This is a genomic window from Aequitasia blattaphilus, from assembly GCF_024721305.1.
In the GTDB taxonomy this organism is placed as follows: Bacteria; Bacillota; Clostridia; order Lachnospirales; family Lachnospiraceae; genus Aequitasia; species Aequitasia blattaphila.
Window position 1 is genome coordinate 115,344 of record NZ_JAMXOD010000001.1, and the last position, 57,468, is coordinate 172,811.

At 39.1% G+C, this 57,468-nt stretch carries 61 protein-coding genes, 1 other RNA gene and 2 pseudogenes (1 of these 64 cut by a window edge); 49 read left to right on the forward strand and 15 right to left on the reverse strand.

Annotated elements, in window-relative coordinates; genetic code table 11:
- The first annotated feature begins 40 nt into the window (after positions 1–40).
- From NHH15_RS00540 to NHH15_RS00610, 17 genes and pseudogenes are all read left to right on the forward strand, one after another.
- On the forward strand, positions 41–274 hold the full coding sequence (locus NHH15_RS00540) for an SHOCT domain-containing protein (RefSeq protein WP_262064853.1): 234 nt from the start codon (positions 41–43) through the stop codon (positions 272–274).
- Between the two features lie 60 nt (positions 275–334).
- The gene (locus NHH15_RS15925) at positions 335–559 is read left to right on the forward strand and encodes a recombinase family protein (RefSeq protein ID WP_330639087.1); all 225 of its coding nucleotides are present in this window, start codon (positions 335–337) and stop codon (positions 557–559) included.
- On the forward strand, positions 522–785 hold the full coding sequence (locus NHH15_RS15930; RefSeq protein WP_330639088.1) for a recombinase family protein: 264 nt from the start codon (positions 522–524) through the stop codon (positions 783–785). The genes NHH15_RS15925 and NHH15_RS15930 overlap by 38 nt, the downstream gene beginning before the upstream one ends.
- Positions 786–795: 10 nt before the next feature.
- Positions 796–1,065, forward strand: a pseudogene (locus tag NHH15_RS00550) (recombinase family protein); the annotation flags it as partial.
- 112 nt (positions 1,066–1,177) lie between these two features.
- Positions 1,178–1,405 (forward strand): helix-turn-helix domain-containing protein, encoded by a 228-nt coding sequence (locus tag NHH15_RS00555; protein ID WP_262064688.1) that lies wholly within the window; start codon positions 1,178–1,180, stop codon positions 1,403–1,405.
- A gap of 15 nt (positions 1,406–1,420) precedes the next feature.
- Complete coding sequence (locus tag NHH15_RS00560) at positions 1,421–3,379, forward strand: KAP family NTPase (RefSeq protein ID WP_262064689.1); 1,959 nt, start codon at positions 1,421–1,423, stop codon at positions 3,377–3,379.
- A gap of 169 nt (positions 3,380–3,548) precedes the next feature.
- The gene (locus NHH15_RS15565; protein WP_316044061.1) at positions 3,549–3,869 is read left to right on the forward strand and encodes a hypothetical protein; all 321 of its coding nucleotides are present in this window, start codon (positions 3,549–3,551) and stop codon (positions 3,867–3,869) included.
- Complete coding sequence (locus NHH15_RS00565) at positions 3,802–4,710, forward strand: PDDEXK nuclease domain-containing protein (protein WP_316044062.1); 909 nt, start codon at positions 3,802–3,804, stop codon at positions 4,708–4,710. Before NHH15_RS15565 ends, NHH15_RS00565 begins: the two co-directional genes overlap by 68 nt.
- Positions 4,711–5,006: 296 nt before the next feature.
- Positions 5,007–5,219 (forward strand): helix-turn-helix domain-containing protein, encoded by a 213-nt coding sequence (locus NHH15_RS00570; protein ID WP_262064690.1) that lies wholly within the window; start codon positions 5,007–5,009, stop codon positions 5,217–5,219.
- Positions 5,220–5,231: 12 nt separating this feature from the next.
- A complete protein-coding gene (locus NHH15_RS00575) occupies positions 5,232–5,825 on the forward strand; it encodes a plasmid pRiA4b ORF-3 family protein (protein ID WP_262064691.1) in 594 nt (197 codons plus the stop codon).
- 53 nt (positions 5,826–5,878) lie between these two features.
- Entirely contained in the window at positions 5,879–6,865 is a 987-nt protein-coding gene (locus NHH15_RS00580) for a virulence RhuM family protein (protein WP_262064848.1), read from the forward strand.
- A 351-nt stretch (positions 6,866–7,216) separates the two neighbouring features.
- Entirely contained in the window at positions 7,217–7,483 is a 267-nt protein-coding gene (locus NHH15_RS00585) for a type II toxin-antitoxin system Phd/YefM family antitoxin (protein WP_262064692.1), read from the forward strand.
- 3 nt (positions 7,484–7,486) lie between these two features.
- On the forward strand, positions 7,487–7,804 hold the full coding sequence (locus NHH15_RS00590; RefSeq protein ID WP_262064693.1) for a type II toxin-antitoxin system RelE/ParE family toxin: 318 nt from the start codon (positions 7,487–7,489) through the stop codon (positions 7,802–7,804).
- Between the two features lie 401 nt (positions 7,805–8,205).
- Positions 8,206–8,601, forward strand: a pseudogene (gene rhuM, locus NHH15_RS00595) (RhuM family protein); the annotation flags it as partial.
- 1 nt (position 8,602) lies between these two features.
- Positions 8,603–9,454 carry an arginase family protein gene (locus NHH15_RS00600; protein ID WP_262064694.1) on the forward strand — a complete coding sequence of 284 codons (852 nt, stop codon included), beginning with the start codon at positions 8,603–8,605 and terminating at the stop codon, positions 9,452–9,454.
- 103 nt (positions 9,455–9,557) lie between these two features.
- On the forward strand, positions 9,558–10,373 hold the full coding sequence (locus tag NHH15_RS00605; RefSeq protein ID WP_262064695.1) for an MBL fold metallo-hydrolase: 816 nt from the start codon (positions 9,558–9,560) through the stop codon (positions 10,371–10,373).
- 18 nt (positions 10,374–10,391) lie between these two features.
- Positions 10,392–11,042 carry a trimeric intracellular cation channel family protein gene (locus NHH15_RS00610; protein WP_262064696.1) on the forward strand — a complete coding sequence of 217 codons (651 nt, stop codon included), beginning with the start codon at positions 10,392–10,394 and terminating at the stop codon, positions 11,040–11,042.
- 69 nt (positions 11,043–11,111) lie between these two features.
- Here NHH15_RS00610 and NHH15_RS00615 read toward each other — a convergent pair whose 3' ends face one another.
- Entirely contained in the window at positions 11,112–12,698 is a 1,587-nt protein-coding gene (locus NHH15_RS00615) for a hypothetical protein (RefSeq protein ID WP_262064697.1), read from the reverse strand.
- A gap of 307 nt (positions 12,699–13,005) precedes the next feature.
- Here NHH15_RS00615 and NHH15_RS00620 point away from each other — a divergent pair, with 307 nt between their 5' ends.
- From NHH15_RS00620 to NHH15_RS00650, 7 genes are all read left to right on the forward strand, one after another.
- Positions 13,006–15,207 (forward strand): glycosyltransferase family 2 protein, encoded by a 2,202-nt coding sequence (locus NHH15_RS00620; protein WP_262064698.1) that lies wholly within the window; start codon positions 13,006–13,008, stop codon positions 15,205–15,207.
- A gap of 17 nt (positions 15,208–15,224) precedes the next feature.
- A complete protein-coding gene (locus NHH15_RS00625) occupies positions 15,225–16,880 on the forward strand; it encodes a chitinase (RefSeq protein WP_262064699.1) in 1,656 nt (551 codons plus the stop codon).
- A 171-nt stretch (positions 16,881–17,051) separates the two neighbouring features.
- Positions 17,052–17,675 (forward strand): signal peptidase I, encoded by a 624-nt coding sequence (locus NHH15_RS00630; protein WP_262064700.1) that lies wholly within the window; start codon positions 17,052–17,054, stop codon positions 17,673–17,675.
- A 32-nt stretch (positions 17,676–17,707) separates the two neighbouring features.
- A complete protein-coding gene (locus NHH15_RS00635) occupies positions 17,708–18,697 on the forward strand; it encodes a hypothetical protein (protein ID WP_262064701.1) in 990 nt (329 codons plus the stop codon).
- Positions 18,698–18,776: 79 nt separating this feature from the next.
- A complete protein-coding gene (locus tag NHH15_RS00640; protein WP_262064702.1) occupies positions 18,777–19,529 on the forward strand; it encodes an LPXTG cell wall anchor domain-containing protein in 753 nt (250 codons plus the stop codon).
- Between the two features lie 4 nt (positions 19,530–19,533).
- Positions 19,534–20,088, forward strand: coding sequence for a signal peptidase I (locus NHH15_RS00645; RefSeq protein WP_262064703.1), 555 nt, complete (start codon positions 19,534–19,536; stop codon positions 20,086–20,088).
- A complete protein-coding gene (locus tag NHH15_RS00650; protein WP_262064704.1) occupies positions 20,085–20,996 on the forward strand; it encodes a hypothetical protein in 912 nt (303 codons plus the stop codon). The genes NHH15_RS00645 and NHH15_RS00650 overlap by 4 nt, the downstream gene beginning before the upstream one ends.
- A gap of 40 nt (positions 20,997–21,036) precedes the next feature.
- On the opposite strand, the gene NHH15_RS00655 is transcribed toward NHH15_RS00650, so the two are convergent.
- Genes NHH15_RS00655 through nadA form a run of 4 tightly spaced genes read right to left on the reverse strand, consistent with a single transcriptional unit; the run spans position 21,037 to position 24,626 of the window.
- Complete coding sequence (locus NHH15_RS00655) at positions 21,037–21,552, reverse strand: transcription repressor NadR (protein WP_262064705.1); 516 nt, start codon at positions 21,550–21,552, stop codon at positions 21,037–21,039.
- Positions 21,553–21,568: 16 nt separating this feature from the next.
- Positions 21,569–22,423: a carboxylating nicotinate-nucleotide diphosphorylase gene (nadC, locus tag NHH15_RS00660; RefSeq protein ID WP_262064706.1), complete on the reverse strand. Its 855-nt coding sequence runs from the start codon at positions 22,421–22,423 to the stop codon at positions 21,569–21,571.
- Complete coding sequence (locus NHH15_RS00665) at positions 22,386–23,708, reverse strand: L-aspartate oxidase (RefSeq protein ID WP_262064707.1); 1,323 nt, start codon at positions 23,706–23,708, stop codon at positions 22,386–22,388. Before NHH15_RS00665 ends, nadC begins: the two co-directional genes overlap by 38 nt.
- A 9-nt stretch (positions 23,709–23,717) precedes the next feature.
- A complete protein-coding gene (gene nadA / locus NHH15_RS00670) occupies positions 23,718–24,626 on the reverse strand; it encodes a quinolinate synthase NadA (RefSeq protein WP_262064708.1) in 909 nt (302 codons plus the stop codon).
- 168 nt (positions 24,627–24,794) lie between these two features.
- Between nadA and NHH15_RS00675 the strand changes: the two genes are divergently transcribed.
- Positions 24,795–25,862, forward strand: a complete 1,068-nt coding sequence (locus NHH15_RS00675) for a D-alanine--D-alanine ligase family protein (RefSeq protein ID WP_262064709.1) — start codon at positions 24,795–24,797, stop codon at positions 25,860–25,862.
- Positions 25,863–25,865: 3 nt separating this feature from the next.
- Entirely contained in the window at positions 25,866–26,651 is a 786-nt protein-coding gene (locus NHH15_RS00680; protein ID WP_262064710.1) for a ZIP family metal transporter, read from the forward strand.
- 32 nt (positions 26,652–26,683) lie between these two features.
- Here NHH15_RS00680 and NHH15_RS00685 read toward each other — a convergent pair whose 3' ends face one another.
- The 3 genes from NHH15_RS00685 to NHH15_RS00695 all read right to left on the reverse strand — a co-directional run bounded on the left by NHH15_RS00685 (position 26,684) and on the right by NHH15_RS00695 (position 29,796).
- Positions 26,684–27,706 carry a sugar kinase gene (locus tag NHH15_RS00685; RefSeq protein WP_262064711.1) on the reverse strand — a complete coding sequence of 341 codons (1,023 nt, stop codon included), beginning with the start codon at positions 27,704–27,706 and terminating at the stop codon, positions 26,684–26,686.
- A gap of 87 nt (positions 27,707–27,793) precedes the next feature.
- Entirely contained in the window at positions 27,794–28,819 is a 1,026-nt protein-coding gene (locus NHH15_RS00690; protein WP_262064712.1) for a sugar kinase, read from the reverse strand.
- A gap of 17 nt (positions 28,820–28,836) precedes the next feature.
- A complete protein-coding gene (locus tag NHH15_RS00695; RefSeq protein ID WP_262064713.1) occupies positions 28,837–29,796 on the reverse strand; it encodes a bifunctional 4-hydroxy-2-oxoglutarate aldolase/2-dehydro-3-deoxy-phosphogluconate aldolase in 960 nt (319 codons plus the stop codon).
- A gap of 128 nt (positions 29,797–29,924) precedes the next feature.
- Here NHH15_RS00695 and NHH15_RS00700 point away from each other — a divergent pair, with 128 nt between their 5' ends.
- The gene (locus NHH15_RS00700; protein ID WP_262064714.1) at positions 29,925–30,686 is read left to right on the forward strand and encodes an IclR family transcriptional regulator; all 762 of its coding nucleotides are present in this window, start codon (positions 29,925–29,927) and stop codon (positions 30,684–30,686) included.
- Here the strand turns inward: NHH15_RS00700 and NHH15_RS00705 are convergent, their stop codons facing one another.
- A complete protein-coding gene (locus NHH15_RS00705) occupies positions 30,687–31,316 on the reverse strand; it encodes an HAD family hydrolase (RefSeq protein WP_262064715.1) in 630 nt (209 codons plus the stop codon).
- A gap of 179 nt (positions 31,317–31,495) precedes the next feature.
- Between NHH15_RS00705 and NHH15_RS00710 the strand changes: the two genes are divergently transcribed.
- The 8 genes from NHH15_RS00710 to tadA all read left to right on the forward strand — a co-directional run bounded on the left by NHH15_RS00710 (position 31,496) and on the right by tadA (position 40,837).
- Positions 31,496–32,257, forward strand: coding sequence for an SDR family oxidoreductase (locus NHH15_RS00710; protein ID WP_262064716.1), 762 nt, complete (start codon positions 31,496–31,498; stop codon positions 32,255–32,257).
- Positions 32,258–32,277: 20 nt separating this feature from the next.
- Positions 32,278–33,663 (forward strand): GntP family permease, encoded by a 1,386-nt coding sequence (locus NHH15_RS00715; protein WP_262064717.1) that lies wholly within the window; start codon positions 32,278–32,280, stop codon positions 33,661–33,663.
- 72 nt (positions 33,664–33,735) lie between these two features.
- The gene (locus NHH15_RS00720) at positions 33,736–34,479 is read left to right on the forward strand and encodes a FadR/GntR family transcriptional regulator (protein WP_262064718.1); all 744 of its coding nucleotides are present in this window, start codon (positions 33,736–33,738) and stop codon (positions 34,477–34,479) included.
- Positions 34,457–36,175 carry a dihydroxy-acid dehydratase gene (gene ilvD / locus NHH15_RS00725; protein WP_262064719.1) on the forward strand — a complete coding sequence of 573 codons (1,719 nt, stop codon included), beginning with the start codon at positions 34,457–34,459 and terminating at the stop codon, positions 36,173–36,175. The genes NHH15_RS00720 and ilvD overlap by 23 nt, the downstream gene beginning before the upstream one ends.
- Before the next feature lie 91 nt (positions 36,176–36,266).
- Entirely contained in the window at positions 36,267–37,949 is a 1,683-nt protein-coding gene (locus NHH15_RS00730) for a glycoside hydrolase family 2 protein (protein WP_262064720.1), read from the forward strand.
- Positions 37,950–38,057: 108 nt separating this feature from the next.
- Complete coding sequence (locus NHH15_RS00735) at positions 38,058–38,924, forward strand: hypothetical protein (protein ID WP_262064721.1); 867 nt, start codon at positions 38,058–38,060, stop codon at positions 38,922–38,924.
- Positions 38,925–38,939: 15 nt separating this feature from the next.
- The gene (locus NHH15_RS00740) at positions 38,940–40,355 is read left to right on the forward strand and encodes a deoxyguanosinetriphosphate triphosphohydrolase (RefSeq protein WP_262064722.1); all 1,416 of its coding nucleotides are present in this window, start codon (positions 38,940–38,942) and stop codon (positions 40,353–40,355) included.
- Between the two features lie 8 nt (positions 40,356–40,363).
- On the forward strand, positions 40,364–40,837 hold the full coding sequence (tadA, locus tag NHH15_RS00745) for a tRNA adenosine(34) deaminase TadA (RefSeq protein ID WP_262064723.1): 474 nt from the start codon (positions 40,364–40,366) through the stop codon (positions 40,835–40,837).
- Between the two features lie 15 nt (positions 40,838–40,852).
- Here the strand turns inward: tadA and ffs are convergent.
- An RNA gene (gene ffs / locus NHH15_RS00750) (signal recognition particle sRNA large type) lies at positions 40,853–41,116 on the reverse strand.
- Between the two features lie 57 nt (positions 41,117–41,173).
- On the opposite strand from ffs, the gene NHH15_RS00755 reads away from it, so the two are divergent.
- From NHH15_RS00755 to trmL, 7 genes are all read left to right on the forward strand, one after another.
- Positions 41,174–42,865, forward strand: coding sequence for a B12-binding domain-containing radical SAM protein (locus tag NHH15_RS00755; RefSeq protein ID WP_262064724.1), 1,692 nt, complete (start codon positions 41,174–41,176; stop codon positions 42,863–42,865).
- A complete protein-coding gene (gene nth, locus NHH15_RS00760) occupies positions 42,865–43,509 on the forward strand; it encodes an endonuclease III (RefSeq protein ID WP_262064849.1) in 645 nt (214 codons plus the stop codon). Before NHH15_RS00755 ends, nth begins: the two co-directional genes overlap by 1 nt.
- A gap of 218 nt (positions 43,510–43,727) precedes the next feature.
- Positions 43,728–45,206 (forward strand): VanW family protein, encoded by a 1,479-nt coding sequence (locus NHH15_RS00765; protein ID WP_262064725.1) that lies wholly within the window; start codon positions 43,728–43,730, stop codon positions 45,204–45,206.
- Between the two features lie 5 nt (positions 45,207–45,211).
- Entirely contained in the window at positions 45,212–45,727 is a 516-nt protein-coding gene (locus NHH15_RS00770; protein WP_262064726.1) for an AIR synthase-related protein, read from the forward strand.
- Between the two features lie 12 nt (positions 45,728–45,739).
- The gene (locus tag NHH15_RS00775) at positions 45,740–46,231 is read left to right on the forward strand and encodes an Lrp/AsnC family transcriptional regulator (RefSeq protein WP_262064727.1); all 492 of its coding nucleotides are present in this window, start codon (positions 45,740–45,742) and stop codon (positions 46,229–46,231) included.
- A complete protein-coding gene (locus tag NHH15_RS00780; protein WP_262064728.1) occupies positions 46,231–47,403 on the forward strand; it encodes a pyridoxal phosphate-dependent aminotransferase in 1,173 nt (390 codons plus the stop codon). The genes NHH15_RS00775 and NHH15_RS00780 overlap by 1 nt, the downstream gene beginning before the upstream one ends.
- Positions 47,400–47,891 (forward strand): tRNA (uridine(34)/cytosine(34)/5-carboxymethylaminomethyluridine(34)-2'-O)-methyltransferase TrmL, encoded by a 492-nt coding sequence (trmL, locus tag NHH15_RS00785; protein WP_262064729.1) that lies wholly within the window; start codon positions 47,400–47,402, stop codon positions 47,889–47,891. Before NHH15_RS00780 ends, trmL begins: the two co-directional genes overlap by 4 nt.
- Positions 47,892–47,900: 9 nt before the next feature.
- Here trmL and NHH15_RS00790 read toward each other — a convergent pair whose 3' ends face one another.
- From NHH15_RS00790 to NHH15_RS00805, 4 genes are all read right to left on the reverse strand, one after another.
- A complete protein-coding gene (locus NHH15_RS00790) occupies positions 47,901–48,848 on the reverse strand; it encodes a DMT family transporter (RefSeq protein WP_262064730.1) in 948 nt (315 codons plus the stop codon).
- The gene (gene hypD / locus NHH15_RS00795) at positions 48,811–51,186 is read right to left on the reverse strand and encodes a trans-4-hydroxy-L-proline dehydratase (protein ID WP_262064731.1); all 2,376 of its coding nucleotides are present in this window, start codon (positions 51,184–51,186) and stop codon (positions 48,811–48,813) included. Before hypD ends, NHH15_RS00790 begins: the two co-directional genes overlap by 38 nt.
- Before the next feature lie 4 nt (positions 51,187–51,190).
- Positions 51,191–52,057: a glycyl-radical enzyme activating protein gene (locus NHH15_RS00800; protein ID WP_262064732.1), complete on the reverse strand. Its 867-nt coding sequence runs from the start codon at positions 52,055–52,057 to the stop codon at positions 51,191–51,193.
- Positions 52,058–52,143: 86 nt separating this feature from the next.
- Positions 52,144–52,773 carry a GntR family transcriptional regulator gene (locus tag NHH15_RS00805; RefSeq protein WP_262064733.1) on the reverse strand — a complete coding sequence of 210 codons (630 nt, stop codon included), beginning with the start codon at positions 52,771–52,773 and terminating at the stop codon, positions 52,144–52,146.
- Between the two features lie 161 nt (positions 52,774–52,934).
- Between NHH15_RS00805 and proC the strand changes: the two genes are divergently transcribed.
- From proC to NHH15_RS00840, 7 genes are read left to right on the forward strand one after another with little or no spacing between them, the layout of a single operon-like run.
- A complete protein-coding gene (proC, locus tag NHH15_RS00810; RefSeq protein WP_262064734.1) occupies positions 52,935–53,732 on the forward strand; it encodes a pyrroline-5-carboxylate reductase in 798 nt (265 codons plus the stop codon).
- A gap of 42 nt (positions 53,733–53,774) precedes the next feature.
- The gene (locus tag NHH15_RS00815; RefSeq protein WP_262064735.1) at positions 53,775–54,356 is read left to right on the forward strand and encodes a TetR/AcrR family transcriptional regulator; all 582 of its coding nucleotides are present in this window, start codon (positions 53,775–53,777) and stop codon (positions 54,354–54,356) included.
- Between the two features lie 10 nt (positions 54,357–54,366).
- On the forward strand, positions 54,367–54,957 hold the full coding sequence (locus NHH15_RS00820) for a DUF4317 domain-containing protein (RefSeq protein WP_262064736.1): 591 nt from the start codon (positions 54,367–54,369) through the stop codon (positions 54,955–54,957).
- Between the two features lie 5 nt (positions 54,958–54,962).
- Complete coding sequence (locus NHH15_RS00825; protein ID WP_262064737.1) at positions 54,963–55,574, forward strand: class I SAM-dependent methyltransferase; 612 nt, start codon at positions 54,963–54,965, stop codon at positions 55,572–55,574.
- Complete coding sequence (locus NHH15_RS00830; protein WP_262064738.1) at positions 55,571–56,041, forward strand: NUDIX hydrolase; 471 nt, start codon at positions 55,571–55,573, stop codon at positions 56,039–56,041. The genes NHH15_RS00825 and NHH15_RS00830 overlap by 4 nt, the downstream gene beginning before the upstream one ends.
- Before the next feature lie 46 nt (positions 56,042–56,087).
- Entirely contained in the window at positions 56,088–56,531 is a 444-nt protein-coding gene (locus tag NHH15_RS00835; protein WP_262064739.1) for a hypothetical protein, read from the forward strand.
- A gap of 22 nt (positions 56,532–56,553) precedes the next feature.
- Positions 56,554–57,276: a phage Gp37/Gp68 family protein gene (locus NHH15_RS00840; protein WP_262064740.1), complete on the forward strand. Its 723-nt coding sequence runs from the start codon at positions 56,554–56,556 to the stop codon at positions 57,274–57,276.
- Between the two features lie 105 nt (positions 57,277–57,381).
- Here NHH15_RS00840 and NHH15_RS00845 read toward each other — a convergent pair whose 3' ends face one another.
- Positions 57,382–57,468, reverse strand: the final stretch of a protein-coding gene (locus tag NHH15_RS00845; RefSeq protein WP_262064741.1) for a LacI family DNA-binding transcriptional regulator. It continues 939 nt past the right edge of the window; only the last 87 of its 1,026 coding nucleotides appear in the window; its start codon lies beyond the right edge, outside the window — the gene reads right to left on this strand; it ends in the stop codon at positions 57,382–57,384.

Below are 57,468 nucleotides of genomic sequence, written 5' to 3' on the forward strand. Positions count from 1 at the left end.
CACCTCCTGCCAAGGCTATAAGGTAGGAGGTGCTTTTCAAATGAATGATGAGAATAAAACAATAACGGAAATTATAGAGCCGGGCAGTTCCCCTGCTCTTATGAAATCACGCATGACGGAGGAACAATTGTGTAGTGATTATAAATATTGTATGGCACAGAAAATTATAAAAGAAATGCTCGATAAAGGTCTGATTTCTGTGGATGAATTCAACAAAATCAGCGAGAGAAACCGCAAAACTTTCTCCCCATATTTAGCGGAGATTATGCCCTAAATGACTTGATATATATCGATTAGTACGGGAATATGTCCATACCGAAAGCGAGGTGAGTTGATGAAAAGGATAATAAAAATTGAAGAAAATAAAACCATATCGGTTAAGAAGAAAACCCGTGTGGCTGCCTATTGCAGAGTATCTACAGCAAGTGATGAACAGCTTATCAGTCTTGATACGCAGAAGGCACATTATGAGGATTACATCAAGTCTAATTGCGAGTGGGAGTACGCAGGGGTATTTTACGATGAAGGTATCACAGGCACGAAAAAAGGAGTGCCGTGACGGTCTGAATTCCCTGATAGATTCTTGCGAAAAAGGTTTTGTTGATTTGGTCATCACAAAGTCCATCAGTCGATTCAGCAGAAATACTACAGATTGTCTGGAGTTGGTGAGAAAGCTGATTAGCCTGAATGTTACCGTGATTTTTGAAAAGGAGAACATTAATACGGACAGCATGGAAAGCGAGTTAATGCTTTCTATCTTAAGTAGTCTTGCGGAGAGTGAATAGGTGTCCATTTCTGAAAAAGAGCATAACAGTTATCCCGGCACGAAAGCGTGTCGGCAACACAGTAAACAAAGAAGTAAAGCCGAAGCTCAGGGTTGCAGCGTACTGCCGTGTCAGTACAGACAGCGATGAGCAGGCTACCAGTTATGAGGCACAGGTGGAGCATTACAACAACTTCATACAGAAAAATGAGGAGTGGGAGTTTGCCGGAATATTCGCTGACGACGGCATATCAGGCACCAACACCAAAAAACGTGAAGAGTTCAATCGAATGATTGCTGAGCAGAAATGCAGGGTGTTTTCCGTTTGTAAATTTTCAATGAACTATCATATAAATATCTTGTATTTATCAACCAAATGGTTTATAGTGTAATGCATATTAGTGGAGGTGTATCATGACAACATCGGATATGATCAGAACGCTGTGTGAGAAGCAGAATATCAGTCTTGCGGAGTTGTGTAGGCGTATTGACCAGACACCGCAAAATTTCAATAAAAAACTAAAAAGAGGTACAGTTTCCTTTGAGGAAATGATGGCAATTGCAAAAGCACTGGGAGTTGAATATGAGCAACGATTCATTTTAAGCGATGGTGAAAGCATATCTAGTGGAAATAAGACATGACAATGGAGGAAGTATATGGCTACAGTCGATGAATTAGTATATTTTTGTCAAGAAGAAAATGTATTTGGTGCATTAATGTTTACTGGCAAGTGGGGATGTGGAAAAACATATTTGATAGAAAACGATTTGGCAAAGGCATTGGGAAATGAATATATTATTCTCCGCATTTCGTTATTTGGAGAATCGTCCATTGATAGCATTCATCAAAAAGTACAAAAGGCGTATTTTCAAGAAGTAATGCTGAATATGGGAGGAAATATTGAGGAATTTGCTAAGGCATTTCCGCATGTTTCAAGCGAGAAAGCAGCACAACTTGGTGACCATGTTGAAAAAGTTACAGAAACAATTAGTGATTTATCAGAAAAAATAGGAAAGAGTAAATTTGGAAAAGTAGTTCAGTTTGCATCTGGAATGGCAAAAAAAGTACCGGGATTTGACAAGATATTAGCTTTAAATCCTAGTGATTGTATGCCTGTAGAAGAAAGCATTGCTGGACGACATGTTATTTTGGTTTTTGATGACTTGGAAAGAAGTAACTTGGATGAGATAGATGTATTGGGATGCATTAATGAGTATAGTGAAAACAAGCATATAAAAACTATTATTGTTGCAAATGAGGAAAAAATTATAGCCAAAAACCAGGAATCTCATGAAGATGGGGAAGAAGGTTTTTCTGGAACAGAACGTAAAAGCGGGAAAATTAAATATTCTGAAATAAAAGAAAAAATAGTTACAAGGACATTGAAAAACATTCCTGATTATAAAAAGATTATAGAAAATTTAGCTATGTCATATCAAACTAAAAAATATGAGTATAAGGATTTTTTGTCGAATCACATTGTGGATTTAATCAACGTATTTATTTGTGGAAATATTGAAAATATAAGAAGTGTAAAATGTGCAATGCAAGATTTTCAAAGAGTATTTGTGGAACTAAAAGAAAAAGGCATTGATGAGGAATTACCAGCATATTTCCAAACTTTTGTTTCCTACACTCTTTTAGCAAAGGAAGGAAAAATAAGTAAGTCTGATCGATATGGATACATATTTTGTGACGCTGATGTTGAAAAAGAATATCCGGGTTATTATGTAAGGCGTTATATGCTTACAAGTATCCGTGAATGGATTATGATGGGAGAGTGGAATGAAAAAAATATTTCTGATGATATAAACAAAATGATAGAAGTAAAAAGGAAAGCAACCCCAGAAGAATTAGTAAGAAACATGAGATTGATTGACCTTGAGGAGGATGTTATCAGGGAAGGATTTCCAGAGGTGTTACAGAATGCTTATAAAGGACAGTTGCTAGTTGATGAGTATATTGATTTGATTGGAAATATTCTTTTGGCAAGAACTATCGCTTATGAATTGCCAGAAGTTCCAGATATGAAGAAATTAGATGAGGGTGTTGACATATGTTTAGAAACTATATGTAATAGCGATGAACCTGATACCCGCGTCAGACGCATGATTTCACCAAATGATGTGAATTCACTTACTAAAGAAGAAGGTCTGATTTACGAGAAGATATGTAGATTTCGAGAAGAAGAAGTCCAAATGTTTGCAATTAATAAAAAAAAATATTTGACAGCATTGAAGTCTGAAAATATATCAGATTTGTATGAATGCGAGAATAAAAGATTTAATATTTTTGATGAAGAGGTGTGTCAAGCTGTTATGGAGTGCTATAAAAAATTGCAAAATTCAGATAGAGTATCTTTTATCGGAGTATTCCAAAAAATATGGGAATCAAAAATAGGATCTCAAGATTTTTTAATAGCAAAATCAATGCCTAATTTTGAAAAACTGAAAAATGAATTGACGACAAATCGAACAAATGAATTGCAGGCGGAATATGGTTTGAAGGCAGCACTTACCCAGAATTTCATAAATGATGTTACTAAGATTATTGAGGCAATAAAGAAGAGATTGGCTGATATGACAAAAAAAGTCAATGAAGACGAGGAAACGTAAGAGTTTTACTACAAAGGTGAATGTGAATAGTATAGACTTGTTTCCACGAACGAACAAGGGTATTTGACATTCATGCAATCAACTCGTGCCATGTTGAAACGGTGGTGTTGTTGGAGCGGAAAGCCCTGTAAATCAAAGGGTTTCGGGGATTTGAGCGGGATATGTAGGTGTGCTTTTGTGGCTTGTTGGGGTAAAATATGTTTGCGGTTACTGTGGTGAGGTAAGGAAATGGATACTTCAGCAAAAGATCAGGATTAATCATTATAAGATTACGGTGAGAGAGGTGCAGATGGTGAAAAAAGAAACTAAGTTAATCATGACGGATTATCCAGAATACGAAAATATTAGAAAGACTATTTTAAATGCAAAGGAAGACGTAGTTACTACTGTTAATTTTGCGATGGTAACTGCTTATTGGAAAGATGATTTACGAAGCACAGGATGGCAGCAGAGCCGAATACGGAAAGCAACTTATCAAATATACAGCTAAACAATTAACTAAAGAGTTTGGCAGAGGTTTTGACGAACGAAACTTACGTTATATGCGTCAATTTTATGAATCTTTTCAAAAATGGAACGCAGTGCGTTCTGAATTGAGCTGGACACATTATCGTCTGCTAATGCGCATTAAGGAACTTGAAAAGAGAGAGTATTATATTGAGGAGTGCATTGAAAATGGATGGAGCGCAAGACAGTTGGAAAGGAAAATTAATTCTTTTTATTATGAGCGAATTTTAGCTACTAATGAATCAAAGCGAATAGAGGTGAAAGCAGAAATACAATCACTGGAGCCAGATATAAATCCTAAGCATATTTTGAAGGATCCATATATCCTGGAGTTTTTAGGATTAGAAGAGAATAAAGCATATTTAGAGAAGGACTTAGAACAAGCATTAATTGACAATCTGCAAAAGTTCTTACTTGAACTTGGCAAAGGTTTTTCTTTTGTTGCAAGGCAGAAAAGGATCACTATTGATGGTGATCATTACTATGTTGATTTGGTATTCTACAATTATCTATTAAAATGCTTCGTTCTTGTAGATTTGAAAACTCACAAACTAACATATCAAGATGTAGGACAGATAGACTTTTATGTAAAGTACTTTGAAGAAAATATAAAAATAGAAGGGGATAATCCTACGATAGGTATTATTTTGTGTTCTGAAAAGAATGAAACGATGGTTAAATACTCAGTATTGAATGAGAATGACAGTTTGTATGCGTCAAAATACAAATTGTATATACCAACTGAGGATGAATTAAAATATGAAATAGAACGCGAGCGATTCAATATAGAACAAAGTATGGGAAGAACGAATAGAAAACAGTAATTTTGCAACTGTTGGGTGCAAAATTGAGTTTTGAATTAACCTATAGGGATAGTTTATATTGTTGATATGTATATATGTGTTTTCGATTGATTATGATGACCATTTGGATTTCTTGTTCAAGTCGGGGATTCAGATTGAAATACGAGGATAAAAAATGGGATTGCGATGGTAAGCATTTTGCGGAAAAGCGGGGTGCTTATTTTTCTGGAATGTTTGAAAATAACATAGAAACACGGTATAATAAATTGTCTAATAAGTGCAATTTATTAAAACCAGTGCAGACAGAGGAGATTTGAATGCTGAAAAATAATATTGAAGTAGATGTAAAAGTAAAATGTATAGAGAGCGGCATGACACAGACACAGCTTGCGGAGAAGATTAAAACAACAAGTCCGTATGTCAATCGCATCATCAAAAAGCAGGACGGTGTTGTGAACAAGACTTTTGTGCAGATGCTGGAAGCACTGGGATATGATATTGAACTTACTTATGTGAAGCGAGAAGATTAGGAGAAATGTATTATGGCAGATGTATATAAATTTAAAGTGAAACTCTGTGAATTGGAAAATGTTATTTGGAGAGATATAGAAATCACTTCTGTTTCAAGTGTTGCAAAGCTTGGATATGCTGTATTGGCGGCTTTTGAAAGTACAGCAAGCCATTTGTTTAATATACGATTTGATGGCAAGCGTTATGAAATCGTATTTGAAGAGGATGATTTTGATGATGAGCCTGCTATTGATCCAATCAAGACAAAGCTTTCCACTCTAAAACTCAGTGTTGGAGATAAGTTGAGCATGGAATATGACTATGGTGCAGGCTGGGAATTTGAGATAGAATTATTGTCAATAACTGAAATGAAACGAGGAGCAGGAACCCATTATCCATATGTTACTGATGGAAAAGGCAAAGGCATTATTGAGGATACATCGCCTTTTGAACTTGCTGAAATGATTGAGAAAACAGATAAGGATGGTACTGTACCTCAAATAATGGATATGTATTCTGGCAAAGAAGTATCGTGGGATTACAGAAAATTCGACTTGGAATACTGCAATGTGTTTTTTAAAGATAATGTTTGGAAAATACAAAATGCGTATGAGGAGTATGAATAAAAAGCAATGCAGTTAGCGAAAGGAGGACAACCAAGTTGGACACTTACGGTGAAATGATAATTTACCAGACCGAAGATGGTTTGACTAAAATAGATGTTAGTATGGTTGACGAAACAGTATGGCTTACGCAAGAGCAAATGGCAGAATTATTTCAAAGAGATAAATCGACTATTTCACGCCACATTAAAAACATCTTTACTGAGAGAGAATTAGATGAAAAAGTGGTTGTTGCAGAATTTGCAATAACCAGTCAGCACGGTGCGATGGAAGGCAAAACGCAAAGTAATATTACAAAATTCTATAACCTTGATGTTGTTATTTCTGTGGGTTATCGTGTGAAATCACAGCGTGGTGTGCAATTTCGCATATGGGCAACAAACATCTTAAAAGAATACATCAAAAAAGGTTTTGCCATGGATGATAACCGTCTAAAGGAACTGGGCGGTGGCGGCTACTTCAAAGAGCTGTTGGAGCGTATTCGTGATATTAGAGCATCTGAAAAAGTGTTTTATCGTCAGGTGTTGGAAATCTATGCTACAAGCGTAGATTATGATTCTAAAGCGGAAATTTCTGTTCAGTTTTTCAAGAGAGTGCAAAATAAAATCCATTATGCCGTTTCAGGAGAAACGGCAGCAGAGGTTATTTATCATCGTGCGGATGCCGAAAAAGACTTCATGGGATTGATGTCATTTTCCGGAGATCAGCCAACGCTGCGGGAAGCAAAAATTGCAAAGAATTATCTGGATGAAAAAGAACTGAGGGCAATGGGTCAGCTGGTATCAGGATATCTTGATTTTGCGGAAAGACAGGCGGAGCGGGAAATACCTATGACAATGGAGGATTGGGCAAAGCATCTGGATGGGATTTTAACTTCCACAGGCGAAAATCTTCTCACCGGAAATGGCACGGTTAGTCATTTGCAGGCGATGGAAAAGGCTCAGACTGAGTATAAAAAGTATAAAGCCAAAACGCTTAGCAATGCGGAAAAGGACTATTTGGAAAGCATAAAGTTGCTGGAGCAAAAAGGGAAAAGGAAATAGGGAGTTATCTGAAAAAATCGGATAACTGCGCATGTGCACTATTTGGAAAATGCAAATAGTTCAAGCTTAATAGGAGGATTGATATTTTGCAGGAAAGAGGATTTACTGAAAAAGCCTGGAAGCTTTTTAGAAGCAAAATAGCGGATTGGCAAGAAGCCTATATGGACAGGCTCAATAAGGAATATATATAGAATTACTAAGCGAAAGAGGGAATCCGTCCGATAAATTTTGGAGTCTAGAGGAGTGGATAAAAAAGATAAGAAGAAAACTGGTGTGATTGACGTTGTTGCATGAAATGGGTATAATATGAGTAGAATATTACTACCGTTATGAATTAGAGGAGGTGTCATTATGAATATTCGTCCATCCGCAGCAATTCGTCAAAACTACAATGAGATCGCTGATATGTGTAGAAAGACCGAAGAACCGGTTTTCCTTACTAAGAATGGTGAGGGAGATTTGGTTGTTATGGATATTGAGACCTACAACAGACGGGAAAAAATGTTGAAGCTCCGTGAAGAACTGCTTGGTGCCCAGGAGGATCGGATTGCAGGAAGAATCGGCTGTACTCTTGATGAGCTTGACGTATATCTCGATGAAATTATTTCAGAGGTATAACGTATGGCAGACAGCAGGAGATACAAAGTGATTGTTTCCGACAGGGCAAAAGCAATGTTGGGAACGCATGTCCACTTTATGGCACAGGTCAATAAGCAAGCGGCGAAAGAGAAAAAGAAAGAAATTATGACTGCACTGCGTTCTCTTTCTCAAATGCCGCAACGTTTTCCGTTTTTTGAGGAACTGTATATCACACCGAATAAGTATCACAAGATGTTTATTGAAAAGTGGTATCTTGTCCTTTACCAAATACAAGATGATACGGTATATGTAGAGTATATCGTTGACTGCCGAAAAGATTACAGTTGGTTCGCAAGCTAATTGAGAAAATAGCAGTGTTTGATGACCATTTAGATTTTTGGTTTAAGTCAGGTATTCAAATTGAGGTTGAAGGATAAAATTATTTTTCCGGCACTTTGCTATGGCAGGGTGCTTTTTCGGTGTGCCAGGTATGGAAAGATAAGAGCTTTAGGAATACCTACAACGTTAGACAGAACGATTCAACAAGCAATAGTACAATCAATTTCGGATATATACAAAGATTTTGACTTAGAATATCGCAATGTATTTTTTAAAGATAATGTTTGGAAAATGCAGAGTGCGTATGAAAGTTATGAGTAGGCAACTGTTCAGAATTTCTGAATAGTTCAAAAAAAGGAGCAGATAATTATGTCTAAAAAGAAGAAATTACTATCCGCTCAAGTGCGGCTGAATATCTCACCTATATCGCTTCTGTTCAAAATAAAATGCACTATGCTGTTCATGGACATACTGCAGCAGAACTTATTGTAGAAAGAGCAAATAGTGAAAAGGATCACAGGGGTCTTACCACTTGGGCTGAAGCACCGAGTGGAAAAATTAAAAAAACTGATGTGACAGTTGCGAAAAATTATCTATCAGAATTTGAGTTAAGTCAGCTTGACAGAATGGTTTCTGCTTATATTGAAATGTTTGAGTATGGTCTACTTAACGATGCGGGGAAAGTATCCGCCGAGATTGCAAAACTCCATGCAGAAACAGAGTTTGGAAAATATAGAGTGATTCAAGATAAATTGTTCATGTCTGATTTTGATAAGTTTATGCTTGAGTTAGAAGACAAGGTAAAGGAGAAAGACTAACATGAAAACAATTAGACTTCTATACCCCGACCATGTAAGCGGCGGGCTTGAAACATATTATTTTGGTGCAAATTTATTGCAGCATATTCTTCCTCATAATGAGGAGCAGCTGTTAGTAAAAGTCGATGTCATTCCTCCAAACGGAAAAGAAAAAGAAATCGTTGATGGCATTTATGGAAAAGATGAGATTATCTTCGCTTTAGAAAATGCAAATGCTCAGATAGAAAAAGAGAACCCAGATAGAATTATTACGATCGGCGGAAACTGTCTTGTTTCATTTGCACCTTTTGACTATCTGCATGGCAAATACGAAAATGTCGGAATTGTTTGGTTTGACGCACATCCTGATGTGTCAAAGGCAGAGAATGGCTATCCGAATGCACATGCGATGGTGCTCGGCTCTCTTATGGGATATGGAGATAGCGTCATGACAGAGCGAATGAAAAACAAGCCGTTTGACGCAAAGGATATTCTCTATATAGGCTTGCAGGAGATCCACGATTATCAGAAGAGTTTTCTTGATGAAACGGGTGTAAATTATAAAATTCAGACAGAGAACTTTGTTAAGAATGGAGAAATTAAGGAGTTCGTAAGCCGATATGACCACATCTTATTGCATCTTGATATTGATGTATTAGATGCATCGTTATTCCATTCTACTTATTTTGCAAATAAAGAATTAGTAGGAGACGGTGCTGGAAGCGGGAAAATGACTATGGAGAAATTAGGGAAGCTTCTTAAACTTGTTGAGGACAACAGCAGTATAAAAGGGTTTACAGTGGCAGAGTATCTGCCGTTCGATGAACATAAGCTTCATCAGATGTTTTCAAAACTGAATCTTTTCAAAGAATAGCATCTGACCTATTACTGAAATACAGCGATTTTCTAGGTTTTTGCCTTTGACTCGTTCACGAAAGAGCAGATTACCTATACATAAGAAGGAGTAATAGAAAAGAATGAAAGCTACAGTAATTGTTGATAATATAGGAAATGAAAGAATTTTTGGAGAGTGGGGACTTTGTATACACATTGAATATAAAGGAAAGAACATACTCCTTGATACAGGAGCATCCTCATTATTCATTCGAAATGCAGAACAACTAAACATTTCTCTCAAAGATATAGACTTTGCAGTGCTATCACATGCACATTACGATCATGGAAATGGGATGTCTGATTTTTTTGAAATAAATGATAAAGCCACTTTTTATCTGCAGGAAGGATGCAAAGAGAATTGTTATGCGAAGAAGTGGGTTTTTCGTAAATACATCGGATTACCCCAAGGCGTTTTAGCAGCATACAAAGACCGAATTGTGTATGCCACGGATAATTTTGAAATCTGTGACGGAGTGAGCCTTATTCCTCATAGAACACCTCATTTAGAAGAGATTGGAAAAAGAGAAGGGATGTATCAGAAGAGTTCGACAGGCTGGATTCCTGATAACTTCTGTCATGAACAAAGCTTGGTTCTGGACACTGCTGAAGGATTAGTTGTATTTAATTGCTGTTCTCACGGAGGCGTTATTAATATTATTCGTGAAGTGTCAGAGGCTTACCCAGGAAAGACGGTGGCAGCGCTTATCGGAGGGTTCCATCTTTACAATAAATCCCAAAAGGAGGTTCGACAGTTGGCCAGGGAGATACAAAAAACTGGAATTCAGTATATTTATACAGGACACTGTACTGGAAAGAAAGCTTTTGGGTGGCTGCATGAAGAATTGGGGGACATGATAAAACAACTGGAAATAGGATTGGAAATAAGTAATATATAGCATAAAGGGGAATGAGGAATGGATTTAACAAATTATATTTTTGGAGTTGCTGAGTGGCTTGGAATTATTGCTTTTTCAATTTCCGGAGCTATGCTGGCGGTTGAGAGGCGATTCGATTTATTCGGAGTCATTACTTTAGGTGTTATTTCAACGCTAGGGGGAGGAATTATTAGAGATTTGCTACTGGGGCAGACACCGCCACGATTTTTTTACAATTATCGGTATGTCCTGGTTTCGGCACTTATATCAGTGGCTGTATTTGCAGTTGCCAAAAGGGTGTCCGGAAAGAATAATAGTTTGGGAATTGGGGAAAAGCTATTAAAGCTTAACATGATATTTGATGCCATTGGATTAGGAGCCTTTACCGTTACTGGGGTACAGGCAGCAATGGATTTTGGACATGAAAAGAATGCTTTCCTTTGTATATCCTTAGGAGTTATTACAGGTATTGGCGGAGGAGTGCTGCGGGATATGATGAGCCAGAGAGCTCCGGCTATTCTAGTGAAGCATATTTACGCAGTTGCAGCAATTATAGGTGCAATTCTCTATTATTGGTTGTTTATTATGGCCATAGACCAAAGAATCTGCCTGATGGCAGGAATGGTCTCCACAGTTGTAGTTCGCTTGCTGGCAAGCCACTACAGATGGGGATTGCCAAAAGCATATTAAAAGATACGCAAAAAAAGAAAATGTCTGCTTACAGAATTTGTCTCACATTCAGTAAGCAGACATTTTTTGTTATTCTTTTATATCTTTTGGAATAAGTTCCCAATTACGTATCACGGCACTGTCATCAAAAGGTGTATCCAAATCTTTGCCAGTCAGCCATTTGCGTAAAGTGGAATGAACATTACGAAAACGTTTCCAACCAGGACGCAAGCGATTCCAGGTGTATTTGGCTCCACTGAAAAAACTTCTAGACATAATAGGGTCAGTGGTGAGCATACTGTTACTTCCATCCATAAGCCAACCAAGGGCGATACTGTGATGCCAGTGTATCATCTCGAATTCCAACTTTTCAAAAGCACGTCGTGGGACAAGTGCAACTTGAAAGTTTGGATTTACCCTCATATAGGATTCAATTCGCCACATCATTGTATGAAGCATCTCATATGGAATGACAACCTCTCGTCCAAGAAGAAGACTAAGGGGAAGGCTTACTACTTTTTTCCCGCTGAGTCCAGTTCTTACGTCTTCACGACAGAGTATTATTTGGCAGGTTCCTTTTGCTAAGTTGTTTTCCTGTTCCAGATGGGAGAAGAGGTAGTCTGGAAGATCAGGAAGAGGGTTGGGAGCACAAAGAGCTTCCCACTCTTTTCGAGTCAAAATTCCAAAGCTTGGAATGCTGCTGCAGGAGGAGAAGCTTCCGTCAGGACTTGGTGCATCTGCTTCGTCCCAAGGGGGTAGAACGGAGGGGAAACTATACTTTGCCTCGGTGTCAGCTGTACAAAAAGAGGACAGAAAACCAAATTGATCTAAGTGGATACACCGGTCAAAGAAAGCATTGCAAGTGACTTGAGCGTTATATATGCTGCGGGAGTCCGTACTGTGAATGGTAATCAGCCCATCATCAGCTGTATTGTCGGATTCTACATAAGCCTGCCAATATCCAGGGATAACGGCATCGAAGAGCCTTGAGGTGACGGTACCATCATAATAAGCAGTCTTCAATATTCCTTTTAGTTGTATGGAAATCCAAAACATAGAAAAATAAGGACTTCCTTCTAAGTCATCAGTTTTGCGGTTTACCAATGTAAATGTGGTTCCTCGCTCTGTGGCTTTCTTCATTTTCAAAAGAAGACGAAGGGCGAAAGGAAGGTTGTTATGCCAAATACTGTCAAACTCCCCATGAACGCATATGACGATTTCTTGTCCAGGTGGAAGGAAATTTACGTATTCCAGCATGTCTATTGTTGCATCCATGACACCTTGTTTCCCTAGATATACCTCTGTGGTGAAATGGTATCTACCGGTCTGCTGTATTGGGGGAGGAATGGAACGTGTCCGCTTAACGGGAGCTTTATAATCGGTAAGAAATTTTCGAAGAGCTTCCTCTTTACTTTCTCCGCCAATACGTTGATTTACGAAAAGATAATCCAGTTGTTGAGCCTGATCCAGTTGTGAAAGCACACGTGCCAATTCTAAAGAAGCCTGACTTCCAGCTTTAAGACGTCGGGTTCCCTTTTTATAACGGGAAATAATGGAGTTTGAAACCGCACATTGTTTCGAAAGTTCTAAAGCCGTAACGCCTAAGATATTCATTACTGTATTAAGAGGAGATGAGTCGAGCTCGTCATCATTTAAAATAAATTCAGATTGGGACATATATACCTCGCAAATGTAAAGAAATAAAAAAACGGGTCAAAAATGTATACAAGAATATGCTATCACTATAGACAACGTATTTCAAGAATAAAGGGGGGATATGGCAAAATAATTACCGCAAAAAAGAATATCATTTGAACTGAATTGAACACAATTCACAAAAATGCGCCAATTTCTTAAAATGCATTGACGCATATTTATTGATTATTTATAATTTTTATAAATATTTAATTAAAATGTCGTTTAAGTATTTTAAGAATCACAGAGCACATTAACAACACAGGAATATTAAAAAGCGGGTAAAAAGATGAAAAAAAGAAGACAGTTTAACACGGAAAAAAACACAACGCCTCTAGAGATGGTTCATGCAACACCTTCGGCCACAAAAATAATGATGAATAAAATCTGTATATTATTAACGTTAATTTTTTGGGGCGTATATGTAGCATCCACAATCTTTGACCAGATGGTCAGAGGAAACAGGGAGTTCCAGAAAGTAGTAGAGGCATGGCTGTATATTTTGATTGTGACATCATTATGCTTTTCAGCGATGGTGTATTTGATTTCACGACATGGAGCGTTAACGCGTTTTAAAGAGCATAGCCGCGTTCCTCGGGCAACGTTGGAAAAGTTTTTTTCAGAACATCAGGAGAGGATTACTGTTTTAATTCCATCCTATGATGAAGAAGTGGCAGTTATTCGTCAAACGATGTTGTCTGCAGCTTTGCAGGAATATCCAGACATACAAATTCGGCTTCTGATTGACGATAAGCCAAATCCAAAGGACCCGGACAAGAAAGAAAAGCTGGATGCTACAATTGCGTTAGCAAAAGAAATAAACCAGCTGCTGGGAGAGCCTTGTTTACGTTTTCAAAAGGCTCGACAGGGTTTTGAAGAGTGTTATAAAGATAAAAGCCGTGTGAAGCCAAAGAGCTTAATTATGTTACAGAAAGAATATGATTATGCCGCAAAATGGCTAAGGGACTTTGCGGATCAGGAACCGGAGACGGATCACGTGGATGACTTCTTTAATAATAGGGTTCTGCGAGATCTGGCGGCAGAATTAGAAACTACAGCAAGGGCACTTGAGCAGGCGGCAAAGGATAAAGATTATGCATTTTCTGTTACAAGAGTGTATCAGATGTATTCACGCTTAGTATGGATTTTCACAGCAGAGGTGGATTACTTCCAAAGAAAGGAGTATATATCTCTGTCGAATGAAGCGAATAAAGCAATGAACCTAAATTCTTATATTGATTTGATGGGGGGAAGTTATCAGCTTATACATACCCCTGAAGGTAAGATTTTACAACGAGTTGAAGATGAAAAAAATGCAGACGTAATCATTCCAGATTCGGAATATCTTTTAACGTTAGATGCGGACTCTATCTTATTACGAGAATACTGCTTACGCTTAGTATTCTTGTTAAATCAGGAAGGAAATGAAAGAGTAGCGGTTACTCAAACACCCTACTCATCCTTTAGAGGATGTTCTACACGTATTGAGAGAATTGCAGGAGCGACAACAGACATTCAGCACGTTCTTCACCAAGGGACAACTTATTATGGAGCCACGTTTTGGGTAGGGGCGAATGCGGTTATACGAAAAAGAGCGTTGGAAGATATCGCAGAGGAAGAAGAGGTTAACGGCTTTAAGATACGCCGCTTTATACAGGATAGAACGGTCATTGAGGATACAGAATCTAGTATTGATTTGGAAAAGCATGGTTGGACTCTTAAAAATTATCCGGAACGCCTGAGCTATTCAGCAACCCCACCAGATTATGGTTCGCTTATTATTCAGCGTCGTCGTTGGGCAAATGGAGGACTTTTGATTTTAACAAAGCTTTTTTCGACCATACGTCGTCGTAAGAAGGAAGGGAAACCTCTTAGAAAAATGGAGATTGCACTACGGGTAAACTACATGGCATCCATTGCGTGGGCGAGCTTTGGCTTGATTTTCCTTTTAGCGTATCCCTTTGATGACCGTCTGTTGAGTGTTTATATTGTAGCGGCAGCTGTTCCATATTTTGCATGTATGGCCAGTGATTTAAAATATTGCCGTTATCGGCGAAGTGATATTTTCAGAATTTATGGTTTTAACTTATTACTTTTAGCAGTAAATTTGGCGGGAGTAATCAAATCTTTACAACAGATGCTATCTGGGGAAAAGATTCCTTTTGCCCGGACACCGAAGGTAAAAGATAGAACTGGCTCACCAACTCTATATATTATATCTCCATTAGTGATTATTGGCTTTTCGGCATTTATGAGCTGGAGGTCATTCAATAAGGGAAACTGGGCAAATAGTGCCTTTGCATTCTTTAATGCCTTTACCTGCTTATGGGCGGTATTATCCTATGTGGGAGTATTCAATATGTTGGCTGATTTATTGAATAATTTTTATAATTGGCTGTTTGTAGAAGTAAAGGAAGAGGTTGCAGGCGAAAACGGGAATACGGAGGAGCTCGATTGGAAATCCGTACTCTATTACGGAAGTGGGAAATAAAGAAGGGCAGGAATAATATGGAAAAGAAAAAAAAGAGGAAACGAAAGTTAGCATGGTCCCGGTTGCTTATAGTTTGTCTGATTTTGGGAGTGGCAGGAACAGGGTATTTTTATAGAGATGTGTTGTCGGCAGAGGGGGCATCCGAATCAGAAGGTGATGTTCAACCCTGGTTTGCATCTTATGTGGATGCAACATTAACGCCAGAATATCCGTTTGAAAAACGGAAGGACAATGTGGTACTATCATTTGTTGTTGCAGATGATAAGAAGGAACCGAGTTGGGGAAATGCATACACTTTGCAAGAAGCGGCGGAAGACTTGGATTTGGAACGCCGAATCGCTCGTCTGCGGCAAAATGGAGGTGAAGTCATTGTTTCCTTTGGAGGCCTGCTCAATAAAGAATTGGCTTTAGTTTATGAAGATACAGACGCCCTTAAGAAGGCTTATGAATCGGTAATTAATACCTATGACATTAGTACAATTGATTTGGATTTAGAACAAGAAGGCCTGGCCAATAAAGAAGCAGGGAAAAGGCGTGGAGAAGCATTGGCTAAGCTGCAAAAGGAACGGGCAAAAAAAGGAAATGAGCTGGCTATATGGGTGACTTTACCGGTAATTCCTCAAGGACTAACGGAAGAAGGAACTGCTGCAATTGAAACATTATTAGATGCTGGAGTGGATTTGGCAGGCGTTAATATTATGACGATGAATTACGGTGAGGCTCGTGATGAAAAGCTTTCAATGGCCGAAAACTCTATTAATGCACTTAAGAAAACACATAGGCAGCTAAGAATAATATACCAGGAAGACGGGATACGATTAAGCGATCAAGCTTTGTGGAAAAAACTGGGAGCAACTCCGATGATTGGGCAAAATGATGTTGCAACCGAGATATTTACGTTAAAAGATGCAAAAAAGCTAAATGATTATGCACAGGAAGTAGGTCTTGGACGATTGTCGATGTGGTCAGCTAACCGAGATAGCGTATCGAATGAAAACTCTGTGGGAAATCAAGTGGTATCTAATTATTATAGTGGGGTTGTACAGGAAAGCTATGCTTATGCAGATGCATTATCGAAACATATGAAAGGAAGCATTGCGGCAGGAGCAAAGCAGCGTACGGTTTCAGATATTACAAAAGACGAAGTAAATAAAGCCGATGATCCTGAAACTTCGCCCTATGAAATTTGGTCAGAGTACAAGGCCTATTTAGCAGATACAAAAGTAGTTTGGAGACGAAATGTTTATCGGGCGAAATGGTGGACAAAAGGTGACATGCCAGATGCACCGGTATTACAGGAAAGTGCTATACCCTGGGAATTGGTAGGTCCTGTTATGCCAGGTGAAAAGCCAATTGAGAATGTATCGCTGCCAAAGGGACATTATATGGCATGGGATGAAGCAGCGGAATACCATTCTGGTGACCGGGTTATGTATGGTGGAAATGCATATGAGGCAAAATGGTGGAACCAAGGAGAAAATCCGGAAAAATCCATCTCGGGTGGAGATGATGTTCCGTGGCAGGCAATCAGTCAAGACGAGATTAAAAAGATTGTCCGAGGAGATATCGTTGACATGAAAGCGGTTGCTCAACCGGAAGAAACGACAGAGGTTATGGAAGATCCGGCTGTACCTGCCGCAGAGTCAGTAGATGCAATTCCGGAATCAGAATAATAGAATAAGATAGAGCTGCTAAAATGCGCTTGTGTTAAGAGGAAAAGGATATTACCTCTCACGCAAGCGCATTTTTGACTTAATTAACACAAAATAAATTTTGTGCACGTTGATTGGTTTTGTGAATTATAGTAAGATATGCCTCTATAAAGACACATTGGAGAGAAGTAAATGAAAAAGACCACAATGAAACATAAGTTTCTTACCGTAATCGGAACTGCACTATGTGTTTTATTAATTCCGATACTGCTGATAAACATAACATTGATTATCAAGAGCTACACCAATCCAGAGGAGGTGCCAAGTGTAGGGGGATTTGTTCCAATGATTGTGTTAACGGATTCTATGTATCCCCAGATCCATTCAGGAGATTTGATTGTTGGAAAAACAATTAAAGCAGAGGATGTAAAGGTAGAAGATGTTATTATCTTCTTCGACCCTCAAAGCAAGGATGATGCAGTTGTCACTCACCGTGTTATGGAGGTAAAGAATGAGAATGGAAAGATTTCTTTTGTGACAAAGGGTGATGCCAATAATGCAAATGATGATATGGCCGTTCCGGCTAAAAACTTGGTAGGCATTTATGATTGGAGAATCCCAGGAGCCGGCAATATTGCCATGTTCATGCAGACAACGCAAGGATTAATTCTCTGTGTAATATGTCCGTTGATTTTATTAGTTGGTTATGACCTTTTAAGAAGGCGTAAATATGAAAAGGAAAAAAGGAAGGACACAGAGGCTCTGAAAGCAGAGCTGGAAGCACTTAAGGCACAGAACCTTAAGAAAAAGAAGTAAAGACAGTATTTAGTTTACAGGAGGAAGAAGGAATGAAAAAGAATAAGGCAATGAGAATGGCATCAGCCCTTTTAGTGGCTACTCTTCTCACAACGTCAGTTATTAGTGGAGTATTTGCGAAGTATACCACAAAAGCAGAGGGAAACGATACTGCCCGGGTTGCAAAATGGGGAGTTGTGGCTAAGCTGGAGGGATCACTGTTTGGTCCGGAATATGCAGATGCCGCAGGAGGAAATACCGTTGACACATCGGGCAAGACGATTTCTGTCTCATCAAAAATGGGAAGAGACAGTTCCGATGCAGGCTACGGAGAGAATCTAGTAGCCCCAGGAACAAAAAGTAAAGACGGAGCCTTTACCTGCACCGTTACAGGTACGCCAGAGGTTGCCGGCGTTATTGACATAAAGGCAAAAGGGAAAAATATTTCTTTAGCCAAAGGAACTTATGCAAGGATGACGTTTGTTGGAAAAATCACGAAAGATGAGTATGATGCTGGTGGAGAATATTATTACGACTATAAGAGAGATAATGATCCAAATAAGGAGAAAGCAGGTTATCGAAAGGCTACTTCGTGGGAGGCCAGCAAAGAATACTATCAAGCTGAAGAAATATGTACATTAGATACAGACTATTACCCAGTTGTCTTTAATCTTTCAAGTACAAGCAATACGGTTTCATCCGACAGTTTGGCGGCAATTATAGGGCAGCTGAACACAGCAGCTTCCTTTGCACCAGGTGACACACTTGATACTAAGGTTCCGCAGATATCTTGGGAGTGGAAGTTCTGTAATAGTTCTCCAGCTTGTGGAGGATATAGCACGGAGACAGGTAGTGGAGCTTCAGCTTGTGTCTATTGTATTGCAGATACCATTTTGGGAGATGTCATGGCAGGTCATGACCCTTATATCTATACATCCGGTACGAATACGGATGGTGGCGGTCCATATTATCCGATGGCTTCAAATAAGAGTATCACAAATCTTTCGCTGGATATCAATATGGCGGTAAGACAAGTAGACTAGTCTGAGATACGAAGAAGATAGTACCCCTCAGTTTGCAATAGGGCTGAGGGGTAAAGTTTCATTATAAAGCAGGGTGTAAATGGAAAAAAGAAGTGATAAAAAGAAAGAGATATTCATAGGTTTTCTTATACTATGGGTTATTCTGTCTGTGGCAATATTAGGGAATCGATTAGTGGAAGCAGCAAAGGCTGAAGGAAATACGATTTCCTTGCTGCAAACGACTGGAACTTCTGCCAATAATGAGGAGCAGATATGGGAAACAACAACAGAGATTGAGGTTTTTCGTGCCGCCTATCAAAACGACAGCAAAGAGATTTCAGTTTTGTCTTCTAATGAGGATAAGGTAATTGCCCCGGGAACGAATCAAGAATATACTTTTAAAATCAAGAATAATAGTGATGAGACTATGAGCTATAAAATGACCTGTGAAGTTTTCACAGAGCCAAAGGATTTGTTTTTTCCAGTTGAGATGTCTCTAAAAAGTTACAGTGGAAGCTACCTTTTAGGTGACGAAGACACCTTAGTAAATGTGGAGGATATTTCACTGATTACGGATTTGGCAGATTTGGCAGGGAATCATTATGCTTTCTACACCTTGAACTGGCAATGGCCCTTCGAGTGGGGAAATGATGAATATGATACTTATCTGGGAAACAGGGCTGTGGAGGAAGATTTAAAGGTAACCGTCGTCATTAAGACAATTGCAGAGATGGATACGGAAAGAAACGGAGAACCAAAAACAGGAGATGGTGCAAAAATCAAGTTGTGGCTTGGGATTGCAGGATTATGTTTGCTGATTATAATTGTTTTATACTTCAAAAGGAAAAAGTAGGAAAATGAAAAGATCAAAAGCAATTATTCGAACGATTATGCTTTGTATGGTAGGAATATTCATAGGAATCAGCCTCTATATGTTTAATGCAAACAAAATAATGGGAAATGCACTTCCCATGCCTTTCGGATACGGAGTGGCTATGGTACTATCTGGAAGTATGGAGCCGAAGCTTTCGGTAGATGATTTGATCTTTGTGAAGCAGACAGATGATTTTAAGGAAGGTGATATTGTTGTCTATCAGGAATCAGGATACCTGATAGTACATAGAGTTGTCAGCATGGATGGAGAGCGGGTTCAAACAAAAGGAGATGCAAACGATACAGGTGATGAGCCAATTGAGAAAAAGAAAATAGAAGGTAAGGTTATTGGCAGAGTTCCCTTTGTTGGAGGTATTATAAAAGTTCTTAAAACCCCAGTTGGTACAATCAGTGTGCTTGTGTTGGCCTTTTTATTATTGGAGTTTTCCTATAAAAAAGAAAAGAACAAAGATGATGAAGAAATTGAAAAGATAAAGGAAGAAATTGAAAGGCTTAAGAAAGAGGAAGAAGCAAGATGAAAGAAAACAGAGTAATGCGGATCGTAGCTTTTCTTTTACTAGGGGGATTGGTATCAACGGCTATTGTAAGTGGAGTGACTGCAAGGTATACCAGTAAAAAAGAGGGGAGCTATTCTGCAAAGGTTGCACCCAGTGGCGTTCTTACCGCTACAACAGGTACACTTTTTCATGAAACGGTTGAACCCAACACGACCAGTCCAGAGGGCGGATTGACACTGGGGGTTCATGGGGTTTCAGAGATGCGGGGAGAAGTTTTATGCTCAGTAGATTATCAAAATATTTTTCTGGGAGAAGGGGTCTGGGGAATTATGATTCCAGATGAAAGCGTAACGGAAGAATCTTATGGATATAGAACCTATTACACGTTTGATTCTACAAGAGAAGTATACACAATAGAAGATACGTTTGCTCCAGATAAAGTATATTATTATATGGAAAATGAGGTTTATGTTGAGCCAGGAGGATATTGGCCGATTGCCTTCCAAATAGCAGATAATAGCGGAGGATATGTGGTGCAGGAGGATGCAAAAACGACAACAAATACTCTGGAAGAAGCAGTAAACGTAATGGAAAGCGGAGTAACAGGAACCTTTGAAGCATATGAAAATTTAACAGATCGTTTCGGAAACCAAAATATAACATGGAGTTGGATGAACTGTATAAGGGATAACTTCTGTGAAAAAAATGGCATTGTAATTGAAGGTGGAGAAGGAAGTGAAGGAAATATCTGCGATAATTGTAAGCGTGACAGAATCATACAGAATCTGATGAATGGAAGCACAGCGAGTGTTGTGAGAAAAGAATCAGAAGAACCGGAAATAACCTATAAAATCCAGGATCATACATCAGACAGATGCAATCTTAATGTGGATTTGAATTTAAATATTGTGGTAAACCAAATCGATTGATACAAACCAAAAGGGGCTCATCTCAGGATGGCCCCTGAATTTAAATAATCAGGTATTTTTTTTCTTTTAAGGCGTTTTCCACATCATCCAATATCTCTTCGGAATCTGCTTCGATGGTATGGTAATGATAGCCAGAAGTAATATTCATAAGTGGAGTGGACTTTCCGGATTTTATATCATTCAAAAAAAGGTTAGCATCCCGCCGGGATTTGATATTCATCGGTGCTTCTACACGTCCATAAATTTTATGATTCACAAAAACATTGAGAATGCGGGCTCCATGATCGACAAAAGTATAGAGTTCATCCAGTATATCATCGGAACTGTGTCGAACCTTAAGAATGCGACGAGGAGTATCTGTATCCCCGGCAGTATTTAGCACATACCCTTTATTAGTGGCAACAATATTATAATCAGCAACACGAAGAAGGGCAATATCTTGTACAATAACCTGACGGCTTACTTGAAAATGTTTGGCAAGCTCGCTTCCGGATATGGGTATATCAGCGTCCTTTATATGTGATAATATGAGTTCTCTTCTCTTTTCCCCAGTCAAAAAAATACCTCCCATTCTATACACTGTGTAAATTTTTAAGTGATAAATCCAATATTGGTGAAGAATGTGTTAATGCTCCACTTGATATAAAGTCTACACCAATGGAGGTATAGTTTTCAACATTTTCTTTTGTGACATTTCCAGAACATTCGGTTTGTGCTCTTCCGTCGATATATTCAATTGCCTCCTTCATTTCTTCAACAGACATATTGTCCAGCATAATAATATCAGCACCAGCTAAAACAGCTTCTTTTACCATGTCAAAATTTTCTACTTCCACCTCAATTTTACGCACAAAGGGTGCATATTCCTTTGCCATGCGGACTGCATTTGCGACTCCACCGGCAGCACCGATATGATTATCCTTTAGTAAAATTCCGTCAGATAAATTATAGCGGTGGTTGTATCCCCCGCCAACAGTAACTGCGTATTTCTCAAATATACGCATATTAGGAGTTGTTTTTCTGGTATCTAACAGTTTTGTCTTGCTTCCGTTTAAAAGCTTGGCTATGCTATTGGTATAGGTGGCAATTCCACTCATTCGTTGAAGAAAATTAAGGGCAGTGCGTTCTCCGGAGAGAAGTACTCTGATGTCCCCTCTTAACAATGCAAGATGCTGACCCGGTTTTACCAAATCCCCATCCTTTACAGTGAATATAATTGCTACAGAAGGATCTAAAAGCTGGAATACACGTTCAAAAACACCGAGGCCGGCAATAATACCTTCCTCTTTGCAAATCAAGGAAACTTCTCCTTCCTGCCCCTCTGGCATGACGGAGTTTGTCGTAATGTCTTCGCTGGTAATATCCTCCTTTAAAGCCTGTAATATTAAATCATCCGCATTTAATCCCATTGATATTTGATCTCTCATGATGTTTTCTCGTCCTTTCGATTTCATCTTTTACAAGTTTACGATACGTCTTTTTCAAACCTTCATAGTCCTCATAAGGCTCTAAGCTTATGCGGTTTGTATGGCCATGGTTTACGATAGAGGTACTAATTGTTTTCTTAATTTCCTGAGCACATCGTTTGGCAAATACAAGGCTTTCCAATAAGGAATTACTAGCCAGTCGGTTTGCCCCGTGAACCCCATTGCAGCTGGTTTCTCCTATGGCGAAAAGCTGAGCCATGGAAGTTGCACCCCTGGTATCGGTTTCGATACCGCCCATATAGTAATGCTGAGCTGGTACGACAGGGATACATTCTTGTGTTAAATCATAGCCCTCTTCTAAACAGCGTTGATAGATATTGGGAAAGCGTTCCAGTATCTTTTCTTTGGAAAGAGCCTCCAAAGACAGCCATACATAAGGGGTATTGTCAATCTCCATTTGCTTGTATATTGCATGGGCTAACAAATCCCGGGGAAGAAGCTCGTCAACAAATCTTTTCATCTGTGCATCGTACAGAAAAGCCCCTTCACCCCGGAGAGATTCGGAAATTAAAAAGCGCCTTCCCGGTTTCTTCATATATAAGGTAGTTGGATGAATCTGCACGTAATCCACATCTTTGAGCTTGATACCGTTCTTTATCGCAACAGCTAAACCATCTCCGGTTAAATGCGGGTAATTGGTAGAGTGCTCGTATAGTCCGCCAATACCTCCGCAGGCCAGGACTGTACGGCTGGCTTCAATTTTGATTAAAGAGCCATCTATTGTACGACCAATAATACCATAGCAGGTGTTTTTTCCGCAAATAAGGTCTACCATAGTAAGATGGGGAATAAGCTCGATATTATTCCGTTCTCTGACCCTTTGAAGAAGCTTTGTGGTAATTTCCTCGCCAGTAATATCCTTGTGATAAAGGATACGTGGTTTGGAGTGGGCTCCTTCTCTGGTGAATTTAAGATGCTGATTTTGACGTTCAAATTCAACGCCGTAGTAAATTAAATCCTGTATGATTTTCTGGGAAGATCGAATCATAATGTCTACGGATTCCTTACAATTTTCATAGTGGCCAGCTTTTAAAGTGTCCTCCATATAGGAATCATAATCCTCAGAATCCGGGAGGACGCAGATACCCCCTTGTGCCAAAAAAGAATTACTCTCGGATAAATCCTTTTTAGAGATTAGAAGGATATTCAAATTCCTTGGTAAATTTAAAGCACAGAACAGGCCGGCAACACCTGTTCCAACAATAATTACATCTTTTCTTCTCATGTCATTTCCTCATTTTGCTAATTCAAGCATCCGCTCTAATGGTTTATAGGTTTGTTGTCTTAAGTCTTCATGAATAAGCACTTCGTTTTCTCCAGTTTTTAATGTATGATGGACTTTCTCTAAAGTGATTTTCTTCATATCAGGACAGATTTGTTTAACTTCTACACTATGAAAAATCTTGTTGGGGTTCCTTCTTAAGAGTTCATGGGTTACGCCTGTTTCCGTACAGAGAATGAATTCTTTAGCATTACTGTTTGTAGCATATTCTATAATTCCAGAGGTACTTCCCACATAGTCACCAAGTTCGATTATTTCCATAGGACATTCTGGGTGTACCAGAACCTTCGCAGCTTTTTTCTCCCACATTAGCTGGATTAGATTTTCTTTCTGTATACTGGCATGAACGTGGCAGTAACCAGGATTGAAAATAAAATTCTTTTCCGGAAGCAGGGAGGCAATATAGCGTCCGAGATGCTCATCCGGGATAAAAAGAATATTTTTGTTGGGAAGTGCTGCTACAATTTTCAGTGCATTTGATGAGGTTACACAAACATCTGAAACAGCCTTTAGCTTTGCAGATGAATTGATATAACAGACAACAGCAAGGTCTTCAGTTTCTTCACGCAATTTGCGAATGTGTTCTGCTTCCGCCATATGAGCCATGGGGCAATCGGCTGTTGGTTCTGGAAGAAGAACGGTTTTTTGAGGGTTTAGAATTTTTGCACTTTCACCCATAAAGGACACACCACAGAATACAATTGTATTTTGAGGTACTTTTGTTGCAAGTTCACTTAGATAGTAGGAATCACCAATATAGTCTGCGATTTCCTGGATTTCATCTGGCACGTAATAGTGAGCGAGTATAACAGCATCCTTTTCCTTCTTTAGAGATTCAATCTCTTTTACTAGTTTTTTCATAACATCCTCCTCGTGGCAATTCACTGACAGTCAGTATAACACAAGTGTTTACAGGTGACAAGACAGATGCAGGGGTAAGATATATTATCCTTTACTTTTTTTGATGAATAAATCATAATAAGGAATATGAAACAGATTTAGAGTGGTGGTTTAGAAGGGAGAATGAATATGGGAAAACAAAGGGTAGTGGTTTTATTTGGCGGACAGTCTTCGGAACATGAGGTGTCTTGCTTATCAGCTCAGACAATCATAAAGAATATTGATACAGATGAAAATGACATTTTAATGGTAGGTATTACCAAAGGTGGTAAGTGGATACTGGTAGATGAGTTGGCAGATATTAAAAATAATACATGGAGAGAAAAAGGTTATGAAGTAGTGATTTCTCCAAATGCAGAGAAAAAGGAACTGATTATTTTGAAGGATGAAACGTACAAAACGCAGAAAATTGACGTTGTATTTCCTGTTCTTCATGGACTCTATGGAGAGGATGGTACGGTTCAGGGGTTATTAGAGCTAAGTAAAATACCTTATGTGGGTTGTGGGGTTTTATCTTCAGCAGTATCTATGGATAAGCTTTATACGAAGATTATTGTAGACGATTTGGGAGTGAAACAGGCAGAATATGTGGGTATTCGCAGAGATGAATTAAAAGATATGGATAAGGTAATTCAAAGAGTGGAGGCGAAGTTTTCTTATCCCGTTTTCGTAAAACCTTCAAGGGCAGGCTCATCTTGTGGAGTGAGCCGAGCAGATAATGGAAAGGAATTGATTGATAGTTTAAGACTTGCGGCAGACCATGATCGTAAAATCCTGGTGGAAGAGGCAATTAAGGGGAGGGAGATTGAGTGTGCTGTGTTGGGCGGAGAGGAAGTAGTTGCTTCAGGAATTGGTGAAATACTTGCAGCAGCGGATCATGCTTTTTATGATTACGATGCCAAGTATAACAGCGAGGAATCGAAGACGGTGATTAACCCGGAAATGCCCAAAGAGGTGGTGGAGAAGATTCAACAAGCATCCAGAGATATTTTTATGGCAGTGGATGGATTTGGTTTGTCCAGAGTGGATTTTTTTGTGGAGAATGGAAGTAATGAGGTAGTATTTAATGAGATTAATACTCTGCCAGGGTTTACTTCAATTAGTATGTACCCAATGCTTTTTGAAGCAGCGGGAATTGACAAAAAAGAATTGGTTCGCAAGCTTATTCAATTAGCAGTGGAAAGACAGGAGGCATAAAGTATGAATTTATTTGGGGGATTAATGATTCCCTTTATTGGAACTTCTCTTGGAGCAGCGTGTGTTTATTTAATGAAAGATGAGATGAATATCCAGGTGAGAAAAGCTTTGCTTGGATTTGCATCTGGGGTTATGGTTGCTGCATCAGTATGGTCTTTGCTGATACCAGCTATGGATATGTCAGAAGATATGGGACGCTTTGCTTTTGTACCGGCAGCAGTTGGATTTTTGCTGGGAATACTATTCCTATTAATTTTAGACGAGATCATTCCTCATCTTCATGCAGGAAGCGAAGAACCTGAGGGAAAACATACGAAGAGAACACTCAAAAAGAATACGATGATGGTATTGGCAGTTACTCTTCATAACATTCCGGAAGGTATGGCAGTAGGAGTTGTATTTGCAGGAGTATTAGCAGGAACAGAGAATCTATCTATGGCGGGAGCGTTTGCGTTATCGATTGGTATTGCAATTCAGAATTTTCCCGAGGGTGCAATTATATCAATGCCTCTGAAAAGTGAAAATGGAATGTCGAAGAATAAAGCATTTTTAGCGGGATTGGGTTCTGGGATTGTCGAGCCGATTGCAGCAGTCATTACGATTGTCTTAACAAGATTTGTAACACCGATACTTCCTTATTTACTGGCCTTTGCAGCTGGAGCCATGCTTTATGTGGTGGTAGAGGAATTGATTCCAGAAACGGCAGAAGGAAAGCACAGCAACTTAGGAGTCATAGGGTTTGCTGTGGGATTTGTAATAATGATGGTATTAGATGTGGCATTAGGATAAAAACCTCCCTATTTTATAGGGAGGTTTTTGTATTATCGATCCATTTCTAATTTGATGCCAGTATTTTGATGCTCTTTTATAATTCTTTCGATTTCATCTAAGGTAGAAGAAGGCATATCACCTGGGATTGTGTTTTTTACGGAGCCAGTTGCATTTCCATATTGTAAAGCTTTTTCACAGTCCATATTTGTGGAAAGAAGTCCATAGAGGACACCGGAGATATACGCATCACCGCTGCCAATGCGGTCTACAACGTCAATACTCTTATAGGGGTCTTCCGTATAGTAATAGTCTTTTTCTGCATCATAGATTACAGAGCCAAAATCATGAATCTTTGGGCTGTGTACAATACGTTGTGTGGATGCAACAACGGAAATATTGTATTCGTCTGAGAATTCTTTCATCATATCAGTTAAAGCACCATTTTTTTTGAAGGTGAGCTTTGCTGTGTCCTCTGAGCAGAAGAATATATCTACGAAGGGAAGAATTTCTTCAATTGTCTTACGGGCTTCTTCGCCGGTCCATAAATTTCCACGAAAGTTTACATCAAAGGAAATGAGAGTACCTCTTTCTTTGAACCGTTTTATCATTTCGATTGTTGTAGCTCTCGTATGTTCTCCCAGGGCTAACATAATACCTGTGGTATGAAAGATTCTGGCAGATGAAAAGAGGGAGGCATCATAGTCGTTTAAATTGATTTTATGAATAGAGGTATAGTCTCTGTCATATACCACACTAGGTTTTCTGGGGTAAGCTCCGTTTTCATAATAGTAAATTCCCAGTCTTTGGTCATCAGCGGCATCATAGGTTAGGTAGTCATCGCTGACACCAAAAAAACGCACCCTGTTTTTTACATATCGTCCCAAACTGTTTTGGGGCAGTTTGGAAATGATTCCGGTACGCAGTCCTAAAAGAGACACGCCAGAGGCCACGTTTAGTTCTGCGCCTCCTACTTGTTTGTAGAAGAGGTCGCCTCGGTCTATTCTTTCATTGTCAGGGGGAGATAAACGAAGCAATATTTCTCCCAGGGTTAATAAATCAAAATCTTTACTCATAAGAACCTCCTTATGTGCATAAGGGGATCCAATAAAATTGGCTCCCCTCTTTATGCATTGCGACTTTATGATATCAATAGTATGAAATTAGCGTTGTACACGTCCGGAACCATCTCCTCCGGCAAGTTTTAGGACTTCATCTTTGGAAACCATGTTATAGTCTCCTTCAATAGAATGTTTTAGGCAAGATGCTGCAACAGCGAACTCGATTACGTCTTGGGGAGATTTTTCATCTAAAATAGCAGTAATTAGACCGCCACCGAAGCTGTCACCGCCACCAACACGGTCCACAATACGCATTGCATATTTTTTGCTGAAGAAATAATCATTCCCATCGTAAAGCATAGCAGACCAGTTGTTGTCATTGGCCGAGATGGATTCTCTCAGAGTAATTGCTACGTGAGTAAATGAAAAACGATTCATCAACTCTTTCGCAACTTCTTTATAGCCTTCGTGATTTACCTCACCAGTTGTTACATCAGTATCTTTTGCCTTGATTCCAAATACATCCGATGCATCTTCTTCGTTTGCAATACACACGTCAACGTATTTACAGATTTCGCCCATAACCTTGGATGCTTTTTCTTTTGACCAAAGTTTGTTTCTATAATTTAGATCACAAGAAATAGTGATATTTTTTTCTTTTGCTTTTTTACAAGCTTCAATACAGATATCAGCTACATCGTCCCCAAGGGCAGGAGTGATACCGGTAAAATGAAACCAATCAACATCCTGGAAAATTTCATCCCAGTTAAAATCTTCGGATTTTGCAGTTGCAATCGCTGAACCTGCCCGGTCATAAATTACCTTTGAAGGTCTTTGAGACGCTCCTTTTTCAAGGAAGTAAATCCCTACTTTTTCTCCACCTCTTGTGATATGAGAAGTGTTAACACCAAATTTACGAAGGGAATTTACAGCAGCTTGTCCGATTTCGTGTTTTGGGAGCTTTGTTACGAAACTTGCATCCAATCCGTAATTTGCTAAAGAGACAGCTACGTTTGCTTCCCCGCCACCGTAGGTGGCACCAAAGGTATCAGCTTGAACAAATCGTGTATATCCTTCAGGTGCTAATCGAAGCATTACTTCTCCAAATGTTACTACTTTTTTTGCCATGATACTTCTTTCCTTTCCTATTTCTGTAATAGATGAATTGCGAATCCACCGATTTCTTTTTTCATGTAAATTGCGACTAATTTATCGTTTTTGTATTTCCCGGTTGATTGATCAAACTCTACGCCTTGGGTTTCCAGATAGTTGACGGCACGGTTCAGACTATTGGTCTTAATTGCAATATGACCCTTTGCGCCGAGATAAGGGCTTTTCATAGCTTCTATAGCAGTACCCGCAAAGACAGAAGATGTTCCTTCCTTATTCTCAAATCCAAAAAGTGAAGAGAAGGAAGATGCAGTGTCAGAAGCTTCTTTTTCATCATTGCAATTGATGCCAAGGTGGCCGAGTTCAAAACCAAGCATGGTCATAACGGCTTCTTTGGTCAGCTCTGTTATTTTTGCAAAATCTTTTGCTTTTACAAGCTCTCCTTTTACCATCCAGCTTCCGCCGCAGGCTAAAATTTTATCGAATGCAAGATAATCATTAATATTGTGAGCACCGATTCCACCTGTTGGCATAAATTTGACCGTTGTATAAGGCGCCGCCAAAGACTTAATCATATTCAATCCCCCAGAAGCTTCGGCAGGGAAGAATTTTACAACTTCTAAGCCAAACTCAAGGGCTCTTTCTATATCGGAAGGGTTTGAAGCTCCCGGTGTGATAGGGATATTGTTTTCAACACAGTATTTTACAACAGTAGGGTTAAATCCGGGGCTAACGATGAATTTTGCACCGGCGGCTACCGCCTTTTTAACATTTTCAATGGTAAGTACAGTACCTGCGCCAACTAACATATCAGGAAAAGCCTCTGTCATTTTTTGAATGGATTCTTCAGCAGCGGCAGTACGGAAAGTTACCTCTGCCAGAGGCAAACCACCCTCGATTAAAGCCTTGGCCAGCGGAACGGCATCAGCAGCATCGTCTAATACCACAACGGGAACAATACCAATTTTTTGAATATCCTCTAATACTTTGTTCATAACAACCTCCTAAATTTCATATCGTGAAACTACATTTTGTAATGTGAAACTATGTACATATCACCATTATAGCGCTATAATAGAATCTGTCAATGTATTTTTAGAAAAAAATAAATTTGGAGGTTTATATGGAAATGAAATCAAACCCGATACAGGTTGCAGATAAGCTCTTTGCAGTGATCGAACTACTAGCGGCTAAAGGTTCTATGGGGTTAATCGATATAAGTAATGATTTGGATTTAAATAAAACAACGGTACACAGGTTACTGAATTCTCTTGTTTATATGGGATATGTTTTTCAGAACCCGGACACTCATAAGTATCGGCTTGGGTTTAAAATCTGTGGAATTTCAAATCAGATATTGAATCAAATCGATATTACAAGGGTTGTAAGACCTTATTTGAAAGAATTGGTGAATCTTACAGGGGAAACTGTACATTTGGTACAGCTCGATGGAATAAATGCTGTTTATATTGATAAGATTGAATCTACAACGAATTCGATTCGACTGGTTTCTCAGTTGGGAAAGCAGCTTCCCCTCTATAGCTCTGGAGTGGGAAAAGCCTTGATGGCGGATATGATGGAAGAAAAAGTAGTCCGTATATGGGAAAAAAGTGAGGTCAAAAAAGTAACAGAGCACACAATAACAGATTTTGCAGTTTTACAAAAGGAGTTAAAAGAAATAAGGAGCAGAGGGTACGCAATTGATAACGAAGAGAATGAGGAGGGAATCCGCTGCGTTGCTGCGAGCTTAGAAACAAAGAATGCTGGCTCATCCTATGCCTTTAGCATTTCAGCACCTATTTACCGGATGGATGAAAATAGAATAAAAGAAATAGCCAATCATATTTTAACCATTAAAGGGAAAATACAAGAGGCTATATCATAGTTACAACTCTTTCATAATAGTAGGCAGCTCACAGAAGCTGTCTATTTTTTTGTGGTAGCCTTCGACTTCACCAAAACCATAAGCGGCATAGATAAAAGGAACCTTTGCTTTTATAGTGGCTTCGTAATCGCCTTGAGTATCTCCGACATAGACGGGAGATTTCATTTGATGCTTTTCCACGATTTCCATAATATTATCACCCTTTGGATTTCCAGTGTCCCCAGGACATAAGTGATCTGCAAAGTAATGGGAAAAGCCTGTGGCAGCCAGGAAGTCCTCAATATAACCTGCCTGACAATTGCTTACAATATACAGCGGATACGTTTTCTTTAATTCTTTTAAAGTTTCTTCTAACCCAGGATAAAGAACTCCGGATGAAACTTGCAATTCTTTATGCTCTTCTTCTATACATAATTCGATGAGTTCCTGGTGTTGTTCTTTTGTGCAGTCTGGAAAGAGCATGACAGCAATATCAATTAAAAGCTTTCCTAAACAAGCACCAATTTGTTCCTTCGTAAATTTTGGATCAACGCCGGTGTATTTCTTCGCAGCCCTTGACCATGCGACAGCTACTAACTCGGTAGCATCCCATAGGGTTCCATCCAAATCAAAAATAATTCCATCTACCATAATCTTTCCTTCTCCTAGTTTTCTTGTTAATCTCCATTTTAGTTGAATGTGCATAAAAAGTCTAGGTTTTAATTAGAGATATCGCTGAAATAATAAAACATAATTGACAAAGAGAGGAAAGAGAAATATTATTATAGGCATAAGACGTATGACGACATATGTCTGGAAAGGAGCACCAAATGAATCTATTTGATATTACTGGAAAGAAGGCGATTGTCACTGGTGGAACAAGAGGCTTAGGCTTAAGTATGGCAGAAGGCCTTATGGAGTCTGGTTGTGAAGTAGTAATCGTAGGAAGCAATGAGAAAGTATATGAAACCGCCAAAGAGTTTTGTGGCAAAGGATATATTTGTCATAGTATCAAAACGGATTTGTCAAAGAGAGATAAAACCTATGAATGTTTTAAGGAATGTATGAATAAACTTGAAAATGAAGTGGATATTTTAGTGACAGCTCATGGTCTGCAAAGAAGACATAGTGCGGAAGAGTTCCCAATTGAAGAGTGGGATGAAGTTTTAAATGTGAATTTGAACTCTGTTTTTATTCTTTGTCAAGAAGCAGGGAAGGTGATGCTTCAAAAAGGATATGGTAAAATTATTAATATTGCATCGATGATGTCATTTTTCGGAGGTCAGACGATTCCGGCATATGCAGCATCAAAAGGAGGAATCGCTCAGCTAACAAAAGAATTAAGCAATGATTGGGCAGCAAGAGGTATTAATGTAAATGCTATTGCACCTGGATATATGGCAACAGAGATGAATGAAGCATTGCTAGATCCATTAAATCCAAGATATAGCCAAATCACAGAGCGTATCCCTAAAAAGAGATGGGGAACTGGTGATGATATGAAGGGAGCTTGTATTTTTTTAGCATCGAAAGCAAGTGATTATGTAACTGGAACGATTCTACCTGTAGATGGTGGTTATTTAGTAAAGTAAAGAGTGAGAAAGGGATTATTATGTTTGGAGAAAAAATTGTAACGGGACCGTTATTGATGGGAATTTTTATTTTAGCAATTGTAGTGTTATTAGTTTTGATTATTAAGTTTAAGCTGAATGCATTTGTTGCTCTTTTGGTAACAGCTTTTGCAACTGGAATACTGGTAAATATGCCTCTCAATGACGTGGCACAGACGGTAACAGATGGATTTGGAGGAACCTTAGGAAGCATCGGTATGGTAACTGGACTGGGTGTAATGCTGGGGAAATTCATGTTTGAATCTGGTGGGATTGAATCCATATGTAACAGGATTTTAAAGGTTTTCGGAGATAAAAAATCACCGATTGCAGTTGCACTTTCTGGATTTATTACCGGAATTCCAGTATTTGGAGATGTGGTTTACATTATGTTTGCACCAATGCTCCGGGTCTTGTCTAAGAAGACCAAGATTTCAATGGTAACTTATGCCTGTGCAATTTCTGTGGCAACAACCTGTACCTTTGCCTTGGTTCTTCCCACAGCCCCACCTCTTGCAGTGGCTGAAACGGTTGGAATTGATATTGGAATCTTTTTCTTTTATGCTCTGATTTCTGCATTTGTTGGAATGTTTGCTGGTGGAATAATCTGGGGTAAGATCTTGGATAAACAGGATCAGAAAAAAGGACATTTTTATACATTTGACGATTTGGAAGAGGAAGAGGCACAAATCGAAAAGAAATCCGACAAAGAACTTATGGGGGCAGGAAAAGCTCTTTCAATTTTATTAGTTCCTATTATTCTTATTTTATTAGGAAGTTTTGTTCCTTTAGCAGTGGGCAGTGACGCGGCGATTATGCCAGTAGTTACTTTTATTGGAAATAAGAACTTTGCTATGATGTGTGGAGTTATTTACGCAGCACTGATATCCAGAAAATATATCGAAAAGACAGCGACAGATGTGATGACAGAAGCCGCGGATCAAGTGGGACTTATTCTATTGATTACAGGTGCCGGTGGGGCTTTTGGTAAGATTCTTCAGGCAACAGGAATAGCAGATTACGTAGCCGGATCACTTTCCCAGTTTAGTATTCCTATTTTAGTGCTGTGTTTCTTAATTGCACAGATTATTCGATGCGCACAAGGGTCAACAACAGTAGCTCTCATGACAACAGCAGCAATTTTGGCCAACACAATTGCAGCAAGCGGTGTTTCACCTATACTTTGCTCCATTGCAATTTGTGCAGGTGGAATTGGTTTGTCTTTGCCAAATGACTCAGGTTTCTGGGCAATCAGCAGATTTTTCAGAATCTCTGTTACGGATACCATAAGAGGATGGACCATAGGAGGATTTATAGCCGGAGTTGCAATATTGATTTTTGTGTCAGTACTTTCATTATTCCAAGGTGTACTGCCAGGACTTGTGTAAATTCACTTCAAAAGTATATTCTTTTCATGCTATACTGTGAGTGTTGAAAAAGTACGAATGGTGGGGACAAATATGGAAAAATCATTTAAGGCAATCGGACAAAAAGCACAAGTTTTACCGGAGCAGGTAGCAGAGCAGATTAAAGAGTTGATTATTGTAAATAAATGGGAAGCAGGACATAAGCTTCCCAATGAATTCGAGATGGCTGACCAGCTAAAGGTCGGACGTGGTACTATTCGAGAGGCTGTTAAGATTTTAGTGGCTCAAAATATTGTAGAGATTCAGAGAGGAAGAGGAACCTTTGTGAGTGACAAGCCGGGAGTGGTTGATGATCCCTTAGGTCTTTCTTTTATGAGTGATAAACACAAACTCGCATTGGATATGTGTGAAACCAGATTGATGATTGAGCCTCAAATTGCAGAGATTGCTGCAAAACGTGCAACGGCAGAAAATATTCAAGATTTAGAGCGATTGTGTAAATTGGTAGAAGATAAAATTCATCAAAATATTGCACATACTCAGGAGGATGTTGATTTTCACGAAGCAATTGCTGCATGTACGGGAAATCAGGTAGTACAGCAGATTGTACCAATTATTCAAAGCAGTATCATGCTTTTTATAGATATTACAAAATCTGGTTTAAAGCACCATACAATCGAAGAGCATCGCATGCTGGTTGAGGCAATCAAGGAGCATGATACCAAAAAAGCAAATGAAGTTATGACCGCCCACATAAAACAGAATCAGAGAAACATCGAGCTGATCATTGGGGAGTCTAAGAAAGGTGATAAAAATGTTGAAAAGTCAGGAACTTAGAAAAGTGGCTCCAGAACTTGATCCCTTGAGACTGGGTACAGGCTGGAAAGTTGAAGATTTAGATAAGCCACAGATTATGATAGAAAGTACATTCGGAGATAGTCATCCGGGGAGTGTGCATTTAATAGAGCTTGTGGAGGAAGCACGCCAGGGAATTGAAGAAGAAGGCGGAAAAGGAGCCCGGTATTTTACTACAGATATTTGTGATGGAGAGGCTCAGGGACATGATGGGATTAATTACTCTCTGGCATCTCGGGACACCATTGCAAATATGATTGAGATTCATGCTGGAGCAACGCCTTTTGATGGAGGTGTCTATATTGCAAGCTGTGATAAAGGGATGCCGGCACATTTGATGGGGTTGGCACGAGTAAATATGCCAGCTATTGTAATGAGTGGTGGTGTAATGGATGCGGGACCAAATCTTTTGACTCTTGAGCAAATTGGCGCATACAACGCTATGTATGAAAGAGGAGAAATCACAGAAGATGAGTTGAAGTTTTATAAGCATAATGCATGTCCATCTTGTGGAGCATGTTCTTTTATGGGAACAGCCTCCACCATGCAGGTCATGGCAGAGGCATTAGGACTCAGTCTTCCTGGGAGTGCTCTTTTGCCTGCAACAGGAGAGAAGATTAAGGAGTATGCAAAGAGTGCAGGGAAGCAGGCAATCTATCTTGCAAAACATAATATTAAGCCAAGGGATATTGTTACATTAAAATCATTTGAAAATGCAATCATGGTTCATGCAGCGATATCCGGGTCTACAAATTCCTTGCTTCATATTCCGGCAATTGCCCATGAATTTGGAATTGAAATTGACGGAGATACCTTTGATCGTCTACATCGGGGGGCGCATTACTTACTCAATATCAGACCGGCAGGAGAATGGCCAGCACAGTTTTTCTACTATGCAGGTGGTGTTCCACGAGTGATGGAAGAAATCAAGAGTGTTCTCCATTTAGATGTCATGACTGTTACCGGAAAAACCTTGGGAGAAAATCTGGAAGAGCTTAAGCAAAACGGTTTTTACGAAGAATGTGAAGCTTATTTAAAGGACTATGGAATTCAAAGAGAAGATGTGATTCGTTCCTTTGATAATGCTTTTGGAGAAGATGGAAGCATTGCAATATTAAAAGGGAATCTGGCACCTCTCGGAGCCGTCGTGAAACATACTGTTGTGCCAAAAGAAATGTTTGAGGCAAAGTTAAATGCCAGGGTTTTTGACTCGGAAGAAGAGGCAATAGATGCTGTTTTAACCCATAAAATCAGACCGGGAGATGCTGTGTTTATTCGTTACGAGGGTCCAAAAGGAAGCGGGATGCCAGAGATGTTTTACACCACAGAAGCCATTGCATCTGATGAGGAATTGAGTGCCTCTATAGCTTTGATAACAGATGGAAGATTTTCAGGGGCATCAAAAGGACCGGCGATTGGACATGTCTCGCCAGAAGCAGCAGAGGGTGGCCCGATTGCATTGGTTGAAGAAGGAGATGTTATCGAAATTAATATTCCGAATCGAGTTTTACGAATCTGTGGCATACAAGGGGAAGAGAAAAGAGAAGAAGACATACTTGCTGTTTTAGAAGAACGAAAGAAAAAGCTGAAACCATTTACAAATAAATATACAAAAGGTGTTTTAAAATTATTTGCAGATCGCGCAGTATCTCCAATGAAGGGTGGATATATGGAGTAAAGTGTGGTAATCTAAAAATAAAAAAAGAAGACTGCTACAAGAAATATATTCTTGGGTGGTCTTTCTTTGAATATTACAGGAGGAAATGCAGATGCAGGAATATCCAAGACCAATGCTAAGAAGAGACAGCTTTCTTTCATTGGACGGCACATGGCTCTATGCGATTACAAGAAAGCCTCAAAAACCAAAAAAATTTGACGGCAATATACGAGTGCCTTTTTCGCCGGAAGCGCCACTCTCAGGAGTGAATCGGAAAGTGCGTCCTTACGAATATTTGTGGTATCGCAAGGAGTTTCAAGTAGAAAAAGTTCATGGAATGAGATGGATTCTTCATTTTGGAGCTGTGGATCAGATTGCTTTTGTATACATCAATAATATATTGGTTCAGAAGCATGTGGGCGGATATACTCCGTTTTCTGTTGATATTACACCATGGATCCAGAAAGACAATACAGTGGAAGTGATGGTAAAAGATTTTACGGATTCCTCTTATCTGGCAAGAGGGAAACAAAGCCTTAAACCAGGGGGAATGTTCTACACAGGACAGAGTGGAATCTGGCAAAGTGTATGGTTAGAGGAGGTTCCAAGGGAATACATTCAAAACATTGTCTATACTCCCATTTATGATGAAGAAGCAATCCAAATACGAGTGGATGGGAACCAAGATGCTCCGGTGGTAATTGTCATTGGTGAAGGAGAGGAACGCATTACATTTATTGGGAAAAGCAATCAAAACAATATTATAAAGATTCAGAATATGAAATCCTGGTCACCAGATAATCCGTATTTGTATCCGGTAGAAATTACCTTTCGGGAGGATAAGGTCAAGAGCTATTTTGCCATGCGTAAAATTGAAATAAAGAAGGATGGGGAAAATATACCGAGAGTCTATCTGAATAATGAAGCTTGTTTCCAGAAAGGAGTCATTGACCAAGGATATTGGCAGGAGGGCTTGATGACACCTACCTCGGATTGGGATTTTATCCGGGACATTCAAAACATGAAAGACTTAGGATTTAATATGATACGCAAGCATGTGAAGATAGAGCCACAACGTTGGTATTATCACTGTGACCGTCTGGGAATGATGGTATGGCAGGATATGATTAATGGAGGAGAGGGACATAGGCCTTGGTTTATTACTTATATGGCGACTCTCTTTGAGTGGACTCATATTTCATTGAAAAATCCACCGGAAAGTTTGACAGGACGGAAGAAAAAAAATGCAAAACTGCGATTTATTAGAGAAATGAAGGATACCATTAAAGTGCTTTATAATCATCCGTCTATTGTCTGCTGGACGATATTCAATGAAGGCTGGGGACAGTTTGAAACCAACTTTATGACGGACATAGTTCGGAAAATAGATGCTTCAAGATTAATTGATCAGGCAAGTGGATGGTTCGATCAAAAAGGTGGAGATTTTAGAAGCATCCATAATTATTTTCTTCCCTTGAAGATAAAGCAAGAAGCAAATCGAGTTGCTGCCCTCACAGAATTCGGTGGATATTCTTATAGCATGAAAGGACACAGAACGAAGGAGAAAACATATGGATATCGTATTTATAAGAGTAAAAAAGCTTTGACAAAAGCTTATGAGTCCTTAATGAAGAGAGAGGTGATTCCTCAAATTAAGAAGGGATTGTCCGTTGTAATTTATACACAACTTTCAGATATTGAAGAAGAAACAAACGGAATATACACCTACGATAGGGAAGAATTAAAAATAGAAAGGGAAGTAGTCCTAAGGTGTAATAACTTATTAAAGTATTAAAGTGTTGATATTAGGAAAAGTATTTGTTAATATTAGATGGAATAAACGGGTTTATCAAGAAACGGAAAAATTTACAAAGAGCGAAATTAGTATTACAAGGAGGAATATATGCCTAATTTAACATTTGCAGAACAAGTAAAAATAATTTTAAGCCGTAAAGGCATGACCATTAAAGAGCTGGCAGAAACCATTGAAGGACAAACTGGAAAAAAGATGTCCAGACAAAATTTAACACAAAGGTTAGGGCGAGATAATTTCCAGGAGAAAGATATGAGGATGATTGCCGAAATCTTAGGGTGTGGATTTCAATTGGATATCTTAGGTACTGCTGTAGAAGAACGTATGACAGTAAAACCGGTATCAAAGCCGGCAATCGAAATTATTCCCCAGGAAGAAATGCTGGAAGAAGCGGAAAGAGACATCACAGTGGGTGAACTTGTAGATATTAGCCAGGAGTTAGATGAAATAGAGAAGCAAGCAGATCAGGAAATTCAGCCAGAAGAGCCAGCTTTCCAGCCAGAAGAGTCTGTACCTCAGCCAGAGCTTTCACTTTCGGAAGAAGAAATGACTGCGATTTTAAATGATGGAGAAGTAACGCTGGAGGAAACAGCTAAGAAAGCTGGATGGAAGGGTTATTTATCAGGCATCTTTAAGAAAAGCAGTAAGGAAGAGGAAGATGGAACTGGACTTGAGGAAGTGGAAGAAGAGAAAGATGTAATTGCATCTCAGGGAGAGAAATCATCAGAAACCCCAGAAGCCAAAGGGGATGGAAAAGCAGAAATCAATCCTTTTACTGGAGTGGAATATGAAAGCAACAGTGTTCGTGTGCACCCGAATCGAATCGGATATGTACAAGTCTATGACCGAAAAGACCACAAATGGACAGATATGACGGAGTGGGCATTTCTTGGCTATCAGGAAAGAAAGAAGGTTCTTCTTGGAAAAGACTATGAACCACCAATTTATTTAGACTAGAAAGTGAGAAAGAAATTGAATTGGAAGCAGCTATTATCAGATAAAAGAAGCAGAGGCGCATATACAACGGGTGCCCGACGAGAGAATCCGGATTTACGGAGCGAATTTGAGAAGGACTATCACAGAATTATTGGAAGCGCGTCCTTTCGAAGACTTCAGGATAAGACACAAGTATTTCCTTTGGATAAAAGTGATTTTATTCGGACTCGTTTGACTCATTCTTTGGAGGTTTCATCCTTCGCGAAATCTTTGGGACAAAATATAGGAGAAAACATTCTGTTTTATGAAAAGGATCCGGATTTCACACCGCGGATGAAGGAGGACATCAGCTCGATCCTACAGTGCAGCGGTTTAATACATGACATTGGAAATCCGCCCTTTGGACATTTTGGTGAGACCGCTATACGTGAATGGTTTCAAAAAAATTTGAAGAATATTTCCTTTCATGGTCGAAGTGTTGAGGAAGCATTATCACCGCAAATGCTAGAGGATTTGTATCATTTTGAAGGAAATGCCCAAGCATTGCGGTTAGTAACGAAGCTTCATTTTTTAGTGGATGAGCACGGAATGAATTTAACATATGCGTTGTTAAACACCATTGTAAAATACCCGGTTTCTTCCCTGGAGATTGATGGGAAATCGAAAGATATAAAATACAAAAAACTAGGGTTCTACTATGCAGATGAGGATATTTACAAGGAAATAGAGGAAGCCACTGGGACAAAAGGGGCGAGACATCCTTTGACATTTATACTGGAAGCGGCAGATGATATTGCCTATAAGACGGCAGATATTGAAGACGCATACATAAAGGGGATGTTATCTTATCAAAGACTTTTTGAGGCATTAAAAGAGCTTGAGGAAGCCCATCCAGAGGAGGAATTCAAACCGGCAGCTATTTTATCAAGACTGTATAATAGAGGGGTAGAAAAGCAACTGGAAAAGCCGGAAGAGTACGGGGTAAAGAATTGGATTATACGGGTGCAAGGCTATGTAATAGGTGGAGCGACCAAAGGTTTTACAGACCATTATGATGAGATTATGTCCGGAACCTATCAGAAAGATTTGTTCTATGGAAATTATGTAAAGGATATTATGGATGTTTTGGGAAAACTTGCCTATGAGGAGGTATTTACTTCACGAAAAATCTATGGAATGGAGGCTCAGGAAGCAGTGATTCTAGAATTTTTGCTGGATCGTTTTATGTCTGCAGCAATTAAATTCGATGATGATCAGCCGCTGACTTCCATTGACAAAAGAATGATTGCATTTATTTCCAGTAATTATCTTGAGGCGTATCACACGCATGGAAAAGGGAAGAGTAAGGAAGAAAAACTTTATCTACGTCTCCTTTTAGTTACAGATTATATCTGTGGAATGACTGACAGCTATGCAAAAAGGCTGTATCAGGAATTGAATGGATTTATGTAGGGGGTCAAATGATAAAGACAGATGAATACTATATGAAGGAAGCATATAAGCAAGGAAAGAAGGCGTATAAGCTGGGAGAAGTTCCAATTGGGTGTGTCATAGTGCATCAGGGAGAAGTTATCGGAAGAGGATATAATAGACGCATGAAGGATCAAAACACCTTGTCTCATGCCGAGCTGATTGCCATCAAACGTGCCAGCAAGAAGCTTAATGACTGGAGATTGGATGATTGTACGATGTATGTGACGTTGGAACCTTGCCAAATGTGTGCCGGTGCAATTGTTCAAGGACGCATTAAAAGGGTGGTAATAGGCTGTATGAATCCGAAGGCCGGCTGTGCAGGATCCATTTTGAATCTTTTGGATATGAAAGAATTTAATCATCAGGTAGAGATTACTTCTGGAATAATGGAAGAAGAATGTGGAAAGCTTATGAAAGATTTCTTTAAAGAATTGCGAAAAAAAGGCAGTAATCCATCTTAGGATTGCTGCTTTTATACGTGCGTTACGCTTCGAATCAAGTTTCATCTGCGTTACCTTGGTAGTTGACTAGACCCAGGCTACCTTACGGCACCCGAAAGGTTCCACTTAGTGCTGCTTCGTTCCCGACCTGACACGATTCATGGATTTTCGTCGCGTAAGACCCAAATCGTAAACGCCACTTGCCAAGGGCAGCCAAACAAAATCTGACCCTCTACGTAACATCACCCCTGCTATAGCGGATTGCAGGTGCAAGGTACCGCTAACACCCCGGCTGCACGAGTCTTTATTTTACATGGTTCTTGCATAAAAGTCAAATCCCTTTATAATGGAGATATGATGAAAATATTATTAATTGCAATTAATTCAAAGTACATACACTCAAATTTAGCTGTGTATAGCATCAAAGCCTATACAGAGCAGCATTGTCATGAAGAGAAAGCGGAGTTGATTATCAAAGAATATACAATCAATCAGCAGAAGGATGATATCTTGATGGACATCTACAAGGAGGGGGCAGATATTCTAAGCTTCTCCTGCTATATTTGGAACATCGATTTTGTAACAGAGCTTGTAGGAGAACTAAAAAAAGTCAAATCTGGGACAGAAATATGGCTGGGTGGTCCGGAGGTGAGTTTTGATACCATTAATCGGATGGAAGGGAACAAGAATATTGATCTTATTATGGAGAAAGAAGGAGAAGAGACTTTCCTTGAATTAGTGGAGGGAAAAGAAAGAAAAAAGGTCAAAGGGATTACATATCGTGATTCACTGGGGAAAGTACAAAGAAATTCACCAAGAGAGATTATGGATATGAGCCGAATTCCATTTGTATATGAGGATATGTCGCCATTTGAAAACAAGATTATTTACTACGAAAGCAGCAGAGGATGTCCTTTTTCATGTAGTTATTGTCTCTCATCGGTAGATAAGAAGTTGCGGTTCAGAGAAACGAATAAGGTATTAAACGAAATCAAAAAGTTTCTGGAAATGGAAATATCTCAGGTAAAATTTGTAGACAGAACCTTTAATTGTAATCCGAATCATTCCAGAGAAATCCTGAAATTTATTCAAAAGAATGACAATAGAATTACGAATTTTCACTTTGAAATTGGAGCAGATTTGCTTCGGGAAGAAGATTTTCAAATCATTGAAAAAATGCGTCCAGGGCAAATTCAGTTTGAAATTGGGGTACAATCCACCAATGAAGATACACTAAAAGAAATCAGGCGAGTAATGAATTTTGACCAGGTGGCAGCCTGTGTGAGAAGAATTAAAGAATATAATAATACACATCTGCATTTAGATTTGATTGCCGGGCTTCCCTTTGAAGGAGTGGAGAGCTTTAAAAGATCATTTAACATGGTTTATGATTTGCATCCGGAGCAACTTCAGCTGGGATTTTTAAAGGTTTTAAAGGGCTCCTTTATGGAAGAAAATGCAAAAGAATATCAGCTCACGTATAAGAGTCATCCGCCTTATGAGGTTTTATCTACAAAATGGCTGTCTTATGATGAAGTTATTAATCTTAAGAATGTGGAAAACGTTCTGGAGATATATTATAACAGTGGACAGTACAGAAATACGATAGGTGTCCTGGAAAAAGAGTTTCCAACCTATTATGATTTTTATAGTCAGCTTGGTGCATTTTATGAAGAGCAAGGGTATAGCAAAGGACTTCATAAGCGAGGAAAGCAGTATGAAATCCTTTTGGATTTTGTCAGTGCAACAATGAACAAAGATATTGAAGAATATAGAGAGCTTCTTACATTGGACTATTATCTAAGAGAAAATGCAAAATCCAGACCAGAATTTTCTTTTCCGCCAGTGCTGTCCAAGGATGAGGTGGCAAAATTTTATGAAGAGGAGTCCAGCAATTATAGGTATTTAGAGAATTATCAGGGCTATGATAAGAATCAGATGAGAAAAATGACTCACTTAGAGAAGTTTCCTCTTCTTGGAAAGACCTATCTTTTTGACTACCGCAGGAGGAATCCGATGAATTATGAAGCAAGGACGTGGGAAATATGATTAAGAAGAGAACAAAAGAAATTATTGAGATCTTTGATAAAGAATTCGGAACGACAATTGTGCATTATCTGGACTATGAAAATGCGTGGCAGCTACTAGTTGCCACAACTCTTAGTGCTCAGTGTACAGATGCCCGGGTAAATATTGTGACCAAGGAATTATTTAAAAAATATCCTTCGATAGATGCTTTGGCATCTGCAAATCTAAAAGATGTTGAAGAAATAATTCGCTCCACAGGTTTTTACCACAATAAGGCGAAAAATATTATTGGAAGTATGAAAGAAGTAAGAGACCGCTTTCATGGTGTGGTGCCCAGTGGGATTGAGGAGCTGACTAGCTTGCCGGGAGTGGGAAGAAAAACGGCCAATGTAGTGCGTGGCAATATTTTTCATGAACCTAGTGTGGTGGTAGATACCCATGTAAAAAGAGTTTCCAATCGTTTGAAGCTTACGAAAAATCAAGATCCAGTAAAAATAGAGATGGATTTGATGAAAGAATTACCAAAAGATCACTGGATTCTTTTTAATATACAGGCGATTGCATTTGGGCGCAAAATCTGTCATGCCAGAGGACCTAAGTGCGATATTTGCTCTTTCCAGCGCTATTGTAAAAAATATCAGGAAGATATGAAGGGAAAAATTTGATTTCTTACTATTTAACGTTTAGAATATAAGGAGTAAATTAAAGAAGGTGTAGGACGTATGAATTTTAACAACAAACGAACAAAAAGAATTGTATCCATTGTAATTCTCGTTATTATTGCTGCAATGCTTTTGACAAGCATTGTTCCATATCTTTAGAGGCTGAATGAATCATGGGGAAAATCAGTCAGCAAAAAAAGAGAATGGAAAGAAGAAAACGGATGAGGCGAAAAAGACAAATTGCTCTTTTTGGCCTTATTTGTGTTATCGCAATAATCATTTTTGGAATTATTACAATAAGTACCTATAAATACGTAAAAAATCATACAGATGATAAAATATGTAATAATATATACGTAGATGACATTAATATTTCTGGAAAAACTAAAAAAGAAGCAAAAAAAATTGTGAACGAGCATTTGGAGGAGGTAAAAGCCGCAAATGTTACGGTTTTAGTGGGAGAACAGGAGGTTGTTCTGCCTTTAAGTGCATTGGGGATTCAATATAAGGAGCTGGACAAAACCTTGGAAGATGCGGTAAATTATGGAACTAAGGGAAATATATATTCCCGATATTTCCAGTTGAAGAAGCTGGAAAAGGAAAAGAAGACTTTTCCAATCCTATTTACTTTGGATGAAGGTGCTGGAAAAGAACAGATACAAAGCATGGTTTATCCACTCAGTAATTTTGCGAAAAATGCAACTTTAATTGTGGAAGGGGATACAATTAAGGTGGAAAAGGAAGTGGATGGAACGAAGGTTGATGTGGACAAAACCTTCCAGAAGATGATACAGAAGTTGAACAATGCATGGGATCACAATGATTTTAGAATGAAGGCAAAGATTGTGGAAGATGTACCAAGTGTGAAAGAGGAAGATTTGAAAGATATCAAAGATTCCTTAGGAAGCTTTTCAACGGATGTGGGGTATGGTGATAACAGAGTCAATAATATTCGAGTCGGTGTCCAGCGGACACTGGGCTTTCTTCTCCCTCCGGGAGAAGAATATTCCTTTTTGGAAAAAGCAATGCCTTTTACCGAAGAAAGCGGCTACCTTCCGGCGGGAACCTACGAAGGTGGAGAGGTAGTAGATAGCTTAGGAGGCGGGATTTGTCAGGTATCGACAACTCTATACAATGCACTTTTGTATGCAGAACTGGAAATGGTAGAGCGCTATCCTCATTCCATGACAGTACCTTATGTAAAGCCATCAAGGGATGCAGCAATCGCTGAAGATGCTTTAGACTTGGTATTTAAAAATAACTATGATTACCCCATTTATGTTTATGGTGAAATTACACCGGAGAACCAGCTTTCAATAGTGGTTTACGGAAAAGAAACCAGAGACCCGGGACGAAGAGTAGAATACGAAAGTGAGGTAGTTTCAACAGAAGATTATCAAACAACCTATGTGGAAGATTATCAATCTCCAATAGGCTCTACTATGGCAAGTGGAAATGCAAGTACAGGAATTGAAGCGCGATTGTGGAAGATTGTATATGAGAATGAAGTTGAGGTTTCCAGAGATGTGGCAAACAATAGTCATTACCAGAGATCGGATCGAGTGGTGAAAGTTGGTACCGCATCGGAGAACCCAAATGCCAGTAGTCTTGTAAGGAGTGCGATTTCATCTCAGGATTCAACTGCTATAGCCAATGCAATCTCACAGGCTGCAAGCATGGAAACGGGAACGGGAGAGTAGAGAAAATGGAAATCATATTGGGAAATTACGCCGGACTTTTCGGTACAATTCAATTGGTAAAGGAAAAAGAGGCAGAGTTGAGTCTTCGTTTTCCAGGGTTTTTTCTGAAAAATATTTTGGAGATTGAGCCTTTCTGGGAAAAAAATGTGAAAGAGTATATAAAGCATATACCGGATACCTTTGTCATAAATGGAGGTAGAGGAGGTATATATGCGGCACTGTATCAGCTTTCCATTCAACAAAAGACAGGGTTTGAAATCTATTTAAAGGAGATTCCGATTTGCCAGGAAACCATAGAAATTACAGAGGTTTGGGGATTAAATCCCTATTGTTTAAATGCAAAAGGATGCGTTGCGATTGCAACGAAAAATGGAGAAGAGGTTTTAAAGGAATTAAGAAAAGAACAGATCATTAGTGCTCGGGTTGGAGGTTTTACCAAGGGAAAGGAACGTAAAATTTTCGTTGGTGAAAGTTGGAAACGCATTAATAAACCGGGAATTGATGAATTGGAAAGAATCTGAGGAAGGAAAGACATGGAAAAGGTAAGAAAATCAATATTAAAATATATAGAAAAGAATAGCCGTGTGGATTTAAAGGAGCTGGCAATTTTAATCGGAAGTGATGAGATTACAGTGGTAAATGAACTGGCTGGAATGGAACAAGAAGGGATTATCAAGGGATTTCATACCCTTATTGACTGGTCAAGGACAGGAGTAGAAAGAGTAACTGCTCTTATCGAAGTGCGAGTGACACCAACCAGGGGAGAGGGATTTGACAAGTTAGCAAAGAGAATCTGCAAGTATCCAGAAGTGACATCTGCGTATCTTATTTCTGGTGCGTATGATTTGCTTATTACATTGGAGGGCAAGACGTTACTGGAGATATCCACTTTCGTTTCTGAAAGACTTTCTCCAATGGAGGATGTAATGAGTACGGCAACCCATTTTATCTTAAAAAAATATAAAGATTATGGAATCACTATGTTTAGCAGCGAGAAAGCGGAAAGGATGCCGGTGACCCCCTAATGAGAAATCCATTGTCAGATAAAGTAACAGCAATTAAGCCATCGGGAATCCGAAAGTTTTTTGACTTGGTAAGTGAAATGCCAGATGCCATTTCACTAGGGGTAGGAGAACCCGATTTTGAAACACCTTGGCGCATTAGAGAAGAGGGAATTTATACGTTAGAAAAAGGAAAAACCTTCTATACGTCAAATGCAGGGTTAAAGGAACTAAAGGATGAAATTGGGAAATATTTGAAGCGTAAAATAAAGGTAAAGTATAAATCAGAGGAGATTTTGGTGACGGTAGGAGGAAGTGAAGGGATTGACTTAGCATTCCGTGCTATGTTGGATCAGGGTGATGAGGTATTGATTCCCCAGCCGAGCTTTGTATCTTATCTTCCTTGCGTTAGCCTTGCAGGGGGAACTCCTGTTGTAATTGATTTGCAGGAGAAAAATGACTTTAAGCTGACGAAGGAAGAATTAGAGGCAGCCATTACGCCTAAGACAAAAATGTTGGTAATGCCTTATCCGAATAACCCAACGGGTGCAATTATGACTAGAGAAGAACTGGAGCCGATTGCAGAGCTAGTGAAAGAACATGACCTTTATGTATTGTCGGATGAAATCTATAGTGAGCTGACTTATGGACAGGAGCATACATCAATCGCATCTCTTCCAGAAATGAAAGAAAGAACTTTAATTATTAATGGATTTTCAAAAAGCTATGCCATGACTGGATGGAGACTGGGGTATATCTGCGGACCTGGAAATATTGTGGAACAAATGCTTAAGATTCATCAGTTTGCAATTATGTGTGCGCCAACGAATAGCCAGTATGCGGCAATAGAAGCACTAAAGCATTGTGATAAAGATGTGAAGGAAATGAGAACCGCCTATAATCAAAGAAGAAGATTTTTAATGCATTCATTTGAAAAAATGGGATTGCAATGCTTTGAACCTTTTGGAGCTTTTTATGTATTTCCAAGTATTCAAGAATTCAATATGACTTCTGAGGAATTTGCAACCAGGCTTTTGGAGGAAGAAAAGGTGGCAGTGATACCGGGAACGGCATTTGGTGAATGTGGAGAAGGTTTCTTACGTGTATCTTACGCCTATTCTATTGACAGCTTAAAGATTGCGATGGAAAGACTGGCGTGTTTTATTAGTCGATTAAGAGAAGAGGAAAGAGCATGATACACATTGTATTATTAGAACCGGAAATACCGGCTAATACCGGGAATATTGGAAGAACTTGTGTGGCTACAGGTACGAAACTGCATTTGATTGAGCCTCTTGGATTTCGATTAAATGAAAAGAATCTAAAGCGGGCGGGAATGGACTACTGGAAAGATTTAGATGTAGCCACTTACATTAATTTTGAAGATTTTATGGAGAAAAACAATTCACCAAAGCTTTACATGGCAACGACAAAGGCAAAACAGACTTATGCAGAGGTAGAATATGATTCGGACTGCTATATTATGTTTGGAAAAGAAAGTGCCGGAATTCCGGAGAGTTTATTAAAAGGCAATATGGAAAATTGCATACGAATCCCTATGAGCGGAGACAGTAGGTCTCTCAATCTAGGGAATTCTGTAGCAATTATTTTATACGAAGCGTTAAGGCAAAAGGGATTTGCAGACCTTCGAATGGAAGGCGAACTTCACGGAACAAAGGAATAGAGTCGTGTTTTAGTTTTTTTCTCGGTTTACAATCACAATTCCTACGCTGACCATCAGAAGTGCTAAGATATTTTGAACCGATAGGATTCTCTCCCCCAGAAGGAGACCGGATAAGAAGACGCCAAAAACCGGGATCGTAAATCCGAAAATGGCGACCTTTCCAACGGGATTGTATTTTAAAAGCATGGACCAAAGGCTAAAAGCAACAGCCGTAAGGAGCCCAAGATAGAGGAAAAGTAAAGCAGACTTGGGTGTGAACCCGCCTACGTTCCCGCCTAAAATCAAACCAAGAGCAATCAAAAGGAAGCTCCCAAACAGAAGCTGAAAGGCTGTAATTGTAATGGGGCTTTCTTTTTTTGAAATCATTTTCAGGGTAACGGTACTGGTTCCATAGAGAATGGAGCAAAGTAGAATAAGCCCTTCACCGTTCCATGCAAATCCGCCTCCCATTTCACCGGAAGACAGATTGACCACAATCACGCCCAAAAGACCGAATATACAGCCGATTACCTTCTTGCCGGTCATCTTCTCGGATTTCAAGAGGAAGTGAGCGACAATAATAGAGACGAATCCATTTGTGGCATTAATAATGGAGCCCTTTGCTCCTGTTGTATGAGCAAGACCAATGTAAAAACAGATGTACTGCAGAGTAGTCTGTAATAGTCCCTGACCGAAAATATACGGAATGGAAGAGGGCTTCATACGAAGAACCCTCTTTTCCAAAATGCTTCCAATCACAAAGACGATGATTCCTGCCAGAAGAAAGCGATACCCGGCAAAGAGTATCTGACTTCCGGCGCCTTTGATTTGAAACCATTGATATCCTATTTTGATAGCGGGGAAAGCACTCCCCCATAGGCAGCAGCACAAGGATGCAAGTAAAAAAATAACTACGGGATTTGTAAATCCACTTTTTCGTTTAGTTGAAGCTTTGTTCTGTTCGGTTAATGATTTCATCTTGTAGTTCCTTACTTAAATTACGGAAATGATCACTATATCCTGCAACCCGAACGATTAAATCTTTATAATCCTCAGGATGTTTCTGGGCTTGAATGAGGGTCTCCCGGTCAATTACATTAAACTGGATGTGATGTCCGTCCATGTTAAAGTAGGTGCGAACCAGATTTGCCATCTGTTTTAGACCCTCCTCACCAGCAACTACTTGGGGTGTGAATTTTTGGTTTAAAAGAGTTCCTCCCGTTTGAAGGTGGTCCATTTTAGAGGCAGATTTGATTACTGCAGTAGGACCATTTATATCGGCACCTTTTTCAGGAGAAATTCCTTCGGACACAGGTTTGTGTGCCAGTCTTCCGTTGGGGCTGGCTGTCATTACTTCTCCAAAGTACACATGGCAGGTAGTGGGAAGCATATTAATACGATAAAAGCCTCCGTTCATATTGGGGCGGCCTGTTACTTCTTTTCGGTACATTTCAAAAACACTTTTCATAATATCGTCTGCGTAATCCTCGTCATTACCATACTTTGGCGTTTTATTGCGCACCATATTTAGAAGCTGGTCATGACCCTGGAAGTTATCTGAAATTCCAGCCATAAGCTCTTCCATTGTAAAGTTTTTCTTGTCATATACGTTGTACTTTATAGCAGCAAGGGAATCGGTAATCGTTCCAATACCAACTCCTTGGATATATTTTGTGTTATAGCGGGCTCCTCCGGCATTATAATCTTTTCCGGTGGAAATACAGTCATTGGTTATAATCGAAAGGAAGGGCGCAGGCATATAATTTGCATAGATTTGTTCAATCACATTGCTTCCCTTTACCTTGATATCGATGAAGTATTTAATCTGTTTTGAGAAAGCTTCAAAAAGCTCCTCGTAAGTTTGAAAATCTTTTGCTTCTCCAAGCTTAAGACCTAACTGTTTCCCGGAAACCGTATCATAGCCATTTGTCAATGTCAACTCAAAAATCTTAGGGATATTAAAATAACCGGTTAAGATATAAGCTTCATTTCCAAAGGCACCTGTTTCGACACAACCACTGGTTCCGCCACATCTTGCATCTTCCAGTGATTTCCCCGCATTTAGAAGCTCTTGGATGATGGCTTCCGTGTTGTAAAAGGCAGGTTGTCCCCAGCCGTGTCTGGACACTTCACATGCTCTTTTCAGGAACTTTGCAGGTGTTTTTTTACTGATTTGAACATTAGAACTAGGCTGTAAAAGCTGCATTTCCTCCATACAATCTAAGATTAGATAGCTGACATTATTCACACCATTTTCGCCAGTGGGAGTAATTCCACCGGTGTTAATATTTGCGAAATCTGTGTAAGTACTACTTTCCTTTAGAGTAATACCTACTTTTGGAGGTGCTGGCTGGTTGTTAAATTTAATCCAGAGACATTCTAAAAGCTCCAGGGCTTTTTCATCATCCAGAGTACCTTTTTCTACGTCATTTTCATAAAAGCCATTTAGATGTTGATCCAATCTGCCTGGACTATAGGCATCCCATGGGTTTAATTCCGTTGTAACTCCTAAGTGTACGAACCAGTACATCTGAATTGCCTGCCAATAGGTCTGGGGTTTATGTGCAGGAACAACATCACAGTTTTGGGCAATTTGAAGAAGCTCTTCTTTTCTCTGTTCGTTGGTTTCTGTTTCAGCCAGCTCTCTTGCGTAAGCGGCATATCGCGCCCCCAGAATCAGAATTCCATCACAAGCAATCATCATTCCCTTTAACTGATCCATTTTTTTTGTTGCGTGAGGATCATTTAATAAATCTAAGTTGTCCATAGAATTTTGAATGTCTTTTTTGTAGTCTAAAAATCCTTTTTCGTATATTTTAAATGAGCCCACTGTATGACCAGGACCACGCTGTTCCATGAATTCAGTGAAAAGACCGGCTTCATAAGCATTTTTCCAGTCCTCTGTCATGTTGTCAAGAATTCGTTTTCGAATGGAGCGCTTTTCCCAAAAAGGTATTACAGAGTCTTTCTGATAAGTATAATCTTCCTCTTTTACCTGGAAGTTTATCAGTTCCCTGTCATTCATAACGTGCATGTCTTCAATGGTATGACAGCAGAGCTCTGGAAAGGTAGGAGAAGCTTGGGGAGAATCTCCTTTTTCCCCGACAATCAATTCGCCATCTCCAATGTAGAGTTTTTTGGTAGAGAAATAGTCTTTTAAAACCATTGCACGAAGCTCAGGAACTGACATAGAACCTTCATACCTTTCATAGGTTTTCGTCATACTTTTTGTTCGCTCCATATCAATGTGTGCTCTGGTCTCTAAGCTTTTCCTTCTCAAACTGCGAATACGTGCATTCATGCCTCTTTCTTCCATTTCATTATCCTCCAATCTTCGTATTGTGAAATCCTGCATTTATAAAGAGTTTTTTAAAATTCTCCATCTCTTCAGGAGAGGGTGGAGTAAAAGCTTTTCCCTGATATTGCTTTCCAAGCTTTTCGTATTTTCCAGATCCCGTGTTGTGGTAAGGAAGAAGATGAATACGTTGTACAAGGATATTATTGTTTGTAAGAAAATCTATGATCTCCTGCAAATCCTCTTTTGAACCATTCACTTCTTTTATCACCGGAATGCGAATATGAAGCTTTCCCCCATCTTGTGAGAGACGAATCAAGTTTTCAAGGATTAATTGGTTATCCTTACCGATATACTTCTTATGCTTCTCTTGATTCACCAGCTTGACATCATAGAGAAATGTATCTGTAAAAGGGAGGATACGTTGAATATTTTCATAGGGGACATAACCACAAGTATCAATATTGGCAGGAATCCCAATACGTGACAGCCGCATCATAAGCGTTTCAATGTAATCCATGTCCTGAGCTAATACCTCGCCGCCGGAAAGGGTCACACCCCCGCCGGATTCCTCATAAAACATTTCATCTTTTTTTAGCTCCTTTAAGAGATTGGGTATGGTATATTCTTCACCAGCAATCTCCCGCAGGTTTAAAGGACATACATCCACACAAGTGCCACAGCTTTGACAAGAGTCAAAGGGACAGGCAGCTTTACATTTCCCACAGTTAATGCAAGCCTCTTTGTCGGAAAGCAATTCTCGTTGATAGCTTTGGGTTTCAGGATTATGGCACCAAATACAATTCAAAGGGCATCCTTTGAAAAAAACGGTAGTGCGAATCCCATCTCCATCATGTATGGAATACTTTTGTATTCCGGTAATTAGAGTCATAAGCACCTCCTTTTAGACTGTAGTTTGAACTATAGTCTAAAAGTAACAATGAAACAAAGAATTGTCAAGAAAAAAACTGCAGCCCATTAAAGAGTTGCAGTTTCTTTTCCTGTCACAAAATGATCTTTTTCTAAGATACTATAGGCGCCTTCAAAGTCATTGCTTCGCATAAGTTCAACCATTCTTCGCAAATTTTCATTGGTTTGATGAATTGCCATACCGTGTTTTACAGAATATTGGCCCATACGAACAAGTTCATAGAGATTGTTTTCATAAATCCGGTTGATACGACTGTTTTCAAAGACGCTGATAATTTCCATATGCATCTCGATATCGGCAATCTCCCAGTCATAGATATCTTCGGCATTGGCAAACATACGGACAACCTTTTCTTCAATGCGGTAAGAGAACTCTGTCATACGATTTTCATCAAATATCATACGAAAGGCTTTGGACTCTAAGATTTCCCGTAATTGATAGATTTCGTCAATATCTTTTTGCGTGATGGGTTTTACAATGATGGATTTGTGATAATCCGTTAGAAGCAGTCCTTCGATTTCTAACTGCTTCACAGCTGTTCGTATTGGATTTCTGCTCATCCCAAGCTCATTTGCAAGACCAGTTTCTGTCAAAGCTGAGCCGGGAGGATAGACAAGCTTTAAGATGTTATCTTTAATGCTCTCATAGGCTAAATCGGATAAGGATGCTTTCTTCATAATCATAACCTCTTTTCTACGTTGGTTACTTGTAATTGTATACATTTAGGCATGAAAAATCAAGGAAGCTATTGACAAAAGAAGGAGTAAATGGTAAGTTGTATTCAAAATAATACAATGTATACAATTAAAGAAAACGAATACAATAGAGGAGGAATAAGATGTATAAACTAGGATTTATTGGATGTGGCAATATGGCAAAAGCAATGCTTGGAGGAATACTGGAACATAAGACTTATGATGCAATCGAAATAATCGGATCAGACCCCTTTGAGCCAAGCAGGAGGAGTGCAGAAGAAAAGTTTGGAATTCATGTGACCGAGGATAATTGTGAGGTGGTTCAGAATTCAGAGATTGTTATACTATCTGTGAAACCGCAATATTGTGAAGCGGTTATTCGGGATATTAAAAAAGCAGCAAGAGAAGATCAGCTGTTTATTACGATTATTCCGGGGAAGACATTGGGATGGCTGGAAGAGAAAATGGAAAAAAAAGTAAAGGTTGTTCGTACCATGCCGAATACTCCGGCAATGGTGAATGAAGGTATGACAGGTGCTTGTTGTAATGAAGCTGTTAATGAAGAGGAAATTGAAAAGGCAAAGAAAATTTTATCCGGGTTTGGAAAAGTTGAGTTTGTACCAGAGAATCTTATGGATATTGTAACAGGAGTAAGTGGAAGCTCTCCAGCCTATACCTTTCTCTTTATAGAAGCATTAGCAGATGGTGCAGTGGCAGGAGGGATGCCAAGAAGTCAGGCATATCGATTTGCGGCTCAGGCTGTTCTTGGAAGTGCAAAGCTGCTCTTAGAGACAGGAAAACATCCAGGAGAGTTAAAGGATATGGTATCAAGTCCAGGTGGAACTACCATAGGTGGAATAAGGATTCTCGAAAAAAACGGATTCCGAAGTAGTGTCATGGAAGCGGTTTTAGAAGGAGCCAGGATTGCAAAGACATTATAAACACGGTATACTTGTGACACCAGATAACAAGGAGATAAAAAATTGAGTGAGAACAAGTTAAGTGTTAAAAATAGAATTATTCAGTCAGCATGGGAGCTTTTTCGAAAAAAGGGATATGAGGAAACAACGGTGGAGGATATTATCATAAATTCGGATACATCCAAGGGCTCCTTTTATTACCATTTTTCTGGGAAGGATTCACTTTTAGATACTTTGGCTGATATGTTAGATAAAAAATACTATGAGTTGGAAGAGAAAATGGATCCGAAGATGAATAGTTTTGACAAGCTTCTCTTTCTGAATTATGAAATGCATCGCTATATGGAGGATAAAATCAGTTTGGATTTGCTTGCCTCACTGTATTCTTCTCAGCTCTCCTCAAAAGGTGAAAAGAAGTTGCTGGACCGGAATCGAAAGTATTATCGTTTGATTTCTTCGATTATTGAAGAGGGGCAAAGCAGGAACCAGATCGTAAGAGATAAGACAATACATCAAATTACTCAGTATTATGCCATATGTGAACGGGCTCTGGTTTCGGATTGGTGTATGAACAAGGGAAGCTATTCTCTTGCGGCATATAGTAGAGAAACGATGCCTATTATGATGACTTATTACAAGATATAGGGAGCGGACTATGAAAAAGGGCAGGAAAATAAATCGGGAAGATATGCTGGAGCTTACCAGAAGAATGACCACGACACGAAATTGCTTTACTCGGATTGCAGGTGCATACTTTGATGAAGAGGGATATATAGATGGAACCTTTAATACCAGTTTTTTAAAGCTTTCACCAAAAGAGAAGAATAAAAATCTGGAAATCGCTAAAGCAATTCCTTTTTCAGAAACGAATGTTCAATTAATTGGATACCAGTTTGAGAAAGAGGATGAAAAGACGGGAAGCCTTTGGCAGATGTTAATGGCACTGAAAGAATGTGAGCTTAAAAATGATGGATTACTGGATGTTTTTTACGAGGTAATGGGAGAGAGGTATTCCTTAAAGGGGCCTTTTGCAATTTATCTGTTTTATGGAAATTATGATGTGCCAATGAAGGCAAAAGACGGTGAGAGATTAGATGAATCGGAAGAGGTGTATAGCTTTATTATCTGTGGGATTTGTCCCTTTCATGGAGACTATGAGTTGGATCCTCCGAAAAAGGGATTTCTTTTTCCGGCTTTTGTGGATCGCAGCAGTGATATTCACGGGATTGGGATTTATAAGGAGTAGATGCTATGGGAAACATAGAGATATTTGAGCGTATTGCGTATCAATATGATACAGAGAAGCGTATAGAGGTAGCGAAAATCTGTTCCGATGTGATTCGGACGAATATCCAGCAGGGCAATACAAAAGAGAAAGCACTGGTTGATTTTGGGTGTGGAACAGGGCTTGTTGGCATGGAATTTCTGGAAGACTTTAAAACCGTTTTATTCATTGATTCCGCACAAAAAATGACAGAAGTTGTAGAGCAGAAAATTGAACAACTACAGACAGAGAATGCCACAACACTGTGTCTGAATTTAGAAGAAGAGAGTGTGAGAGATATTAGAGGAGATTATATTTTCATCGTACAGACGCTTCTTCATATTAAGGATACGGAGTTTATATTAAAGCAGTTGTTTCAGATGCTGAATCCAAATGGTCATCTTATCATTATTGATTTTGATAAGAATCCAACCATTGTGTCCCAAGATGTTCACAATGGATTTGACCAGAACGACTTAAAGAGGACAATGGAAAAAGTGGGTTTTTCTAAAGTGCAGAGTGCGTTATTTTATCACGGAGAAAAGCTGTTTATGAACGAGGATGCTGCACTATTTATTATGGATGGAGAGAAAGAATGACAGATATCAGTACCTTGTGTTACATTGAGCGGGATAATCAATATCTTATGCTCCACAGAATTTCGAAGAAAAATGACGTGAATGCCGGGAAATGGATTGGCGTGGGCGGTCACTTTAAAGAGAACGAGAGCCCGGAAGAATGTCTCCTAAGGGAAGTGAAAGAAGAGACGGGATTAACCTTAACCTCATATCAATTCAGAGGAATTCTGACCTTTATATCAGGAACCGGTATTACGGAATATATCATGTTATATACGGCAGATGGATTTGAGGGAGACTTAACCGACTGTGATGAAGGACATCTTGAGTGGATCGAAAAAGAAAAGCTTTTTAATCTTTCGCTTTGGGAAGGAGATAAGATATTTTTAAAACTCTTACAAGAGAGAAGAGAGTTCTTTTCTTTAAAGCTTGTTTACGATGGAAACGACAACTTGATTGAAACTATCTTGGATGGAAAGGCAGAGTAATGGATAAAAACATGCAATTTACAACCTATGTAATGGAGGAAGTGATATGGACTTGGACTATATGTTGCTACTTTTAGAGGATAAGGATACATCGAAAGCATTTGAAGCGTTGAAAGAATTAGAGCTAATGTCGGATGATACAGCAATATTATATCCTTATATAGATAAATTTGTAGAAATGATAGGCGATAAAAAATATGTGATACGAGTACGAGGATTTCGATTGTTCTGTAAACAAGCGCAATGGGATTCGGACGGTGTAATTGATGAAAACATAGAAGAGGCACTTTGTATTCTTAATGATGAAAAACCAACAGCTGTCAGGCAAGCACTTGCGTCATTAAAAGATTTGGTTCTATATAAAGAGGAGTTAAGAGATATCGTGAAGGAAAAGGTATTGGCAATTGATTACTATAAGTATAAAGACACAATGCACAGTCTGATTGCAAAAGATATTGATTCCTTATTAGAGGCTATGTTGGAAAAGTAAATCAAATGTTAAGGAGCGGTGTATGAATTGGGAACCATGGACAGGCTGTTATAGAATGAGTGCTGGTTGTGATCAGTGCTATTTCTACGGGCCAAATGCGAAAAGATATGGTCAAAACACAATTGAAAAAACGGATAAATTTGATTGGCCAATTAGGAGAAATAAAAAGGGTGAATATAACATTAAGGGAGATAAAATTCTGGCCACTTGCTTTGCAACGGATTTTTTTCTTCCCGAAGCTGATGAATGGCGTAAAGAAGTTTGGAAGATGATAAAAGAGCGGCAAGATATTGATTTTTTGATTTTAACGAAGCGGATTGACCGATTTCTGGAATCTCTTCCCGAGGATTGGGGCGAAGGGTATGATAACATTAATATTGGATGTACGGTTGAGAATCAGGAAATGGCGGATTACCGCCTTCCTCTGTTTTTATCCTATCCCATGAAGCGCCGATTTATTGCCTGTTCTCCCTTGTTAGAGGAAATTGATCTGTCACCTTATCTTGCAGGAGTAGATCATGTCTCTTTAAGCGGTGAGAATGGGCGGGATGCAAGAGAGTGTGACTATGATTGGGTGCTAAATATTCGTGATCAATGTGTTAAAGCAGGAGTCACATTCTGGTTTAAGAGTACCGGAACATTTTTCAAGCGTGACGGTGTAGTGGAGAAAATCAATCCTTTCAAACAGGGAAGCTTAGCAAAAGAATTGGACATCAGCTTTTTAGATGGGAAAAAGCTATTTTAATATGGGAGATAAGTCCGAAATATAATTGGGTATTCTACAAGAATTTGAAGGATACCCAATTTTTTTGAGGTATAACTTGCTAGTTAGTGAAATACTCTACTATTTTTAGACTAATTCTTTCGTAATAATCTCGACGGGGATTTCAAAAAAATGAGAGGATGGTCTTTGTTTTTTCATAAGGTAGTCAAAAAG

Bases quoted from the DNA above. Each gene is read 5' to 3' on its own strand.
- NHH15_RS00540 (WP_262064853.1), top strand. From the start codon at position 41: ATGAATGATGAGAATAAAACAATAACGGAAATTATAGAGCCGGGCAGT.
- NHH15_RS15925 (WP_330639087.1), top strand. From the start codon at position 335: ATGAAAAGGATAATAAAAATTGAAGAAAATAAAACCATATCGGTTAAG.
- NHH15_RS15930 (WP_330639088.1), top strand. From the start codon at position 522: ATGAAGGTATCACAGGCACGAAAAAAGGAGTGCCGTGACGGTCTGAAT.
- NHH15_RS00555 (WP_262064688.1), top strand. From the start codon at position 1,178: ATGACAACATCGGATATGATCAGAACGCTGTGTGAGAAGCAGAATATC.
- NHH15_RS00560 (WP_262064689.1), top strand. From the start codon at position 1,421: ATGGCTACAGTCGATGAATTAGTATATTTTTGTCAAGAAGAAAATGTA.
- NHH15_RS00565 (WP_316044062.1), top strand. From the start codon at position 3,802: ATGATTTACGAAGCACAGGATGGCAGCAGAGCCGAATACGGAAAGCAA.
- NHH15_RS00570 (WP_262064690.1), top strand. From the start codon at position 5,007: ATGCTGAAAAATAATATTGAAGTAGATGTAAAAGTAAAATGTATAGAG.
- NHH15_RS00575 (WP_262064691.1), top strand. From the start codon at position 5,232: ATGGCAGATGTATATAAATTTAAAGTGAAACTCTGTGAATTGGAAAAT.
- NHH15_RS00580 (WP_262064848.1), top strand. From the start codon at position 5,879: ATGATAATTTACCAGACCGAAGATGGTTTGACTAAAATAGATGTTAGT.
- NHH15_RS00585 (WP_262064692.1), top strand. From the start codon at position 7,217: ATGAATATTCGTCCATCCGCAGCAATTCGTCAAAACTACAATGAGATC.
- NHH15_RS00590 (WP_262064693.1), top strand. From the start codon at position 7,487: ATGGCAGACAGCAGGAGATACAAAGTGATTGTTTCCGACAGGGCAAAA.
- NHH15_RS00600 (WP_262064694.1), top strand. From the start codon at position 8,603: ATGAAAACAATTAGACTTCTATACCCCGACCATGTAAGCGGCGGGCTT.
- NHH15_RS00605 (WP_262064695.1), top strand. From the start codon at position 9,558: ATGAAAGCTACAGTAATTGTTGATAATATAGGAAATGAAAGAATTTTT.
- NHH15_RS00610 (WP_262064696.1), top strand. From the start codon at position 10,392: ATGGATTTAACAAATTATATTTTTGGAGTTGCTGAGTGGCTTGGAATT.
- NHH15_RS00615 (WP_262064697.1), bottom strand. From the start codon at position 12,698: ATGTCCCAATCTGAATTTATTTTAAATGATGACGAGCTCGACTCATCT.
- NHH15_RS00620 (WP_262064698.1), top strand. From the start codon at position 13,006: ATGAAAAAAAGAAGACAGTTTAACACGGAAAAAAACACAACGCCTCTA.
- NHH15_RS00625 (WP_262064699.1), top strand. From the start codon at position 15,225: ATGGAAAAGAAAAAAAAGAGGAAACGAAAGTTAGCATGGTCCCGGTTG.
- NHH15_RS00630 (WP_262064700.1), top strand. From the start codon at position 17,052: ATGAAAAAGACCACAATGAAACATAAGTTTCTTACCGTAATCGGAACT.
- NHH15_RS00635 (WP_262064701.1), top strand. From the start codon at position 17,708: ATGAAAAAGAATAAGGCAATGAGAATGGCATCAGCCCTTTTAGTGGCT.
- NHH15_RS00640 (WP_262064702.1), top strand. From the start codon at position 18,777: ATGGAAAAAAGAAGTGATAAAAAGAAAGAGATATTCATAGGTTTTCTT.
- NHH15_RS00645 (WP_262064703.1), top strand. From the start codon at position 19,534: ATGAAAAGATCAAAAGCAATTATTCGAACGATTATGCTTTGTATGGTA.
- NHH15_RS00650 (WP_262064704.1), top strand. From the start codon at position 20,085: ATGAAAGAAAACAGAGTAATGCGGATCGTAGCTTTTCTTTTACTAGGG.
- nadC (WP_262064706.1), bottom strand. From the start codon at position 22,423: ATGAGAGATCAAATATCAATGGGATTAAATGCGGATGATTTAATATTA.
- NHH15_RS00665 (WP_262064707.1), bottom strand. From the start codon at position 23,708: ATGAGAAGAAAAGATGTAATTATTGTTGGAACAGGTGTTGCCGGCCTG.
- nadA (WP_262064708.1), bottom strand. From the start codon at position 24,626: ATGAAAAAACTAGTAAAAGAGATTGAATCTCTAAAGAAGGAAAAGGAT.
- NHH15_RS00675 (WP_262064709.1), top strand. From the start codon at position 24,795: ATGGGAAAACAAAGGGTAGTGGTTTTATTTGGCGGACAGTCTTCGGAA.
- NHH15_RS00680 (WP_262064710.1), top strand. From the start codon at position 25,866: ATGAATTTATTTGGGGGATTAATGATTCCCTTTATTGGAACTTCTCTT.
- NHH15_RS00685 (WP_262064711.1), bottom strand. From the start codon at position 27,706: ATGAGTAAAGATTTTGATTTATTAACCCTGGGAGAAATATTGCTTCGT.
- NHH15_RS00690 (WP_262064712.1), bottom strand. From the start codon at position 28,819: ATGGCAAAAAAAGTAGTAACATTTGGAGAAGTAATGCTTCGATTAGCA.
- NHH15_RS00695 (WP_262064713.1), bottom strand. From the start codon at position 29,796: ATGAACAAAGTATTAGAGGATATTCAAAAAATTGGTATTGTTCCCGTT.
- NHH15_RS00700 (WP_262064714.1), top strand. From the start codon at position 29,925: ATGGAAATGAAATCAAACCCGATACAGGTTGCAGATAAGCTCTTTGCA.
- NHH15_RS00705 (WP_262064715.1), bottom strand. From the start codon at position 31,316: ATGGTAGATGGAATTATTTTTGATTTGGATGGAACCCTATGGGATGCT.
- NHH15_RS00710 (WP_262064716.1), top strand. From the start codon at position 31,496: ATGAATCTATTTGATATTACTGGAAAGAAGGCGATTGTCACTGGTGGA.
- NHH15_RS00715 (WP_262064717.1), top strand. From the start codon at position 32,278: ATGTTTGGAGAAAAAATTGTAACGGGACCGTTATTGATGGGAATTTTT.
- NHH15_RS00720 (WP_262064718.1), top strand. From the start codon at position 33,736: ATGGAAAAATCATTTAAGGCAATCGGACAAAAAGCACAAGTTTTACCG.
- ilvD (WP_262064719.1), top strand. From the start codon at position 34,457: ATGTTGAAAAGTCAGGAACTTAGAAAAGTGGCTCCAGAACTTGATCCC.
- NHH15_RS00730 (WP_262064720.1), top strand. From the start codon at position 36,267: ATGCAGGAATATCCAAGACCAATGCTAAGAAGAGACAGCTTTCTTTCA.
- NHH15_RS00735 (WP_262064721.1), top strand. From the start codon at position 38,058: ATGCCTAATTTAACATTTGCAGAACAAGTAAAAATAATTTTAAGCCGT.
- tadA (WP_262064723.1), top strand. From the start codon at position 40,364: ATGATAAAGACAGATGAATACTATATGAAGGAAGCATATAAGCAAGGA.
- NHH15_RS00755 (WP_262064724.1), top strand. From the start codon at position 41,174: ATGAAAATATTATTAATTGCAATTAATTCAAAGTACATACACTCAAAT.
- NHH15_RS00765 (WP_262064725.1), top strand. From the start codon at position 43,728: ATGAGGCGAAAAAGACAAATTGCTCTTTTTGGCCTTATTTGTGTTATC.
- NHH15_RS00770 (WP_262064726.1), top strand. From the start codon at position 45,212: ATGGAAATCATATTGGGAAATTACGCCGGACTTTTCGGTACAATTCAA.
- NHH15_RS00775 (WP_262064727.1), top strand. From the start codon at position 45,740: ATGGAAAAGGTAAGAAAATCAATATTAAAATATATAGAAAAGAATAGC.
- NHH15_RS00780 (WP_262064728.1), top strand. From the start codon at position 46,231: ATGAGAAATCCATTGTCAGATAAAGTAACAGCAATTAAGCCATCGGGA.
- trmL (WP_262064729.1), top strand. From the start codon at position 47,400: ATGATACACATTGTATTATTAGAACCGGAAATACCGGCTAATACCGGG.
- NHH15_RS00790 (WP_262064730.1), bottom strand. From the start codon at position 48,848: ATGAAATCATTAACCGAACAGAACAAAGCTTCAACTAAACGAAAAAGT.
- hypD (WP_262064731.1), bottom strand. From the start codon at position 51,186: ATGGAAGAAAGAGGCATGAATGCACGTATTCGCAGTTTGAGAAGGAAA.
- NHH15_RS00800 (WP_262064732.1), bottom strand. From the start codon at position 52,057: ATGACTCTAATTACCGGAATACAAAAGTATTCCATACATGATGGAGAT.
- NHH15_RS00805 (WP_262064733.1), bottom strand. From the start codon at position 52,773: ATGAAGAAAGCATCCTTATCCGATTTAGCCTATGAGAGCATTAAAGAT.
- proC (WP_262064734.1), top strand. From the start codon at position 52,935: ATGTATAAACTAGGATTTATTGGATGTGGCAATATGGCAAAAGCAATG.
- NHH15_RS00820 (WP_262064736.1), top strand. From the start codon at position 54,367: ATGAAAAAGGGCAGGAAAATAAATCGGGAAGATATGCTGGAGCTTACC.
- NHH15_RS00825 (WP_262064737.1), top strand. From the start codon at position 54,963: ATGGGAAACATAGAGATATTTGAGCGTATTGCGTATCAATATGATACA.
- NHH15_RS00830 (WP_262064738.1), top strand. From the start codon at position 55,571: ATGACAGATATCAGTACCTTGTGTTACATTGAGCGGGATAATCAATAT.
- NHH15_RS00835 (WP_262064739.1), top strand. From the start codon at position 56,088: ATGGACTTGGACTATATGTTGCTACTTTTAGAGGATAAGGATACATCG.
- NHH15_RS00840 (WP_262064740.1), top strand. From the start codon at position 56,554: ATGAATTGGGAACCATGGACAGGCTGTTATAGAATGAGTGCTGGTTGT.